Annotated in this window: 42 protein-coding genes and 2 tRNA genes (1 of these 44 running past the window's edge); 19 read left to right on the top strand and 25 right to left on the bottom strand. The window is 72.8% G+C overall.

Annotation, left to right across the window (positions count from 1 at the left end; all coding sequences use genetic code 11):
- The 7 genes from mrdA to QK440_RS21325 form a co-directional block, all read right to left on the bottom strand.
- A protein-coding gene (gene mrdA / locus QK440_RS21355; protein ID WP_282794766.1) for a penicillin-binding protein 2 crosses the window boundary here: on the bottom strand, nucleotides 1-1,997 show its 5' portion. 253 nt of this gene lie to the left of the window's left edge; the window shows 1,997 of its 2,250 coding nt (coding positions 1-1,997); the start codon lies at nucleotides 1,995-1,997; its stop codon lies beyond the left edge, outside the window.
- A 43-nt stretch (nucleotides 1,998-2,040) separates the two neighbouring features.
- Nucleotides 2,041-2,715, bottom strand: coding sequence for a rod shape-determining protein MreD (mreD, locus tag QK440_RS21350; protein ID WP_282794765.1), 675 nt, complete (start codon nucleotides 2,713-2,715; stop codon nucleotides 2,041-2,043).
- A 13-nt stretch (nucleotides 2,716-2,728) separates the two neighbouring features.
- Complete coding sequence (gene mreC / locus QK440_RS21345) at nucleotides 2,729-3,688, bottom strand: rod shape-determining protein MreC (RefSeq protein ID WP_282794764.1); 960 nt, start codon at nucleotides 3,686-3,688, stop codon at nucleotides 2,729-2,731.
- 514 nt (nucleotides 3,689-4,202) lie between these two features.
- Nucleotides 4,203-5,222, bottom strand: coding sequence for a rod shape-determining protein (locus QK440_RS21340; RefSeq protein WP_030362602.1), 1,020 nt, complete (start codon nucleotides 5,220-5,222; stop codon nucleotides 4,203-4,205).
- Nucleotides 5,223-5,574: 352 nt separating this feature from the next.
- Nucleotides 5,575-5,988, bottom strand: a complete 414-nt coding sequence (ndk, locus tag QK440_RS21335; RefSeq protein WP_282794763.1) for a nucleoside-diphosphate kinase — start codon at nucleotides 5,986-5,988, stop codon at nucleotides 5,575-5,577.
- A gap of 311 nt (nucleotides 5,989-6,299) precedes the next feature.
- On the bottom strand, nucleotides 6,300-6,647 hold the full coding sequence (locus QK440_RS21330; protein ID WP_282794762.1) for a DUF4233 domain-containing protein: 348 nt from the start codon (nucleotides 6,645-6,647) through the stop codon (nucleotides 6,300-6,302).
- 5 nt (nucleotides 6,648-6,652) lie between these two features.
- The gene (locus tag QK440_RS21325) at nucleotides 6,653-8,110 is read right to left on the bottom strand and encodes a folylpolyglutamate synthase/dihydrofolate synthase family protein (protein WP_282794773.1); all 1,458 of its coding nucleotides are present in this window, start codon (nucleotides 8,108-8,110) and stop codon (nucleotides 6,653-6,655) included.
- 298 nt (nucleotides 8,111-8,408) lie between these two features.
- Here QK440_RS21325 and QK440_RS21320 point away from each other — a divergent pair, with 298 nt between their 5' ends.
- The gene (locus QK440_RS21320; RefSeq protein ID WP_282794761.1) at nucleotides 8,409-9,416 is read left to right on the top strand and encodes a rod shape-determining protein; all 1,008 of its coding nucleotides are present in this window, start codon (nucleotides 8,409-8,411) and stop codon (nucleotides 9,414-9,416) included.
- Between the two features lie 575 nt (nucleotides 9,417-9,991).
- On the opposite strand, the gene QK440_RS21315 is transcribed toward QK440_RS21320, so the two are convergent.
- Complete coding sequence (locus QK440_RS21315) at nucleotides 9,992-11,242, bottom strand: histidine kinase (RefSeq protein ID WP_282794760.1); 1,251 nt, start codon at nucleotides 11,240-11,242, stop codon at nucleotides 9,992-9,994.
- Between the two features lie 870 nt (nucleotides 11,243-12,112).
- On the opposite strand from QK440_RS21315, the gene QK440_RS21310 reads away from it, so the two are divergent.
- The 5 genes from QK440_RS21310 (at nucleotide 12,113) to QK440_RS21290 (ending at nucleotide 17,612) form a co-directional block, all read left to right on the top strand.
- Nucleotides 12,113-12,733 (top strand): hypothetical protein, encoded by a 621-nt coding sequence (locus QK440_RS21310; protein WP_282794759.1) that lies wholly within the window; start codon nucleotides 12,113-12,115, stop codon nucleotides 12,731-12,733.
- Nucleotides 12,734-12,742: 9 nt separating this feature from the next.
- A complete protein-coding gene (locus QK440_RS21305; RefSeq protein WP_282794758.1) occupies nucleotides 12,743-13,957 on the top strand; it encodes a PAS domain-containing sensor histidine kinase in 1,215 nt (404 codons plus the stop codon).
- Nucleotides 13,954-14,631 carry a response regulator transcription factor gene (locus tag QK440_RS21300; protein ID WP_282794757.1) on the top strand — a complete coding sequence of 226 codons (678 nt, stop codon included), beginning with the start codon at nucleotides 13,954-13,956 and terminating at the stop codon, nucleotides 14,629-14,631. The genes QK440_RS21305 and QK440_RS21300 overlap by 4 nt, the downstream gene beginning before the upstream one ends.
- Before the next feature lie 421 nt (nucleotides 14,632-15,052).
- On the top strand, nucleotides 15,053-16,201 hold the full coding sequence (gene wecB / locus QK440_RS21295; RefSeq protein ID WP_282794756.1) for a UDP-N-acetylglucosamine 2-epimerase (non-hydrolyzing): 1,149 nt from the start codon (nucleotides 15,053-15,055) through the stop codon (nucleotides 16,199-16,201).
- Between the two features lie 58 nt (nucleotides 16,202-16,259).
- Nucleotides 16,260-17,612, top strand: coding sequence for a glycosyltransferase (locus QK440_RS21290; protein WP_282794755.1), 1,353 nt, complete (start codon nucleotides 16,260-16,262; stop codon nucleotides 17,610-17,612).
- Nucleotides 17,613-17,702: 90 nt separating this feature from the next.
- Here the strand turns inward: QK440_RS21290 and QK440_RS21285 are convergent, their stop codons facing one another.
- A complete protein-coding gene (locus tag QK440_RS21285) occupies nucleotides 17,703-20,327 on the bottom strand; it encodes a valine--tRNA ligase (protein ID WP_282794754.1) in 2,625 nt (874 codons plus the stop codon).
- 165 nt (nucleotides 20,328-20,492) lie between these two features.
- Between QK440_RS21285 and QK440_RS21280 the strand changes: the two genes are divergently transcribed.
- Nucleotides 20,493-21,446 (top strand): hypothetical protein, encoded by a 954-nt coding sequence (locus QK440_RS21280; protein ID WP_282794753.1) that lies wholly within the window; start codon nucleotides 20,493-20,495, stop codon nucleotides 21,444-21,446.
- A 53-nt stretch (nucleotides 21,447-21,499) separates the two neighbouring features.
- A complete protein-coding gene (locus tag QK440_RS21275) occupies nucleotides 21,500-22,495 on the top strand; it encodes a hypothetical protein (RefSeq protein ID WP_282794752.1) in 996 nt (331 codons plus the stop codon).
- 92 nt (nucleotides 22,496-22,587) lie between these two features.
- Here QK440_RS21275 and clpX read toward each other — a convergent pair whose 3' ends face one another.
- The 5 genes from clpX to QK440_RS21250 form a co-directional block, all read right to left on the bottom strand.
- Nucleotides 22,588-23,874: an ATP-dependent Clp protease ATP-binding subunit ClpX gene (gene clpX / locus QK440_RS21270; protein ID WP_282794751.1), complete on the bottom strand. Its 1,287-nt coding sequence runs from the start codon at nucleotides 23,872-23,874 to the stop codon at nucleotides 22,588-22,590.
- 250 nt (nucleotides 23,875-24,124) lie between these two features.
- Entirely contained in the window at nucleotides 24,125-24,796 is a 672-nt protein-coding gene (locus QK440_RS21265; RefSeq protein WP_282794750.1) for an ATP-dependent Clp protease proteolytic subunit, read from the bottom strand.
- Nucleotides 24,797-24,905: 109 nt separating this feature from the next.
- Entirely contained in the window at nucleotides 24,906-25,511 is a 606-nt protein-coding gene (locus QK440_RS21260) for an ATP-dependent Clp protease proteolytic subunit (RefSeq protein ID WP_190138233.1), read from the bottom strand.
- 349 nt (nucleotides 25,512-25,860) lie between these two features.
- Nucleotides 25,861-27,273 carry a trigger factor gene (tig, locus tag QK440_RS21255; RefSeq protein WP_282794749.1) on the bottom strand — a complete coding sequence of 471 codons (1,413 nt, stop codon included), beginning with the start codon at nucleotides 27,271-27,273 and terminating at the stop codon, nucleotides 25,861-25,863.
- Nucleotides 27,274-27,458: 185 nt separating this feature from the next.
- A tRNA-Pro gene (locus tag QK440_RS21250) sits at nucleotides 27,459-27,535 on the bottom strand.
- A gap of 149 nt (nucleotides 27,536-27,684) precedes the next feature.
- Here QK440_RS21250 and QK440_RS21245 point away from each other — a divergent pair.
- Nucleotides 27,685-27,755: transfer RNA gene (locus QK440_RS21245), tRNA-Gly, on the top strand.
- Between the two features lie 80 nt (nucleotides 27,756-27,835).
- Here the strand turns inward: QK440_RS21245 and QK440_RS21240 are convergent.
- A complete protein-coding gene (locus QK440_RS21240; RefSeq protein ID WP_282794748.1) occupies nucleotides 27,836-29,953 on the bottom strand; it encodes a serine/threonine-protein kinase in 2,118 nt (705 codons plus the stop codon).
- Nucleotides 29,954-30,021: 68 nt separating this feature from the next.
- Nucleotides 30,022-30,216 carry a hypothetical protein gene (locus tag QK440_RS21235; protein ID WP_190139341.1) on the bottom strand — a complete coding sequence of 65 codons (195 nt, stop codon included), beginning with the start codon at nucleotides 30,214-30,216 and terminating at the stop codon, nucleotides 30,022-30,024.
- A 732-nt stretch (nucleotides 30,217-30,948) separates the two neighbouring features.
- Here QK440_RS21235 and QK440_RS21230 point away from each other — a divergent pair.
- Nucleotides 30,949-32,181, top strand: a complete 1,233-nt coding sequence (locus tag QK440_RS21230) for an acyltransferase family protein (RefSeq protein WP_282794747.1) — start codon at nucleotides 30,949-30,951, stop codon at nucleotides 32,179-32,181.
- Nucleotides 32,182-32,282: 101 nt separating this feature from the next.
- Here the strand turns inward: QK440_RS21230 and QK440_RS21225 are convergent, their stop codons facing one another.
- The 3 genes from QK440_RS21225 to QK440_RS21215 form a co-directional block, all read right to left on the bottom strand.
- Complete coding sequence (locus QK440_RS21225) at nucleotides 32,283-34,739, bottom strand: ABC transporter permease (RefSeq protein ID WP_282794746.1); 2,457 nt, start codon at nucleotides 34,737-34,739, stop codon at nucleotides 32,283-32,285.
- Nucleotides 34,736-35,560: an ABC transporter ATP-binding protein gene (locus QK440_RS21220; RefSeq protein ID WP_282794745.1), complete on the bottom strand. Its 825-nt coding sequence runs from the start codon at nucleotides 35,558-35,560 to the stop codon at nucleotides 34,736-34,738. Before QK440_RS21220 ends, QK440_RS21225 begins: the two co-directional genes overlap by 4 nt.
- 1,212 nt (nucleotides 35,561-36,772) lie before the next feature.
- Nucleotides 36,773-37,957 (bottom strand): PP2C family protein-serine/threonine phosphatase, encoded by a 1,185-nt coding sequence (locus QK440_RS21215; protein WP_282794744.1) that lies wholly within the window; start codon nucleotides 37,955-37,957, stop codon nucleotides 36,773-36,775.
- A gap of 164 nt (nucleotides 37,958-38,121) precedes the next feature.
- On the opposite strand from QK440_RS21215, the gene QK440_RS21210 reads away from it, so the two are divergent.
- Nucleotides 38,122-39,360: a GNAT family N-acetyltransferase gene (locus QK440_RS21210; protein ID WP_282794743.1), complete on the top strand. Its 1,239-nt coding sequence runs from the start codon at nucleotides 38,122-38,124 to the stop codon at nucleotides 39,358-39,360.
- Nucleotides 39,361-39,489: 129 nt separating this feature from the next.
- On the opposite strand, the gene QK440_RS21205 is transcribed toward QK440_RS21210, so the two are convergent.
- On the bottom strand, nucleotides 39,490-40,326 hold the full coding sequence (locus QK440_RS21205) for a DNA-formamidopyrimidine glycosylase family protein (RefSeq protein ID WP_282794742.1): 837 nt from the start codon (nucleotides 40,324-40,326) through the stop codon (nucleotides 39,490-39,492).
- A 220-nt stretch (nucleotides 40,327-40,546) separates the two neighbouring features.
- Nucleotides 40,547-41,032, bottom strand: a complete 486-nt coding sequence (locus QK440_RS21200; RefSeq protein ID WP_282794741.1) for a ribose-5-phosphate isomerase — start codon at nucleotides 41,030-41,032, stop codon at nucleotides 40,547-40,549.
- Between the two features lie 228 nt (nucleotides 41,033-41,260).
- Here QK440_RS21200 and QK440_RS21195 point away from each other — a divergent pair, with 228 nt between their 5' ends.
- Both QK440_RS21195 and QK440_RS21190 read left to right on the top strand, forming a co-directional pair.
- On the top strand, nucleotides 41,261-42,706 hold the full coding sequence (locus QK440_RS21195; protein WP_282794740.1) for an amino acid permease: 1,446 nt from the start codon (nucleotides 41,261-41,263) through the stop codon (nucleotides 42,704-42,706).
- 158 nt (nucleotides 42,707-42,864) lie between these two features.
- Complete coding sequence (locus QK440_RS21190; protein ID WP_282794739.1) at nucleotides 42,865-44,238, top strand: FAD-binding oxidoreductase; 1,374 nt, start codon at nucleotides 42,865-42,867, stop codon at nucleotides 44,236-44,238.
- 24 nt (nucleotides 44,239-44,262) lie between these two features.
- Here the strand turns inward: QK440_RS21190 and QK440_RS21185 are convergent, their stop codons facing one another.
- Nucleotides 44,263-44,853: a biotin transporter BioY gene (locus tag QK440_RS21185; protein WP_282794738.1), complete on the bottom strand. Its 591-nt coding sequence runs from the start codon at nucleotides 44,851-44,853 to the stop codon at nucleotides 44,263-44,265.
- A 424-nt stretch (nucleotides 44,854-45,277) separates the two neighbouring features.
- Here QK440_RS21185 and QK440_RS21180 point away from each other — a divergent pair, with 424 nt between their 5' ends.
- The 4 genes from QK440_RS21180 to QK440_RS21165 all read left to right on the top strand — a co-directional run bounded on the left by QK440_RS21180 (nucleotide 45,278) and on the right by QK440_RS21165 (nucleotide 49,592).
- Nucleotides 45,278-46,585: an amino acid permease gene (locus QK440_RS21180; protein ID WP_282794772.1), complete on the top strand. Its 1,308-nt coding sequence runs from the start codon at nucleotides 45,278-45,280 to the stop codon at nucleotides 46,583-46,585.
- A gap of 257 nt (nucleotides 46,586-46,842) precedes the next feature.
- Nucleotides 46,843-48,267, top strand: a complete 1,425-nt coding sequence (locus QK440_RS21175; protein WP_282794737.1) for an amino acid permease — start codon at nucleotides 46,843-46,845, stop codon at nucleotides 48,265-48,267.
- A gap of 316 nt (nucleotides 48,268-48,583) precedes the next feature.
- Complete coding sequence (locus tag QK440_RS21170) at nucleotides 48,584-49,234, top strand: superoxide dismutase (RefSeq protein WP_190139842.1); 651 nt, start codon at nucleotides 48,584-48,586, stop codon at nucleotides 49,232-49,234.
- Nucleotides 49,235-49,382: 148 nt separating this feature from the next.
- On the top strand, nucleotides 49,383-49,592 hold the full coding sequence (locus QK440_RS21165) for a hypothetical protein (RefSeq protein ID WP_282794736.1): 210 nt from the start codon (nucleotides 49,383-49,385) through the stop codon (nucleotides 49,590-49,592).
- A 46-nt stretch (nucleotides 49,593-49,638) separates the two neighbouring features.
- On the opposite strand, the gene QK440_RS21160 is transcribed toward QK440_RS21165, so the two are convergent.
- Nucleotides 49,639-50,322 carry a DsbA family protein gene (locus QK440_RS21160; RefSeq protein ID WP_282794735.1) on the bottom strand — a complete coding sequence of 228 codons (684 nt, stop codon included), beginning with the start codon at nucleotides 50,320-50,322 and terminating at the stop codon, nucleotides 49,639-49,641.
- Nucleotides 50,323-50,467: 145 nt separating this feature from the next.
- Between QK440_RS21160 and pepN the strand changes: the two genes are divergently transcribed.
- Together pepN and QK440_RS21150 are read left to right on the top strand one after the other, a co-directional pair.
- Nucleotides 50,468-53,065: an aminopeptidase N gene (pepN, locus tag QK440_RS21155; protein WP_282794734.1), complete on the top strand. Its 2,598-nt coding sequence runs from the start codon at nucleotides 50,468-50,470 to the stop codon at nucleotides 53,063-53,065.
- A 302-nt stretch (nucleotides 53,066-53,367) separates the two neighbouring features.
- The gene (locus tag QK440_RS21150; RefSeq protein ID WP_282794733.1) at nucleotides 53,368-54,462 is read left to right on the top strand and encodes a hypothetical protein; all 1,095 of its coding nucleotides are present in this window, start codon (nucleotides 53,368-53,370) and stop codon (nucleotides 54,460-54,462) included.
- Nucleotides 54,463-54,608: 146 nt separating this feature from the next.
- Here QK440_RS21150 and QK440_RS21145 read toward each other — a convergent pair whose 3' ends face one another.
- The gene (locus QK440_RS21145; protein WP_282794732.1) at nucleotides 54,609-55,868 is read right to left on the bottom strand and encodes a serine hydrolase domain-containing protein; all 1,260 of its coding nucleotides are present in this window, start codon (nucleotides 55,866-55,868) and stop codon (nucleotides 54,609-54,611) included.
- Between the two features lie 215 nt (nucleotides 55,869-56,083).
- Nucleotides 56,084-57,671: TIGR03767 family metallophosphoesterase (locus QK440_RS21140; RefSeq protein WP_282794731.1), on the bottom strand; the 1,588-nt coding region annotated here is incomplete at its 5' end.

Genomic DNA, 57,671 nt, shown 5'->3' with positions numbered 1-57,671 from the left:
TCGTCGTCCAGGCCGTACATGGCGTTGTAGATCTGGCGCACGGCGGGCCCGGAGGCGCCGGAGCCCGTACCGCCCTGGGAGATCGTCATCACGATCGAGTAGTCCTTGGTGTACGTCGCGAACCACGACGTCGTCTGCTTGCCGTAGACCTCGGCGGTGCCGGTCTTGGCGTGCATCGGGATCTTGTCCTGCGGCCAGCCGCCGAACCGCCAGGCGGCGGTGCCCTTGGTGGCGACGTCGGCCAGGGCACCGTCTATGTCCTTGCGCAGCGCCGCGTCCATGGGCAGCCTGCCGTGCGCCCTGGGCTTGATCTCCTCGATCCGCTTGCCGTCGGGGCTGATGATCGCCTTGCCGACGGTGGGGTTGTAGAGGGTGCCGCCGTTGGCGATGGCGGAGTAGATCGTGGCCATCTGTATCGGCGTGACGAGGGTGTCGCCCTGTCCGATGGAGTAGTTGACGGAGTCACCGGCGCGCATCTTCATGCCTTCGAGGCAGTTCTCGTACGCGATGCGCTCGGCGTAGTCGCCGCCCTTCTTGCCCTGCTTGCACCAGGCGTCCTTGTTGGCCTTCCAGTAGTCCTTCTTCCACTGGCGGTCGGGGACGCGGCCGGTGACCTCGTTGGGCAGGTCGATGCCGGTCTCCTTGCCGAGGCCGAACTGGTGGGCGGTGCGGTAGAACCAGTCCTTGGGGTCCTTCTTGGGCTTGTTGCCGCCGTCCTTGCGCCACTCGTCGTGCGAGAGCTTGTAGTAGACGGTGTCGCAGGAGACCTCCAGGGCCTGGCCGAGGGTGATGTTGCCGTGGCCCTGGGACTCGAAGTTCTTGAAGACCTGGCCGCCGATCGAGTACGAGCTGGGGCAGGGGTAGCTGCCGTGGAACTCGTAGCCCGCGTTGACCGCGGCCGTGGTCGGGATGACCTTGAAGATGGAGCCGGGGGCGGCCTGGCCCTGGATGGCGCGGTTCAGCAGCGGGTAGTTGGACTTCTTGCCGGTGAGCTTGGCGTAGTCCTTGCCGGAGATGCCGCCGACCCAGGCGTTCGGGTCGTACGTCGGGTTGGAGGCCATGGCGATGACGCGGCCGGTCTTGTTCTCCATGACGACGACGGCGCCCGCGTCGGCCTTGTAGTTCTCCCCGGTGTTCCTGTCGAACTCCTGGCGCGCCTTCTTCATCGCGTCGTTCAGCCAGTACTCGGCCGCGGCCTGGACGCGGGCGTCGATGCTGGTGACGACGTTCGAGCCGGGCTCGGCCTTGTCCGACTTGGCCTTGCCCATGACGCGGCCGAGGTTGTCGACCTCGTAGCGGGTGACGCCGGCCTTGCCGCGGAGCTGCTTGTCGTACGTGCGCTCCAGGCCGGAGCGGCCGACCTGGTCGGAGCGGAGGAACGGCGAGTCGGTGTCCTTGGCCTTCTCGATCTCCTCGTCGGTGACGGGCGAGAGGTAGCCGAGGACCTGCGCGGTGTTGGCCTTGCCGGGCGCGGCGTAGCGGCGGACGGCGGTGGGCTCGGCGGTGATGCCGGGGAAGTCCTCGGAGCGCTCGCGGATCTGGAGGGCCTGCTTGGGCGTGGCCTCGTCGGTGATCGGGATGGGCTGGTACGGGGAGCCGTTCCAGCAGGGCTGGGGGGTCTTGGAGTCGCAGAGGCGGACCTTGTCGGCGACGTCCTTGACGCTCATGCCGAGGACGCCGGCGAGCTTGGCGAGGACCGCCTTGCCGTCGTCCTTCATCTTCATCAGCTCGGTGCGCGAGGCGGAGACCACGAGGCGGGTCTGGTTGTCGGCGAGGGGGACGCCGCGGGCGTCGAGGATCTCGCCGCGCACGGCGGGCTGGACGACCTGCTGGACGTGGTTGCCGGAGGCCTCTTCGGCGTACTCGGCGCCGTTGCGGACCTGGAGGTACCAGAGGCGGCCGCCGAGGGTGAGGAGCAGCGAGACGACGAGGATCTGGATGACGACGAGGCGGATCTGCACGCGCGGCGTGCGGCCCGTCTCCGGAATGTTGGTCACTGCTTCGCTCCTCCCCTGGTGACGTGCGTCGACTGCGGTGCGCTCACAGTCGCTTGACCCCCTTGATGCGTCCGGCGCGGGCCGCGCGGGCCTTGACCGCCTTCATCCGCAGCCCGCTGCCGCGCTGGCCGCCGATGCGCAGGCCGGTGCCGGAGGCCAGGAAGCCGTTGGAGACGTCGGCGGCCTTGGTGTTGGCGGGGCTCTCGCCGAGCGGGTCGTTCTCGGCGCGGCGGGCGATCGTGATGATCAGCGGGATGGTGAACGGCGCCAGCAGCAGGTCGTACAGCGCGGCCGTGAAGAGCAGCCCGCCCAGGCCCACGTGCCGGGCCGCGCCGTCGCCGACGAGGGCGCCCACGCCCGCGTACAGCAGCGTGGAGCCGATGGCGGCGCCGACCACGACGACGAGCGGGCCGCTGGCGGAGCGGAGGCGGCCGGTCTCGGGCTTGGCGAGGCCCGCGAGGTAGCCGATGACGCACAGCACGAGGGCGTAGCGCCCGGCGGCGTGGTCGGCGGGCGGCGCCAGGTCGGTGAGCAGGCCCGCGCCGAAGCCGATCAGGGCGCCGCCCACGTGGCCGTAGACGAGGGCGAGGCCGAGCACGGTGAGCAGCACCAGGTCGGGGACGGCGCCCGGCAGCTGGAGCCGCGCCAGGACGCTGACCTGGACGACGAGGGCGACCACGACCAGGGCGCTGGAGAGCAGGATCCGGTTGAAGCGCATGGTGTCAGTGCTCCTACTGCTCGTTCTGCTCGGTGCCGTCGGCTCCGTCGGCCGGGGCCTGTCCGGAGGGCGTGGCGGTGACCGTCACGGTCGGGGCGGGCTTGGGCTTCTTGGGCTCGGGCGGCAGGACGGTGTCGCGCGGGTCCTTGCGGGGGGCCTCCACGACGACGCCGACGACGTCGAGCCGGGTGAATCCCGCGTACGGCCGGACGTACACGTTGCGGGTCAGGTCGCCGCGGGAGGGGTCGATGCGGACGACCTCGCCGACCGGGACACCCGGCACGAACGGCCTGTCGGCCTGCGAGCCGAAGGTCACCAGCCGGTCGCCCTTCTTGACCTTGGCCTTGCCGTTGAGCATCTGGACGCGCAGCGGGCGGTCGCCCTGGCCGGAGGCGAAGCCGAGCTCGTCGGTCTTCTCCATACGGGTGCCGACGGTGAAGTCGGGGTCGTTGGCGAGCAGCACGGTCGCGGTGGACGGGCCGACGGTGGTGACGCGGCCGACCAGGCCGTCGCCGTTGAGGACCGTCATGTCGCGCCTGATGCCGTCGTTGGCCCCGGCGTCGATGGTGACGGTCCAGGAGAAGCCCTGGGCGGCTCCTATGCCGATGACCTCGGCGCCCTTGATGCCGTACTGGCCGGCGCCCGCCTTCTTCAGCAGGGCGTCGAGCTGCTTGACCCGGCTGCGGTTGCGGTCGTCGCTGCCGAGCTTGGCCTTCAGCGCGGCGTTCTCCCGTTCGAGCTGCGCGATGCGGTCGTGGCGGTCGCCGGAGTCGCGGACCGCGCCGATGGCGTTGCCGATCGGGTCCACGGCACCGGCCATGCCGTCCTCGACCGGGCCGAAGACCGTGGCGGCGGCCCGTCGGGCACCGTCGACCGGTGAGTCCTCACCGCCGCGGATGTCCACCGTGATCAGTGCGAACGCGATGGCGATCAGCAGCACCAGGAGCAGCCGGCTCTCTCGTGTGTCCCTCACGTGCGGCGGCCGTGCCTTCCTCAAGTCGGAATCTACGGAAATCTACTGAGCGGAAATCTATGAAACCGCGCGCGGGCGAGAGCGCGCGGAATTGTCGGGGTCTCGACGTTTCTCGGTGTTGCGCGGGGTGGTGCGAGTCGTGCGGTGTTTCGGGGGTTCTCGGTGGTGCGGGGCTTCCGGTAGTGCCGGGGTTTCCAGTGGTGCGGGCGTTTCCGGTGGTGGTTCGGTGTGGATATCAGTGAGTGGTGGTGCGGGGTGTGTATCAGTGAAGCGGTGTTTCTCGGTGCTGCGAGTGTTCCGGGTGGTGCGGGTGTTCCGGGTGGTGCGCGGTGTTCGGGGTGGTGCGGGGTGTTCCGGGTGGTGCGGGGGGTCACCGGGGTCGCCCGGGCGGCGCGTCGGGTACGGCGTACGCGGCGCGGGGTGCGGGCGGCGGTTCCGGTGGATGGTGTCTCTATATCAACGATCCGCCGTACGAGGCGGCAGGCACTCGTACGGCGGATCCTTTCACGTCAGGTCATCTGCGCGGCTGGGCGTCCAGCACCTGCTGGAGCGCCTCGAACTCCTCGACGCACTTGCCCGAGCCGAGCGCCACGCTGTCCAGCGGGTCCTCGGCGATGTGGATCGGCATGCCGGTCTCGCGGCGCAGCCGCTCGTCCAGGCCGCGCAGGAGCGCGCCGCCGCCGGTCAGGACGATGCCGCGGTCCATGACGTCGCCGGAGAGCTCCGGCGGGCACTTGTCGAGCGTGGTCTTGACCGCGTCGACGATGGCGTTGACCGGCTCCTCGATGGCCTTGCGGACCTCGGCCGCGGAGATGACCACGGTCTTGGGCAGGCCGGAGACCAGGTCCCGGCCGCGGATCTCGGTGTGCTCGTCGGCGTCCATGTCGTACGCGGAGCCGATGGTGATCTTGATCTGCTCCGCCGTGCGCTCACCGAGGAGGAGGGAGTACTCCTTCTTGATGTGCTGGATGATCGCGTTGTCCAGCTCGTCGCCCGCGACGCGGATGGACTGTGCCGTGACGATTCCGCCGAGGGAGATGACGGCGACCTCGGTGGTGCCGCCGCCGATGTCCACCACCATGTTGCCCGTGGCCTCGTGGACGGGCAGGCCGGAGCCGATGGCCGCGGCCATGGGCTCCTCGATGATGTGCACCTGGCGGGCACCGGCCTGCGAGGAGGCCTCGATGACGGCGCGGCGCTCGACCCCGGTGATACCGGAGGGCACACAGACGACGACACGCGGGCGGGCCAGGTACCGACGCTTGTGGATCTTCAGGATGAAGTAGCGGAGCATCCGCTCGGTGATCTCGAAGTCGGCGATGACGCCGTCCTTCAGCGGGCGCACCGCGACGATGTTGCCCGGCGTGCGCCCGATCATCTTCTTCGCTTCGGCCCCGACCGCGAGGATGCCGCCGGTGTTGGTGTTGATCGCGACGACGGACGGCTCGTTGAGTACGATCCCCCGACCCCTGACGTACACCAGCGTGTTGGCGGTCCCGAGGTCGACAGCCATGTCACGGCCGATGAACGACATGTTGTTCCCCATGAGGATGCGTCTGGCCTTCCCTAGTGGAGCGTGTGATGGCTTGTTAGGTAGGCGAGGTGGGTGCTGTGTGGCGTGGAGGCTTCCATCGTAGTCTCGCCCGCACGCGCACGGCGCGAGGGTCTCCGCCATTGTCAGCAGATGATGGGCCGCCCCGCTCTTGGAGACGTGCCATCCGTGGCGGGGGTTCCCCCGAATGGGGCGCATATGACAAAAGGACGGCCGAATTCCTTCGGCCGTCCCTGGTCAGCGGGGAGGTCGCCGGCGCCCTTTCCCGACGCGTGCGGCTGACGGCGTGTCAGGCAGCGGGCGTCGGGGGGAACCGGCAGAACCGCGTCGGGGGTCAGGCGAGCCCCGGGAAGAAGATCTTCAGCTCGCGCGCGGCGGACTCCTCGGAGTCGGAGGCGTGCACGAGGTTCTCGCGGACGACGGTGCCGAAGTCGCCGCGGATGGAACCGGGGGCGGCGGCGATCGGGTCGGTCGGACCGGCGAGCTGCCGCATGCCCTCGATCACGCGCTCGCCCTCGACGACGAGGGCGACGACGGGCCCGGAGGACATGAACGCCACCAGCGGCTCGTAGAAGGGCTTGCCCTTGTGCTCGCCGTAGTGCGACTCCAGCGTCTCCTGGTCCAGGCTGCGCAGCTCGAGCGCGGTGATGGTCCAGCCCGCCTTGCGCTCGATACGGCCGATGACCTCGCCGATCAGACCACGGCGGACCGTGTCGGGCTTGAGAAGGACGAGCGTGCGCTGGCTCATGGTGTGCGGCTCCAAGCGGTGTCTTCGCGATCACATGGGATGGGTCCGCACGATACCGGGACCACTACGCAGGGTGGCCATCGGGTAAGACCCTGGAGCCGACGCTGCCCGGCGGCCCGGCGTCCCGTCGACGGGAGCCGCGAGCGGCTTCCGGCCCGTCCGGCGCGGCACGACGAGCGCGCAGCGCGCGGCACACCCGACGACCGGGACACGTGCAGGCCTACCGCCGGTGGAGACGAGCGGATTCCAGCCCGTCCGGCGCTTGAGGACGAGCGCGCAGCGCGGCAACGGGCACCGGGCCCGGGGGCGGCTCAGCCCTCGGAGGCCTCCGCCTGCGCGGCGAAGCGCGCCTTCGCCTCGTCGACCTTCCGCCCGAAGTGCACCGACGCCCACCACAGGGCGGCGAACATCGCGCCCATGAGGAACATCATCGGCACCACGAACCCGCTCGCGATCAGCGCGATCTGCAGGGCCCAGCCGAGCTGGACGCCGCCGGGCCGGGTGACCATGCCGCACAGCAGGAGGGACAGCGCCATGGCGACGCCGCACACCGTCCAGACGGTGCCCACCTCCAGGTCCGGGTCCTTCATGGCGACCAGACCGGCGAAGCCGATGACGAGGAACTCGCCGATCAGGGTGGACGAGCAGAGCGTACGCACAGCGGTCAGCCCTTCCCCAGGAGCAGTCGGGCCTCGCCGACGGTGATGACGGAGCCGGTGACCAGGACGCCGCCGCCCGCGAACTCGCCCTCCTCCTCCGCGAGGGTGATCGCGGCCTCCAGGGCGTCGTCCATGCGCGGCTCGACCTGGACGCGGTCGTCGCCGAAGACCTCGACGGCGATGGCCGCGAGCTCGTCCGCGCCGAGCGCCCGGTCGCTGGAGTTCTGCGTGACGACGACCTCGGCGAGGATCGGCTCGAAGGCCTCCAGCATCCCGCGCGCGTTCTTGCCGTCGCTCACGCCGAGCACGCCGATCAGCCGGCTGAAGTCGAAGACCTCGCTGATCGCGGCGGCGGCGACGCGGGCCCCCGCGGGGTTGTGCGCGGCGTCGAGGACGACCGTCGGCGAGCGGCGTACGACCTCCAGGCGGCCCGGCGAGGAGACCGTGGCGAAGGCCTTGCGGACGGTCTCGATGTCCAGCGGCTCCGTGTGCTGCGCGCCGACGCCGAAGAACGCCTCGACGGCGGCGAGCGCCACCGCCGCGTTGTGCGCCTGGTGCTCGCCGTGCAGCGGCAGGAACACCTCCTCGTACTCCCCGCCGAGCCCGCGCAGCGTCAGCAGCTGGCCGCCGACGGCGACCTGGCGGCCCACGACGCCGAACTCAAGGCCCTCGCGGGCGACGGTGGCGTCGACGTCGACGGCCTTCTTCAGGAGCACCTGCGCGGCCTCGACCGGCTGCTGGGACAGGATGACCGTCGCGTCCGGCTTGATGACACCGGACTTCTCGGTGGCGATCTCCGCGTGCGTGGTGCCGAGCCGGTCGGTGTGGTCCAGGTCGATGGGGGTGACGACGGAGACCGTGCCGTCGATGACGTTCGTGGCGTCCCAGGTGCCGCCCATGCCGACCTCGACGACGGCGACGTCGACCGGGGCGTCCGCGAAGGTCGCGTACGCCATGCCGGTGAGCACCTCGAAGAAGGAGAGCCGGTGCTCCTCCTTGGCGTCGATCAGCTCCACGTACGGCTTGATCTCCTGGTACACCTCCACGAAGCGCTCGGCGGCGATCGGGGCGCCGTCCAGGCTGATGCGCTCGGTGATCGACTGCACGTGCGGGGACGTGTACCGCCCGGTGCGCAGCTCGAAGGCGCCGAGGAGGGCCTCGACCATGCGGGCCGTGGACGTCTTGCCGTTGGTGCCCGTGATGTGGATCGACGGGTACGCGTGCTGCGGGTCGCCCAGGACGTCCATCAGCGCGGCGATGCGGCTCAGGGTCGGGTCGAGCCTGGTCTCGGGCCAGCGGGCCATGAGCTCCGCCTCGGCCTCGCGCAGCGCCCGGTCCACCTCCGGGTCGGCGGGGCGGGCCGGTACGTCGGCCTGCGGCGGGCCCGCCTGGGTGCGCAGGGTACGGCTGCCCGCCTCGATCACGGCGAGGTCCGGGTCGCGGTCGGTCTCGGCCGCGACGATTTCGTCGAACTCGTCGGGCCGGACGGAGGAGTCGGCCGCGCCGCTCTCGTCGTCGTGCGGGTTGTCGTTCGGAGGGAGGTGGCTCACGTACGCCAGTCTACGGAGGCGGGTTCCGGCGTGGGCGCCCGAGGGGTGGGGCCGTATAGGGGGCTTCGCCCCTTTCCCCCTTCGTCTGGCACTTCGCGCCTCGTCCCCAGGCGCCGGACGGGCCGTTTCCCGCCCTTCGGGACTTTGTACCTGTCCGTTTCAGGACCTTGGTCCCTCCGTCGTCCGGGCGGGACCGGCAAACTTGGCGATCATGGACATAGGGATCGACCTCGGTACCGCCAACACGCTTCTGTACGTCCGCGGTCAGGGCATTGTGCTCAACGAACCGTCCGTGGTCGCCGTCAAGGAGGGCGCCCGCGGTGCGCTCGCCGTCGGCACGGAGGCCAAGGAGACCATCGGCCGCACCCCCGGCTCCATCACCGCGATCCGCCCCCTCAAGGACGGGGTGATCAGCGACTACGAGGCGGCCGAGGAGATGATCCGGCACTTCGTGCGCAAGGCCGTGCCGGGCCGCCGGCCGCGTATCCGCATGGTGGTGTGCGTGCCCAGCGGGGTCACGCCCGTCGAGCGGCGCGCCATCGTGCACGCCTCGCAGCGGGCCGGGGCGCGGGTCGTGCACCTCGTGGAGGAGCCGATGGCCGCGGCGATCGGCGCGGGGCTGCCCGTCGCCGAGCCGCGGGGCTCCATGGTCGTCGACATCGGCGGCGGCACCACGGAGGTCGCCGTGATCTCCCTCGGCGGCATCGTCACGGCCCAGTCCCTGCGGGTGGGCGGCGACCGGCTCGACACCGCGATCACCGACTACGTCCGCAAGGAGCACGCCCTCCTCATCGGCGAGCGCACCGCCGAGGACGTCAAGGTCGCCATCGGCTCGGCGTGGCCGGTGCCCGGTGAGGACGCCTTCGAGGCGCGCACGTTCGCGGTGCGGGGCCGGGAGAAGGTGCGCGGCCTGCCCAAGACGGTGGAGCTCACCGTGCGGGAGGTGCGGGCCGCGCTCGACGAGCCCGTCGAGGCCGTCATCGCCGCGGTGCGGGCCACGCTGGAGGAGTGCCCGCCCGAGCTGTCCGGGGACGTCATGGAGCACGGCATCGTGCTCACCGGGGGCGGGGCGCTGCTGCCCGGCCTCGACCTGCGGCTGGCGTCCGCGACGGGGATCCCCGTCTTCGTGGCCGAGGATCCGCTGGACAGTGTGGCGCTGGGGTGCGGGAAGTGTGTGGAGGACTTCGAGGGGTTGGAGCGGGTGATGTCCGCGGCGTAGCCCTCGGGCCGGGCGGGGGAGCGGGGCCTTGCCCCGGGCCTCGGTTTCTTGGGCGGGGGCGGTTCGGGGGCCTGGGGGGGTGCGGCCCCCTTGCCCTGTGGCTGCTTGGCTCCGCACAAGCCTCTCCCACCCACCCACCCGTGCGGCCCCGCCGACCAGGCCGCGGCCATGGCCACCCTCCCCGGGCCCTCCGAAGCCTTTCGCCGGGCGCCCTCCGGGCCTTCCCACCCACCCGCCCGTGCGGCCCCGGCGACCAGGCGACGACCACGCCCACCTTTCCCCGGGCCCCCGAAGCCCTCCACCCAGCGCCCTCCGGGCTTTCCCACCCACCCGCCCGTGCGGCCCCGGCGACCAGGCCGCGCTCGTGCCCCCCCCGCCCCGAGCCTCCGTAGCCTTTCGCCGAACGTCCTCGGCCTCCCCACCAGCCCGACCGTGCGGCCCAGCCGACCACGTCGCGGTCGTGCCCACCGTCCTCAAGCTCGCCAAAGCCCTCCGCTGAACGCCCCGGCCTCCCTCCACCGGCCGTCCCGCGGCCCCGGCGACCAGGTCGCCCCCCCCGACCCGGCCCCCGTGTCTCAGGGCTGCTCGGCCGCCGGCAGGTCGGCTGTTACCTCGTAGTGGCCTGCTCGCGGGCCGGCGGAGAACGTGCCGCCGAGTGTCCACACCCGCTCCCCCATCCCCGCGGTGCCGGTCCCCGCGGACACGGGTGGCGGGGTGGCTGCGGGGTGGTCGGCGGTCTCCCCGGTGGCGGCGGGCCGTCGCTCCCCCACTGTGCCACCGGGCCGCTGCTCCTCCGGGTCTCCCGGCGTCCCGGCGGGCAGCGCGTTGCGGACGCTCACCCGGAGGCGGCCCTCGCGGACCGTCACCCGTACCTCCACCACCGCCCCGGGCGCGTGCTTCGCCGCGTTCGTGAGGCACTCCTGGACCACCCGGTGCACCGCCGCCTGCCGCAGTGGCGAGAGCCGGTACGCGGCGGCGTCGACGGCGAGGTCGACCGGGCTGCCCGCGCGGCGGCTGCTCTCGGCCAGGTCGGGGAGGGCCTCCAGGCCGGGGGTGGGGCGGCCCGCCACGTCGCGCTGGATGATGATCTCGTTCAGCAGCCGGTGCGCGGAGCGCGCCGTCTCCGACAGCTCCTCGAAACCCTCCTCGTGCGGGCTGCCCGCCGCGCGCCGCGCCAGCACCTGCGAGCGGACACTGAGCAGCGTCAGCTCGCGGCCGACGAAGTCGTGCACGTCGCGCGCGATGCGGTCCCGCTCCCGCTGCACCGCGTGCAGCGTCTCCGTCTCGGCCCGCTGGGCCTGGAGCGCCCGGACGAGGTCCTGCCGGTTGGCGGCCACGCCCACCCCCGCCGCGAGCGCCCCGATCGGCACGACCAGGCTGAGGAACTCGGCGAGCGTGTCCCCCCTGTGCACCGGCCAGCCCGGCAGGTTGAACATCACGTACGCGAAGGAGATGTAGCCGATCACGCCTGTCGCGGCGGCGACCCGGCCCCGGTAGCGCGCCAGCGAGTACAGGGCGAACTGCGCCAGCGTCAGCTCGTGCAGCCACCCGAGCAGCATCAGTGCGACCAGGTACGGCACCCAGGGCACGAGCCGCCGGAGCAGCAGTGTCGCCGCGCCCGCCGTGAGGACCAGCGCGGCCGTGACCCCGCTCAGCGAGTTGTCGGCGGCGGCCAGGCCCGGCACGTCCAGGGCCATCAGCGCGAGGCAGGCCAGGGCGGTGAGGACGTCCAGGGCGCGGGGTTCGCGCGTGCAACGCCGAGCGAGGCGGCGGCCCGCGGCCACCGCCTGGCTGAGCGCCGTGACAGCGGCGGGCCGGTCGTACATAACCCCTCCATCATCACCGGGATCGCGCACCGGCCGCACCAGCGTTGCGGCCCGTGCGGTCGTGGCCGTCGTCACGGCCGCACCGGCCGTGACGAGGCCACGACCTCGACGCCCACCCGCGTAGCCCGGACACCCGCCCGCGTAAGCCCCCGGGCACCCGCCCGCGTGAGCCGGACACCCACCTGCGTGAGCCCCGACGCCCGCCCGCGTGAGCCGGACATCCGCCCCCGGGGCCGGGACGAGACCGCGGACGGCCGCGTCATGGCCCGGCGCCCGCGCAAGCACACGCGCCGCCGCACAAGCGCCCCCCTCCGATCCCGGAGACCGCCCCGCTGCGCCTCCCACCCGGCCGGGGCGAACGCCTCCACCGACCTCGTACGGAGCGCCTCCACAGCCTCGACGCCCGCCCGCACAAGCCCCCAGGGCGAGACCTGGACGACGACGCCACACCCCCCGCGCCCACGCCCCGCCGCCACAGGGCCCCTCGTCCGACCCGGCCTGGGGGGAGCACCCCGCCCCTCCGCACCACCGCCCTTGGCGCCCCATCCCGCCCGCACAGGCCCCCGAGGCGGAACCCGGACGACCGCGTTACAGCCCCGGCGCCCAGGCACGCGCACACGCACCACCGCACGACCCCCCTCGCCCGGTCCGGGGGAACACCCCACCCCCCGGGGAACACCCCGCCCCAGCCGAACACCCCACCCCCCGGGGAACACCCCGCCCCAGCCGAACACCCCCGCCCACCTCGTACACCAGCACGGGCGCGCCCCCGCCCCCCACGCTCCCGCTCCGCCCCCTCCCGTACGACAACAGGTGTACTCACCGGCGCGGCTGCCCCGCGTTCGGGCGAGCCGGCGTTCCAATCGGACCATGTGGTATGCCCAAGATCCGGGTCGTCGGACCCGTCAGTTCCTCGGGGACGCGGCCGCCCTGGCGTGGACCGCGCTGTGGACCGTCGCCGCCGTCGTCGGCTACCGGCTGGCCGTGCTGCTCAGCCGGCCCGGTCCCGACACGGGCGTCGCCTCCTCTCGGTCTCCCGCCGCCCGGCTGCCCGTCGTGGGGGACGACGTCGGGGCCGCGCTGCGTTCGGTGGTCGGCTTCGTCGACGCCATCGACCCGGTGACGCTGCGCGCCACGTTCGCCGTGGCCGCCGCCGTCCTGTTCCTGCTGCCCATCGTGCCCGTCCTGGCCGCCTGGCTGCCGCGCCGGCTGCGCTGGGTGCGCCAGGCGGCCGCCGCCAGCGAGCTCGCGGGGTCCGCCAACGGGCGCGAGCTGCTCGCCCTGCGCGCCCTGCTGCGCCCCCTCGACGAGGTGGCCGCGACCGCCGCCGCCCTGCCGGACGCCACCCCCGGCAGCCTCGCCGAGGGCTGGCGCAACGCCGACCCGCGCACGCTCGACGCCCTCGCCGACGCCGAACTGGAGCGGCTCGGCCTGGACCCCGCGCCCGGCGCGGAACCGCTCGGGCCGCTCGTCACCGAGTTCGCCGGCTGAGCCCGCCGCGTGGCAACCGAGCCGCCGAGCCTGCACGCCCCCTGCTGCGAGGCCGTCCTGCGCGCCGTGCCGCTGGGCGCGCTGCTCGTCGGGGACGACGGGCGGATCGTCGCGGCCAACCCGCAGTTCGTGGAGGTGTTCGGGCTGCGCGGCGTGGACACCTCGACGGGCGCGGACGCCGAGGCCGTCGCCGACGCCGTGGCCCGGCTGCTGCCGGACGGCCTGCCGTCGGTCCGGGGGGCGCGCAGCGAGTTCGTCCGCAGGGCCGAGATCCGGCTGCGCGACGGCCGGACGCTGCGCCGCAGCCGGCAGCCCATCGACGCGGACGGGCGGCGCCTCGGCGTCCTGTGGCTCGTCGAGGACGTCACCGAGCAGCGCCGGTACGAGGCCGAGCTGCACCGGCACATCGACCGGCTCGGGGAACTGGCCCGGGAGCGGGCCGAGTTCGCCGCCCGCACCTCGCACGAGCTGCGCACCCCGCTGGCCACCGTGCTCACCTTCTGCGAACTGCTCGCCGACCCCGCGCTCGGCGCCCTGGGCGAACCGCGCGGCGAGTACCTCGAGACCGTCCGGCGCGCGGCGACCCGGATGCGGGACATGGCCGACGGGCTCCTGCACCGGTACACGCAGGCCGCCGGCGGCGCCCCGCCCTCCTTCGCGCCGCTCGACCCGGTCCTCCTGCTGGCCCGCCTGGTGCACGACGTCACGCCGTGGGCCACCCGCGACGGCGTCTTCGTCACCCTCGACGTGCCCGGCGGCGAGCGGCCGCCGCTGCTCGCCGACGCCGACGCGCTGGAGCGGGCGCTGACCGCGCTGCTCGACAACGCGGTGAAGTTCACCCCCGCGGGCGGCACCGTCGCCGTCACCGCCCGGCCGTGCCCGCGCCCCGGTGACGGCGAGGCGCGGCCGCCCGCGCCGCCCGGCTGGCTGATCGCCGTCACCGACAGCGGCATCGGCATCCCGAAGGAGTTCCAGGACGAGGTCTTCACCGAGTTCGTCCGCGCGCCGAACGCCCGCCGCGGCCCCTACCCCGGCACCGGCCTCGGCCTGAGCGTCGTCCGTGACGCCGTACGGCTGCACTCCGGCACGGTCGCCGTCCACGGCGACGAGGGGCACGGGACCGGCGTCGAGGTGTGGCTGCCGCTGGGCGGGCCGCCCGGGGCCGGGCGCGGCGGGTCGCCCGGGGCCGGGCGCGGCGGGCCGTCCGGGGCCGGGCCGGCGTGACCCGGCTGCTGCTCGTCGAGGACGACCCCGACCTCGGGCTCGCGCTGCGGGTCCTGTTCACCCGCGCCGGGTACGAGGTGGTCACCGCCGCCGACGGGCAGGCCGCGCTCAAGCTGCTCTTCGCCCGGCGGCCCGCCCTCATGGTCCTCGACCTGGTGCTGCCCGGCCTGGACGGCTGGGAGGTCCTCGACCGCACCCGCGACCTGACCGACCTGCCCGTCCTCATCCTCTCCGGCCGCACCAGCCCCGCCGAACGCGTCCGCGGGCTGCGCTCGGGCGCCGACGACTACCTGTGCAAGCCCTTCGACCACCTGGAGCTCCTCGCCCGCGTCGAGGCGCTGCTGCGGCGCTCCACCCCGGAGCAGTGGCGCGGCGACTACGTCGAGGCCGGGCTGCGGCTCGTGCCCGAGCGGCGGTCGGCCGTCTGGCAGGGCCACGAGACGCGGCTCAGCGCGATCGAGTACCGGCTCCTGGAGGTGCTCGTCCGCAACCGGGGGCGGGTCGTCACCACCGAGCAGCTCCTCGACCTCGTCTGGGACGAGCCCGCGGGGGCGGGGCGGGAGCGGGTGAAGTTCGCTGTGCTGCGGCTGCGGCGGAAGCTGGCCGTGGGCCAGGGCGGTGATCCCCTGGAGTCGGTGCGGGGGCTCGGGTACCGCTACCGCGGCGAGGCCTGAGGCCGCCGGGCCCTGCCGGGGGCTCCCCATGCCCGCCCCTTTCCCGAAACCAAGGGGCTCCGCCCCCTGGGCCCCCGCATCGCGCTGGCGCGCTCGTCCTCAAACGCCGGACGGGCTGAAATTTTCCGCGTCTCGCCGTCGTCAGGGAATCAGCCCGTCCGGCGTTTGAGGACGAGGCCGAAGGCCGATCGAGCGGGGTCCAGGGGCGGCAGCCCCTGGTTACGGGAAGGGGCGGGCATGGGGAGCCCCCGGCAGGGACCAAAGTCCCGTCGGGCCAGGTCGTACGGGCCAGGGCCTAGGCCCTGAACAGCCGCGGCGGCGGGCGCCGCAACCGAGGCGCAACCGAAGGCGAGCCACCCCCGCAACCCAGGCCCCGCACGCTCCTGTGTACCGCCAGCCCCACCCCCTGCCAGGAGCCCCGTTGCACGCCCCCCTCCCGCCCCGCTCCGTCGCGATCGTCATCGGCACCCGCCCCGAGCTGGTGAAGGTCGCCCACCTGGTCCGCATCCTCGGCCCCGCCGCGCACCTGGTGCACACCGGCCAGCACTACGACGCCGCGCTCTTCGGCCGGTTCCTCACCGAGCTGGGCCTGCCCGAGCCGACCCTGCTGGACGGGGTCGGCGGCAAGCCCCGCGCCGTGCAGGTCTCCGCCGCGCTGGCCCAGCTCGACGCCCTGTTCGCCGAGCGGCCGCCGCTGGCCGTGGTGGTGCAGGGCGACACGAACGCCGCCCTGGCGGGGGCACTCGCCGCGAACGCCCGCTCGATCCCGCTCGTCCACGTCGAGGCCGGGCTGCGCAGCCACGACCGGGCCATGCCCGAGGAGCACAACCGGATCGTCATCGACCAGCTCGCCGACGTGCTGTGCGCGGCCACCGCCGACAACCGCGACCTGCTGCGCGCCGAAGCCGTCCCCGCCGGGCGGATCACCGTCACCGGCAACACCGTCGTCGAGGCCGTCCACGAGCACCTGCCCGCGGCCGCCGAGCGGGCCGCGCTGCTCGCCGCGTACGGCGTCACCGCCGACCGCTACGTCCTCGCGACCGCGCACCGGCCCGAGAACACCGACGACCCCGCCGCGCTCGCCGCCATCCTGCGCGAGCTCGCCTCCCTCGCGGCCGAGCTGCCGGTCCTGTTCACCGTGCACCCGCGCACCCGCGCCCGGATCGAGGCGGCCGGGCTCACGCACCTGCTCGCCCCGCTCACCGAGCTCGCGCCGCTCGGCTACGGCGAGTTCCTGGCCCTCGCCCGGCACGCGGCCGTCATCGTCTCCGACTCCGGCGGCGTCCAGGAGGAGACCACCGTCCTCGGCCGGCCCCTCGTCGTCGTCCGCCGGTCCACGGAGCGGCCCGAGGCCATGGCCGCCGGGTTCGCCGAGCTGGTCACCCCGGGGCGGGAGATCGGCCGGGCCGTGCGGCGCCGGCTCGCGGCGGGCCCGGCCGGGCTCCGGCGCCTCGCCGAGCAGCCGTCCCCGTTCGGCGACGGGCTCGCCTCGCAGCGCATCGCCGTCCTCCTCGCGGCGGTGGCCGCGGGCCGCGCCGGCCACGAACCGGACCTCAACCTCGCGGCGTAACCCCGCCCTCCCCCACCGCCCGGCCCTCCGCCGCGAGACCCGCACAAGGACCGCCCCCATGCTCACCCCGTACGCCTTCCTCTACGCCCTCCCCTTCTTCCTCCTCGCCTGCTTCCTGCTGTACTGGGCCGGCGCCCGCCACGCCTACACGCGCCGCCCGGAGGCCGCCCCGGCCGATCCCACCGCGTTCACCTGGCACTTCTTCGTACCGTGCCGCGACGAGGAGACCGTCATCGGTACGACGGTCGCCCAGTTGCGGGCCGACTTCCCCGCCGGGCACGTGTGGGTCGTCGACGACGACAGCGACGACGCGACGGCCGCCGTCGTCACCGCGCTCGCCGCGGACGACCCGCACGTGCACCTGGTGTCGCGGCGCCGTCCCGACGCCCGCGTCGGCAAGGGCGCGGCGCTCAACTCCGCGTACGCCGCCCTGAACGCGTTCCTGCCCGAGGACACCGACCGGGACCGGGCCGTCGTGTGCGTCGTGGACGCCGACGGGCGGCTCGCGCCGGACGCCCTCGCCCGGGTCAGCGGTCCCGCCGGGTTCGGCGACCCCGACGTGGGCGGCGTACAGGTGAGCGTACGGATGCGGAACGTCGACGAGGAGCGGCCGCCGCTGCCCGAGCGCGGGCGCCTCGCCAACGCCGCGGCCCGGCTGCTCGTGCGCATGCAGGACATGGAGTTCGCGGTGTCCAACGCGGGCATGCAGCTCCTGCGCGGCCGCACCGGCTCGGTGGGCCTGGGCGGCAACGGCCAGTTCACGCGGCTCACCGCGCTCGACCACATCGCGGCCGCCGAGCGCCGGCCCTGGCAGCGCGACGCGCTCCTGGAGGACTACGAGCTGGGCCTGCACATGATCCTCGGCGGCTACCGGATCGCGCACATCGCCGACACGTACGTCTCGCAGGAGGGCCTGCCGCGGCTGCGCCGCTTCCTCACCCAGCGCACCCGCTGGGCCCAGGGCAACCTCCAGTGCGTGCGGTACGCGCCGCGCATCGTCGCCTCCCGGCACTACTCGGGCCGCGGCGTCCTGGAGACCCTGTACACGTTCATGCAACCCCTCGCGCACGTCGCGACGCTGGTGCTGAGCGTGCTGCTGCTGGGCGCGGTCGTGCTCGGCGGCTCGATGCGCGACGCGTTCCTCGGCGCGTGGCCGCTGATCCTCGCCCTGTGCGCGCTGTCGGTCCTGCCGTTCGTGGCCTGGGGCCCGCTCTACCGCCGCGACGTCGCGCCCGGCCGCTCCCGGCTCACCGGGCTGCTGTGGGGGCTCGCGCTGTGGCTGTACGCGTACCACGTGTTCGTCGTGTCGGCGCGCGGCTTCCTGCGGCTGCTGCGCGGCCGCAACGGCTGGGCGAAGACGCGGCGCAACGCGGAGGCGGTGGGGACGGGGCCGGTCGCCACGGAGGCCTGACCGGCCGGGAAGTACGCGCGGGGGTACGACGAAGGCGCCCGGAACTGCGTGGAGTTCCGGGCGCCTTCGCGTGCCTGCGGACGGACCGCCCTACGCCGCCGGGAGGTTGTCGAGCTGCGCCTGGAGGCGGGCGATGTCCTCGTCGGCCTTGGCGAGGCGGCCGCGGATCTTGTCGACCACGTGGTCCGGAGCCTTGGCGAGGAACGCCTCGTTGCCGAGCTTGGCCGTGGCCTGGCTCTTCTCCTTCTCCGCGGCGGCCAGGTCCTTGGCCAGCCGCTTGCGCTCCGCCGCCACGTCGATCGTGCCCGACAGGTCGAGCGCGACCGTGGCGCCCGCGACCGGCAGCGTCGCCGTGGCCGCGAAGGCCTCGCCCTCCGGCTGCAGGCGTAGGAGCTGGCGGACGGCGGCCTCGTGCGGGGCGAACGGCGTGCCGTCCAGGGTGAGGCGGGCCGGGACCTTCTGGCCGGGCTGGAGGCCCTGGTCGGCGCGGAACCGGCGGACCTCGGTGACCAGGTCCTGGACGGAGGCGATCTCCTGCTCGGCGCCCGCGTCCCGGAAGCCGGAATCGGCCGGCCAGTCGGCGATCACGACGGACTCGCCGCCGGTCAGCGTGGTCCACAGGGTCTCCGTGACGAACGGCACGACCGGGTGGAGGAGGCGCAGCGTGACGTCGAGGACCTCGCCGAGGACGCGCTTGCTGACCTCGGCGGCCGGGCCACCCGCCAGGAACGTGGTCTTGGACAGCTCCACGTACCAGTCGAAGACCTCGTCCCAGGCGAAGTGGAACAGCGCGTCGGAGAGCTTCGCGAACTGGAAGTCCTCGTAGTACGCGTCGACTTCGGCGACCACGGTGTTCAGGCGGGAGAGGATCCAGCGGTCGGTCGCCGACATGGCGGCGGCGTCCGGCAGCGGGCCCTCGACCGTGGCGCCGTTCATCAGCGCGAAGCGGGTGGCGTTCCAGATCTTGTTGGCGAAGTTCCGCGAGCCCTGGACCCAGTCCTCGCCGATCGGCACGTCGACGCCGGGGTTGGCGCCGCGCGCGAGCGTGAAGCGCAGGGCGTCGGAGCCGTACTTGTCCATCCAGTCCAGCGGGTTGACCGCGTTGCCGAAGGACTTCGACATCTTCTTGCCGAACTGGTCGCGGACCATGCCGTGCAGGGCGATGGTGTGGAACGGCGGGGTGCCGTCCATCGCGTACAGGCCGAACATCATCATCCGGGCGACCCAGAAGAAGAGGATGTCGTAGCCGGTGACCAGGACGGAGTTCGGGTAGAACTTCGCGAGGCTCTCGGTCCGCTCGGGCCAGCCGAGCGTGGAGAACGGCCACAGGCCGGAGGAGAACCAGGTGTCGAGGACGTCGGTGTCCTGCGTCCAGCCCTCGCCCGTGGGCGGCTCCTCGTCGGGGCCGACGCAGACGACCTCGCCGTTCGGGCCGTACCAGACCGGGATGCGGTGGCCCCACCAGAGCTGGCGCGAGATGCACCAGTCGTGGAGGTTGTCGACCCAGTCGAAGTAGCGCTTCTCCATCTCCTGCGGGTGGATCTTCACGCGGCCGTCGCGGACCGCGTCACCGGCGGCCTTGGCGAGCGGGCCGACCTTGACCCACCACTGCATGGACAGGCGCGGCTCGATGGTGGTCTTGCAGCGCGAGCAGTGGCCGACGGAGTGCGTGTACGGGCGCTTCTCGGCGACGACACGGCCGTCGGCGCGCAGCGCGGCGACGATGGCCGAGCGGGCCTCCAGGCGGTCCAGGCCCTGGAAGGGGCCGGGCACCGTGATGACCGCGTGCTCGTCCATGACCGCGATGTTCGGCAGGTCGTGGCGCTGGCCGATCTCGAAGTCGTTGGGGTCGTGCGCCGGGGTCACCTTCACGGCGCCGGTGCCGAACTCGGGGTCGACGTGGGCGTCGGCGACGACCGGGATGGAGCGGTCGGTGAGCGGCAGCCTGATGAGCTTGCCGACGAGGTGCCGGTAGCGCTCGTCCTCGGGGTGCACGGCCACGGCGGTGTCGCCGAGCATGGTCTCGGCGCGGGTGGTGGCGACGACGAGGGTCTCGTCACCCTCGCCGTACTTGATCGACACCAGCTCGCCGTCGTCGTCCTGGTACTCCACCTCGATGTCCGAGATGGCGGTGAGGCAGCGGGGGCACCAGTTGATGATGCGCTCGGCGCGGTAGATCAGCTCGTCGTCGTAGAGCTTCTTGAAGATGGTCTGGACGGCCTGGGAGAGGCCCTCGTCCATGGTGAAGCGCTCGCGGGACCAGGCCACGCCGTCGCCGAGGCGGCGCATCTGGCCGGAGATCTGCCCGCCGGACTCGCCCTTCCACTGCCACACGCGCTCGACGAAGGCCTCGCGACCGAGGTCGTGGCGGGACTTGCCCTCCTTGGCCAGCTCGCGCTCGACGACGTTCTGCGTGGCGATGCCCGCGTGGTCCATGCCGGGCTGCCACAGGGTCTCGTAGCCCTGCATGCGCTTGCGGCGGGTGAGGGCGTCGATGAGCGTGTGCTCGAAGGCGTGGCCCAGGTGCAGGCTGCCGGTGACGTTCGGCGGCGGGATGACGACGGTGAAGGGCTCCTTGTCGCTCTTCGCGTCCGCGTCGAAGTAACCCCGCTCCACCCAGCGCTCGTACAGCGGCCCCTCTACCTCGGCCGGCGCGTACTGCGTCGGGAGTTCGGGGGTGGTCGCTGGGGGCTGCTGCTGAGTGTTCTCGGTCACGGGCCCAGTTTAGGGGTGTCACAGAGTGGTCCCGAAACCGGAATCTTGAGTAACGGTTGCCTCCCCGGGGCCCACGGCGCTCCCGGCGTCGGTCAGGATGTCGGGAACACCTAAACGTGCGGGAGAACGTAGGCGCGCACACGCGTTCGAGGGGGAGCTTCAGTCATGAGCCACAACCAGCCGGGCCCGTACGGCCAGCAGCCCGACCCGTACGGCGGCGGGCAGCCGCAGCAGCCGGGCCCCTACGGCCAGCCGCCCCAGCAGCCCCCGTACGGCCAGCCCGCGCAACCCCCGTACGGCCAGCCGCCGCAGGCCCCGCCTCCCGGCTACGGCTACCCCCAGCAGCCCCCGCAGGGCGTCCCGCCGCAGCAGCCGCCGTACGGCCAGCCGCAGGCGCCGTACGGCCAGCAGGCCCCCTACGGGCAGGTTCCGCCGCCCCCGCCGCCGAGCGGAGGCGGCGGCAAGAGGACCGGCCTGGTGATCGGCGCCGTGGTGGCCGTGGCCGCGGTCGGCGCGGGCGCGTTCTTCCTGTTCGGCGGCGACGACGGCGGCTCCGGCTCGGTCACGGACGACGGCCCGCACAAGCTGGTGTCCCCGGAGTCGGTCGGCGAGTACCGCAAGAACGACTCGTCCTCCTCCGGCGGCGGACCGCTGGGCGACGCCGACAAGGAGGACGCGGCCGCGATCGGGATCAAGAACGCCGAGCAGGAGAAGGCGGAGTACAAGACCGGCACCGGGCCCGCGGTGAAGGGCCTGAGCGTCGTCGGCATGTGGGGCGAGATCAGCGACCCGGAGAAGACCGTCGACAAGGCGTTCGACAAGATGCACGAGGAGACGCGGAAGGACGGCGGCGACGAAGAGGCCACCTGGCAGGGCAGCCCCGAGTCGGTGTCCCCCAGCGGCCTCGACAACGCGCTGATGAAGTGCCAGAGCGTCAAGATCTCCGAGGACGGCAAGAGCCTGGAGATCCCGGTCTGCGCCTGGGCCGACCACAGCACCTTCGGCATGGCGACCGCCGCGGACGCCGCCGCGTTCATCTCCGGCGGCAAGGGCAAGTCCGCGGACGAGGTCGCGGAGCTCGCGGCCGAGTACCGCGATGCGGCCCGTGTGAAGAAGTGACGCGCGTGACGCGTACGAGCAAGCAGTAGCAGTAACGGAGGGAACCCCCACTCATGAGCTACAACCAGCCGGGCCCGTACGGCGGCCAGCAGCCGCAGCAGCCCGGCCCGTACGGCGGCGGCCAGCCCGGCCCCTACGGCCAGCAGCCCCCACAGCAGCCCGGCTACGGCTACCCCCAGCAGGCCCCGCAGCAGCCGGGCTACGGCTACCCGCAGCAGCCCCCGCAGGGCGTCCCGCCGCAGCAGCCGCCCTACGGCCAGCCGGGGGCCCCGTACGGCCAGCCGCAGCCGCCGTACGGCCAGCAGGCCCCCTACGGGCAGGTCCCGCCCCCGCCGAGCGGAGGCGGCGGGGGCAAGAAGACGGGCGCGATCATCGGCGCGGTGGCCGTGGTCGCCGCGATCGGCGTCGGCGCGTACTTCGTCCTCGGCGGCAGCGACGGAGGCGGCTCCGGCACGGTCAAGGACGACGGCCCGCACAAGCTGACGACGCCGGAAACCGTCCTCGACGGCGCGTACAAGCTGAAGCCCAACAGCGCCAAGAACGACAACATGTCTCCTGACAAGGCCAAGGAGGCCGAGGAGCACGGCGTCAAGAATGCCAAGAACGTCGAGGCCCAGTACGAGTCCGGCAGCGACGACAACCCGCTGGGGCAGAAGCTCTTCCAGTTCAACGGCCTCTACGGCGAGATCGAGGACCCGGAGGCGGTCGTCGACAAGATGTTCGGCTCGGTCGAGGAGAAGGCCGCGAAGGACAACGGGAGCGCCAAGGTCACTCTGGTCGGCAGCCCCAAGACGTTCAAGCCGTCCGGGCTCGACGGCGCCCTGATGAAGTGCCAGGAGATGAAGTACAGCTTCGGCGGCGCGGCGACGACCGGCGCCAAGGTCCCCAAGGAAATGTCGATGGCGACCTGCATCTGGGGCGACAAGAGCACCATCGGCGTCGGCATCACGGCGGACATGGCCAACGTCATGGGCGGCAAGTCCGCCGACCTCGAAGAGGGCGCGGAGAAGACGGCCAAGTTCCGCAAGGAGGTCCGCGTCAAGATCTGACCCCCCAGGGGTCGGTCACCGCGGCACCGACGAGGGCGCCGGGCGAGTCGTCTCGCCCGGCGCCCTCGGCCGTTCAGGTACCGCCGCGTGGTCTACGCGGACTTCTGCTCCCCGGCGCCCGGCCCGCGCACCTCGCGGGGCACCAGTGTCGGGTTCACGTTCGAGTGGACGACGTCCGCCGTGATGACGACGCGGGCCACGTCCTTGCGGGACGGCACCTCGTACATCACCGACTGGAGGACCTCCTCCATGATGGCGCGCAGGCCGCGCGCGCCGGTCTGGCGCAGGATGGCCTGGTCCGCGATGGCCTCCAGGGCGCCGCGCTCGAAGTCCAGCTCCACACCGTCGAGTTCGAACAGGCGCTGGTACTGCTTCACCAGGGCGTTGCGCGGCTCGACGAGGATCTGGAGCAGCGCCTCGCGGTCGAGGTTGTGGACCGAGGTGATGACGGGCAGGCGGCCGATGAACTCCGGGATCATCCCGAACTTCACCAGGTCCTCCGGCATGATGTCCTCGAACTGGTCCTTCTCCTCCAGCTCCCGCTTGGAGCGGATCGTGGCGCCGAAGCCGATGCCCTTGGCGCCCGCCCGGGCCTCGATGATCTTCTCCAGGCCGGCGAAGGCGCCGCCCACGATGAACAGGACGTTCGTCGTGTCGATCTGGATGAACTCCTGGTGCGGGTGCTTGCGGCCGCCCTGCGGCGGGACCGAGGCCGTGGTGCCCTCCAGGATCTTCAGCAGGGCCTGCTGGACGCCCTCGCCCGACACGTCGCGCGTGATCGACGGGTTCTCGCTCTTCCGGGCGACCTTGTCGATCTCGTCGATGTAGATGATGCCCGTCTCGGCCTTCTTGACGTCGTAGTCGGCGGCCTGGATGAGCTTGAGGAGGATGTTCTCCACGTCCTCGCCGACATAGCCCGCCTCCGTGAGGGCCGTCGCGTCCGCGATGGCGAAGGGGACGTTCAGCATGCGGGCGAGCGTCTGGGCGAGCAGCGTCTTGCCGGAGCCGGTGGGGCCGAGCAGCAGGATGTTGGACTTCGCCAGCTCGATGGCGTCCTCACGGGCTCCCGCGCCGCCGTTCTCCCCGGCCTGGACGCGCTTGTAGTGGTTGTAGACGGCGACGGAGAGGGCCTTCTTGGCGGGCTCCTGGCCGACTACGTACCCCTCGAGGAACTCGTAGATCTCGCGGGGCTTGGGTAGTTCCTCCCAGCGGACCTCGCTCGTCTCGGCGAGCTCCTCCTCGATGATCTCGTTACAGAGATCGATGCACTCATCGCAGATGTACACGCCGGGGCCTGCGATGAGCTTCTTGACCTGCTTCTGGCTCTTGCCACAGAACGAGCACTTGAGCAGATCGCCGCCGTCACCGATGCGTGCCACGGTGTGCTTCCCCTTCGCCTGGGAGACGCCGATGGTCCAGCGGCTCCTGGTGCCTTGTATCCGACGGTACCTTGCCTGGCCCCCCGTTCGGGCCCCCCTTGGCGCGGTTCGCTGTGACGCGGAACGACGAACGAACGACGAACGAGCTACGAAGAACCACGAAACGGCGCAGATCGCCACGGACCGGAGCGGGCCGCGCGGACCGTGCCAAGGGGCGGGCAGATGGTGCTGCGGTGTGACCGGACGAGTATCAGGCGACCGCGGAGTTGTTCATCTTGCGGGTGGAGATGATCTGGTCCACCAGACCGTACGCCAGCGCGTCCTCGGCGGTGAGGATCTTGTCGCGCTCGATGTCCTCGCGGATCTTCTCGATCGGCGTGGTGGAGTGCTTGGCCAGCATCTCCTCCAGCTGGGAGCGCATGCGCAGGATCTCGTTGGCCGCGATCTCCAGGTCGGAGAGCTGCTCGCGGCCGGTGCCGCCGGACGGCTGGTGGATCAGCACGCGGGCGTTGGGCAGGGCCATGCGCTTGCCGGGGGTGCCCGCGGCGAGCAGCACGGCGGCCGCGGAGGACGCCTGGCCCATGCAGACCGTCTGGATGTCGGGCTTCACGAACTGCATCGTGTCGTAGATGGCCGTGAGGGCCGTGAACGAGCCGCCCGGGCTGTTGATGTAGACCGAGATGTCGCGGTCGGGGTCCATCGACTCCAGGCACAGGAGCTGCGCCATGACGTCGTTGGCGGAGGCGTCGTCGATCTGGACGCCGAGGAAGATCACGCGCTCCTCGAAGAGCTTCGCGTACGGGTCGTACTCGCGCACGCCCTGCGAGGTGCGCTCGACGAAGCGCGGGATCACGTAACGGTTGTCCACCTGGGGGCCGGTGTGCAGGCCCGCGGCCTGGCCGCTGGCGGGGAAGCTGTTCATCTGAGGTGTTCCGTCCTGGTGATGAGCGTGGGCTTGATCGGCTGGGGCGGTCCCTGGTGGCGGGCGCGGCCCCGGTCGAGGGCCTCCACGGGCCCTCTGGGACGCCTTCTCAGGCCCCCGTGCCGCCGCCGCCCGGAACACCGGAAGCGGCGCTGATGATCTCGTCGATGAGGCCGTACTCCTTGGCCTCCTCGGTGGTGAACCAGCGGTCGCGGTCGCCGTCGCGGATGATCGTCTCGACCGTCTGGCCGGAGTGGCGGGCGGTGATCTCGGCCATGCGCCGCTTGGTCCGCAGCAGGTACTCGGCCTGGATCTTGACGTCCGAGGCCGTACCGCCGATACCGGCGGAGCCCTGGTGCATCAGGATGTCCGTGTGCGGCAGGGCGAAGCGCTTGCCGGCGGTGCCGCCGGTCAGCAGGAACTGGCCCATGGAGGCGGCCATGCCCATGCCGATGGTGACCACGTCGTTCGGGATGTACTGCATGGTGTCGTAGATCGCCATGCCGGCGGTCACCGAGCCGCCGGGGCTGTTGATGTAGAGGTAGATGTCCTTCGTCGGGTCGGCCGCGAGGAGGAGCATCTGCGCCGTGATCTTGTTCGCGATGTCGTCGTCGACCTGCTGGCCGAGGAAGACGATGCGCTCGCCGAGCAGCCGGTTGTACACATGGTCGCCGAGGCCACCACCGATGGACGGCTCACCGGCTGCTTTGGGCATCAGATTCGTCACGTATCCACCTGCTCGTCTCTGACGGCACCGGCCGTCTCAGCATCTTCGTTCTGAGGGCAACGACTCCACTGCCCCCGTACTCATGGACCCTAACGCGCGGCCCCCGCCGGGGAATCCCGCAAGGCCAACTGTTCGCTGTGAGCGCAGGTAGCGCCCCCGACGGGGGCGCGGGGCCCGGCAGACGCGTCTGCCCGATGCCGCGCCGTGGGCGGCCGCGGAGACGCCGTGGCTAGTCGCGCAGTTCCCCGCGCCCCTGACGGGGCTCAGGACGCCGGAACAGAGCGCTGGGCCCCCGGGACGTGTGTCCCGGGGGCCCAGCGCTTACAGCAGTGGAGGATCAGGCGTCCGACTTGCCCTCGTCCGCCTTGTCGGCGGCCTCGGCGGAGGCGGCCTCGCCCTGCTCACCCTCGGCGGAGTCGGCGGCCTCGGCGGCCTCGTCCTCGTCGTCGAGGTCGATGACCTCGCCGTTGGTGTCCTTGACCGTGGCGGCCTCGACGACCACCGCGAGCGCCTTGCCGCGGGCGACCTCGCCGACGAGCATCGGCACCTGGCCGCCCTCGACGACGGCCTGGGCGAACTGGTCGGGGCTCATGCCGGAGGACTGCGCGCGCCGCATGAGGTGCTCGGTGAGCTCCTCCTGGTTGACGTTCAGCTTCTCCTTGTTGACCAGCTCGTCGAGGACGAACTGGGTCTTGATGCCCTTGACCGCCTGCTCGCGGGTCTCGGCGTCGAACTCCTCCTCGGTCTTGCCCTGGATCTCCAGGTACTTCGCGAGGTCGAGGCCCATCTGGCCGAGCTGGTGGTGCTCCAGGTTGTGCTTGCGGGTGCGGATCTCGTCCTCGAGCAGCTTCTCGGGGACCGGCACCTCGACGAGCTCCAGGAGCTTCTCCAGGACGCGCTCCTGGGCCTGGGTGGCCTGGTCGAACTGGCGGGCCGACTCCAGGCGCTTGCGGCTGTCGGCCTTCAGCTCGTCCAGGGTGTCGAACTCGGAGGCGAGCTGCGCGAAGTCGTCGTCCAGCTCCGGCAGTTCACGCTTGGCGACCTGGGTGACCTTGACGGTGACCTCGGCCTCCTTGCCCGCGGCGGAGCCGCCCTTGAGCTCGGAGGTGAAGGTGGCCTCGCCACCGGCCTCCAGGCCCTTCACGGCGTCGTCGATGCCGTCGAGCAGCTCGCCGGAGCCGATGGTGTACGAGACGCCGCTGGCGACGCCGTCGGCGAGGACCTCGCCGTCGACCTTGGCCTCCAGGTCGACGGTCACGACGTCGCCGTCCTCGGCGGCGCGCTCGACCGGCGAGGTGGACGCGAAGCGGTTGCGCAGGTCCTCCACGGCCTTGTCGACGTCCTCGTCGGACACCTCGACGGCGTCGACCTCGACCTCGATGCCGGAGTAGTCCGGGATCTCGATGGCCGGGCGGACGTCGACCTCGGCGGTGAAGTTGAGGGTCTCGTTGTCCTTGAGCTCGGTGATGTCGACCTCGGGCTGGCCGAGGACGTTCAGCTCGGCCTCGTTGACCGCCTCCGTGTAGAACTTCGGAAGGGCGTCGTTGACGGCCTCCTCCAGCACGGCGCCGCGGCCGAACCGCTGGTCGATGACGCGCGCCGGCACCTTGCCCTTGCGGAAGCCCTTCACCGTGACCTGCTGGTTGATCTTCTTGTACGCCGCGTCGAGGCTGTCCTTGAGCTCCTCGAAGGGCACCTCGACAGTGAGCCGAACCCGAGTCGGGTTCAGGGTCTCCACGGCGCTCTTCACGGTTCGGTCTCCTTGGTGGGCTGACTGCTTGGATTCTGCCCGGTCGAGAGACACACGGGCACACAGCTTGCATAGTAACGGCACGCGGGAGCCGAGCCACAATGCGATCTTCGAAGACGGACCGCGGGGCGTGCGAGAGGGGTTCCCCGGCCGGGGAACCGGCCGCCGGACCGGAGAGATCCCGCTGGTCGGGGTGGCGGGATTTGAACCCACGGCCTTCCGCTCCCAAAGCGGACGCGCTACCAAGCTGCGCCACACCCCGTCGGTGCGAGACGTAGGGTACATGCCCGCAGGGCGCCCGGCCCCCGCATTAACGGGGCGGGCGGAGGGGGTGTGCGGGCGGGCGCGCGGACCCGCTACGATGCTTGCCGTGCCGCGCACGCTGACCTGCGGGTCGCCGCGTGAGCCGCTGCGGGCGTAGCTCAATGGTAGAGCCCTAGTCTTCCAAACTAGCTACGCGGGTTCGATTCCCGTCGCCCGCTCCGTGGCCTCCGGCCCGGTACGTGGAGCCCGTCTCCGCGTACCGGGCCGGAGGCTTTTCCGCGTCCCGGTACCGACCGGCTCACGGGTGGCGTACGTCGACGCTGTAGACCGCGCGGACGCCGTACGGGACGTAGAGGGCGTCGCCCGCGAGCGTCAGCGCGGCGCCGGTCTCGGAGGCGACCGAGGGCGTCTCGCCGTAGCTGTCGGGGGCGGCGCGGGTCCAGTCCACCGCGCCCGTGCCGCGGTCCAGGGCGGCGAGCCGGCCGCTCGGGGAGGCGACGTAGACGTGGGACGCGGAGGCGAGCGGCGGGCCCGGGGACTCCACGGTGGAGTTCACGTCCCAGGTCAGGCGGCCGGTGCGGGGGTCGACGGCACGGACGACGCCGTTGGTGTGGGTGAAGTAGAGGGTGCCCCGGCTGAGCGTGACCCTCGCCTCGCTCCGCTGCGGGTGTTCGAAGGGGACGGCCCGCGCGCGGCGGGTGACCGGGTCGAGGGCGACGATCCGGTGGTGGGACTGTTCCTCCCGGGTGGTGTCGGCGAACAGCAGGTGTCCGCCGCTGACGCCCAGGAGGTCCGGTCCCGCCCGCAGGGTCGCCGTCCAGCCCGGCCGGCCGGAGGTCAGGTCGAGGCGGCTGACGCGGACGCGCCCGTCTCCGGCCGGACAGATCACGTACCCCTGTCCGGCGGCGGCGCGGACCCGGCAGTCCGCGACGGGGAACCGGTGCCGCCAGCGGGCGTCGCCGTCGGCCGCGCCCAGCAGCGCGTACGCGTCGCCGTCGGCGCCGACGGCGGCGAGGACACCGGCGGACGTCAGGACGGCGCCGCCGCTCTCCGCGTCGGGGGACGGGGCGGACGCGTGCTCGCCGCGCTGGGCGGGGACGGCCCACAGCGCGCGGCCGGTGCGGGCGTCCAGGGCCTCGATCGCGTAGTTCTCGATCCGGGTGTCGCCCCGCTCGGTCTGGTCGTTGCGGTAGACGAAGGCGCGGCCGCCGGACACCCCGATGACGTGTCCCTCCACGTTGCCCCAGTCGTCGGCCGCGGTGAGGTCCTCGTCCACCGGCCTGCTCCACCGGAACGCGCCCGTGGCCAGCGAGAACCGCGCGGCCTTGACGTCGTCGCCCGCGCAGAGGAGGCCGCCCGCGGCGACGGCGCAGCGGGTGAACAGGCCGCCGGCCTCGCCCCTGTCGTCCATGTCCCTGGACTGCCAGGCCCGCCATCCCGCGGGCAGGTCGCCGGGCGGGGAGCCGTCGGACGCGGGCAGGGGGGCGAGCACCGCCGCCGCGGCGAGGACCACCGCGGCGGCCGTCCCGGCGAGCGCGAAGCGCCGGCGGCGCGGCCGGGCGGCGGGCGGGGGCCCGGCGTCGGCGGGCCGGGCGGGGGGCGGCAGGGGCTCGCCGCGCAGCAGCGCCAGGAGGGCGTCAGGGGTGGGGCGGTCCTCGGGGCGCTTGGCGAGGCACCGGGCGACGAAGGGGCGCAGCGCGTCCGGCACGCCGGTGAGGTCGGGGTCCTCCTTCACGACGCGCGTGGCCGTCTCGTACGGGGAGGCGTCGTCGAAGGGGCCGCGGCCGGTGGCCGCGTGGACCAGGACCGAGCCGAGGGAGAAGACGTCGGAGGCGGGGCCCACGTCGCGCGGGGCGGTGAGCTGCTCGGGCGACATGTAGGGCGGGGTGCCCATGACGCGGCCGGTCTGGGTGAGGGGGTCGCCGACCGGGGTTTCGGCGGCGCGGGACACGCCGAAGTCGATGACGCGGGGGCCGTCCTCGGCCAGCATCACGTTGGCCGGTTTCAGGTCGCGGTGGACCACGCCGGCGCGGTGGATGTCGCGCAGGGCCTCGGCGAGGCCCGCGGCGAGTTCCGGGAGCCGGTCCGCGGGCAGCGGGCCGTGGCGGCGTACGTACGCGCCCAGGTCCTCGCCCGGGATGTACAGCGTGGCCATCCACGGGCTCGGGGCGTCGGCGTCGGCGTCCACGACGGGGGCCGTGAACGCGCCGCTCACCTGCCGGGCGGCCGCCACCTCGCGGCGGAATCGGGTGCGGAATTCCGGGTCGTCGGCATACTGCGGGTGCACGACCTTGACCGCGAGGCGCCGCCCGGACGGGGAGCGCGCGAGATACACGACACCCATCCCTCCCGAACCGAGGCGGTCCTCGACGGGATAGCCGCCCACCACCTCCGGATCGGTTTCCCGCAACGGCACCGCGCCCCCGCCTCCCACCGCTGCCGTGACGGGCGGCCGGACGCCCGATCACCGCTGGTACGTCCGGATCAGAACTGTATGTCGCCGATGGTCTCCGCCAAGGAGTTGAGGAGCTCCTGGATGTCGTCGGCCATTCCCGTCGAAGCGAGGGTGAAGCCGAATGTCGCGGCGACGATGGCGGGCCAGACCTTGATGTTCCCCTGACGCACCATCATGACAAGGACGATCGCCAACAGCAGTACCACTGACAGCGAAATGGCCACACTGATCACACCCTAGGTCGGTCGCTCTCCCGCCCGGGGGGTACGGCCCCGCACTCCCCCGCCAGGAACCATCGTGCCACCAACAGGGCCGCGCTATGCGGCCGGTGACACATCGTCGGCCATGGCTTGACCAGTGACGCACCCGTCCCGGACGCGCCGGGAGGCGTCCGGCGCGGGCGCCGCGGGACCGCCGCGGACATCCGCACGACAATTCGACGGTTCCCCTCGCGGGCGAATTCGACGTGATCGTTTCCATGGCCAGACATCGTTCCCTCACCTTTGCATCGCGTTATCCGCACAAGCGGTTCACAGGAATTCGCGGGGACGCGGAGAACACATCGGCCGGAAGGTTCATAACCACCAGGCACCGATCAAGCGGACATTTCACCGGAGTCGCCCCCGGGCGTTATGCACGATTTAAGCGGTACGAGCTATGACGTTTCGGACAGTTATCCGGCCGGTCGACGGGGTAGACGCGGCGCGAATACGGGAATCCGGCGCACCGACAGGCCGGTGGCACGCGAGAAACAGCCGTACTCACCGGATGCGTTGCCGGGACCCGCCCCGACGTAATGTCGTGCCGCGCCGCGCTATTGAGAGGACGAATGAGACCAGCGTTTTACGGGAAGACCGGCCCGACGCTAGGGTGCCCCAGATGTCCCACGCTGCCATGACCCCCGCAGGCGCCGTGCGGTCCCGGACCGTCTCACCGAGTTCAGGGTGGGAGGGCCTGTGACGCACTCCGTGCAACCGCACGGCCGGCACCGGGCGCCACTGCCCCCCGGCCAGGAAGCACCCGCCACGCCACCCGGCCCGCGCCTGCCCCACTCCCCCCGACACGCGGTACCCCCGCCCGCCCCCCACGCCCCGCACCCGGTCGCTCCCGCCGGACGCCCCAACTCCGGCCCCGCGAGCCGCCCCGGCAACCAGCGCGACGCGTTCTTCGACAACGCCAAGTACCTGGCGATCGTGCTCGTCGCCCTGGGGCACGCCTGGGAGCCGCTGACCGATCACAGCCGCACCGCCGAAGCGCTGTACATGACCGTGTACACGTTCCACATGCCGGCCTTCATCCTCATCTCCGGCTATTTCTCCCGCAGTTTCGACATGCGGCCCGACCGGCTCAAGCGCCTGGTGACCGGCGTCGCCGTGCCGTACATCGTCTTCGAGGTCGCCTACACCTTCTTCAAGCGCTGGGCGGACGACGACCCGTCGCACCCGATCAGCCTGCTCGACCCCTGGTACCTGACCTGGTTCCTGATCGCCCTGTTCGTGTGGCGGGTGACGGTGCCGCTGTGGAAGACCGTCCGCCGGCCCGTGCCGCTCGCGCTGTGCGTGGCCGTGCTGGCCGTCACCTCCCCCGACATCGGTGACGACCTGGACCTCCAACGGGTCCTGCAGTTCCTGCCGTTCTTCGTCCTCGGCCTGTTCCTCAAGCCCGAGCACTTCCAGCTCGTACGGCGGCGCGAGGTGCGCCTCCTCGCGGTGCCGGTGTTCGCCTGCGCGGTCGCGCTCGCGTACTGGGCGGCGCCGCGGATGACGTCCGTCTGGTTCTACCGGCGCGAGAGCGCCCAGGAGCTGGGTGTGCCCTGGTGGATCGGCGTCGTGATGACGCTGGCGCTCTTCGGCTGCTCGGTGCTGCTCACCGCGTGCTTCTTCGCGTGGGTGCCGCGGCGCACGACGTGGTTCACCGTCCTTGGCGCGGGGACCCTGTACGGGTACCTGCTGCACGGGTTCCTCGCGAAGGGGTCCCGGTTCTGGGGCTGGTTCGACGACTACGCGTGGCTGCACCGGCCCGTGGGCGAGGTGTTCGTGTCCCTGGTGGCGGCGGTGGTGGTCACGGTGCTGTGTACGCCGCCGGTGCGGCGGGTGTTCCGGTTCGCCATGGAGCCTCGGATGGAGTGGGCTTTCCGGCGAGACGCGGCGGAGCTCGCCCGCGAGCGGGCGGGTGCGCCCGGGCGGTAGGGCCGCCCTGGGGCCAGGCCCCCTTCCGGACAGCCCCAGGCGCACACCTCGGCACCTGGGGCTGTGTCCACCCCTGCCGTTTCGCCCTGCCGTTCCCGCCCCTACGAAGCCGGTGCCTTCAGGGCCGCCCGGGCCGGGAGGGTGGTGGAGAGGAGGCCCAGGAGGAGGGCTGTGCCTGCGAAAGCCGCGTAGAGGTGGGGCGGGATGTACGGGGACTCGCCGGTGAGGCCCCGCATCATGGGGACGAGGGTGGCCAGGGCGATGGCCGTGCCGATGACGACGCCCGCGCCGGTGACGAGGAGGGCCTCCCAGCGGATCATGCGCATCACCTGGCGGCGGGTGGAGCCGATCAGGCGCAGGGTGCCCAGCTCCCGGCGCCGGTCGAGGACCGTCATCACCAGGGTGTTGGCGGCGGCGACGGCCGCGAAGCTCCCGAGAACGGCCGCCATGACGCCGTTGGCCCAGGCGTTGACCTTCCGGTCGAGGGACTGGGCGGTGGTGTAGCCGTCCCGGTCGTGGACCGTGCCGAGGGGCGCGAGCGCGGCGGCCGTGCCGCCCTTGGTCCAGATCTCCGTGTCGAGCGCGGCCGAGACGTGCTGCCGTACGGCGGACGCGGGCAGCGTGATCTGGGACAGGCCGAGGCCGCGCTCGTACGTCGCCACGACCGTCGGCCGTGTCCTCGTACCGTCGGGCAGGCGCATCTCGACGCGGTCGCCGGTCTTCAGGTGCGCGGAGGCGGCGAGGGTGGCGTCGACGGCGATCTGCCCCTCACCGAGGGCCAGTTCGCCGGTCTTCACCTTGAGGTCCTGCACCCGGGCGAGGTCCGAGGCCGTGCCGGTGACGCCCTGTGCGGTCGCGGACTGGAGCCAGCGGTCGCCGCCGGAGCCCATGGGCAGGAGCACGGACGTCTTCAGCAGGCCGACGGCCGCCGTGACGTCGGGCGTCCGGGCCGCCTCGCGGACGGCGGACGGGCCGAAACCGGCCGGGGACGACACGATGTGGTCGGCCGTGATGCCGTCGCGCTGCTGGTCCGCCGCCACCTTCTCCTCGCTGGTGTGCATGAAGACGAGCGTGGAGGCGAAGGCCATGGCCAGGACGATCGGGGTGATCGCGGAGGCCAGCCTGCGGGCGTTCGTACGGGAGTTGGCCGCCGCGAGGGAGGCGGAGGCGCCGGCTCCGCGCAGTGGCAGGCCGAAGAGGGCCGCGCAGCCACGGGCCACCAGCGGGCCGAGCAGGGCCACCGCCAGCATGAACAGCATGACCACGCCGAGCGCCGCGTTGGCCGCGTCCTCCCCGGTCGTGGTGGCGGCGACCCGGGACAGGACGATGCCGCCGACGACCGCGCCGACCCCGAGCGGGGTACGGATCCAGCCCACGGGCAGCCGTTCCACGGAGGCCTCGCTGAGGGCCTGGCCGGGCTTGATGCGGGAGGGGCGGCGGGCGGCCAGGTACCCGGCGGCCAGCGCGGTGACGACGGCGGTGGCGGCCGCGACCAGGAGCGGCAGCCAGGAGACGACCAGGTCGACGGCTTCCGGTACGGCGCCCCGGTCCTTGAGCTGACCGAACCACCAGCTCGCCAGGGCGATGCCCGGCAGGCAGCCGACGACGCCCGCGAGCGGGGCGACGAGCAGGGTCTCGGTGGCGATGGTGCGGCGCACCTGGCGCGGCGTCGTACCGATGGCGCGCAGCAGCGCGAACTCGCGGGCGCGCTGGCCGACGGAGAGCGCGACGGTGCCGGCCGCGGTGAACACGGCGACCATGGCGGCGATGCCGCCGAAGGAGCCGCCGAGGCCGGTGAGGAGTTCCTCGGCCTCGGTGAGCGAGGGGTCCTCGGCGCCGCCGCGGTCGTCGCCCGTGTGCACCTCGGCCTTGTCGCCGAGCGCGTCGGCGACCCGCGAGGCGAGCACGCCGTCCCTCACGCCGTCCGCGGGCAGGACCGCGATCGCGTCGACCCGGCCCGGGTGCCCGGAGGCGCGGACCGCCTCGGCGTCGGTGAACCAGACGGTGGGCCCGCCCGTCCCGCCGACGGTGCCGGAGACGCGGACGTGCTTCGGCCCGGCGGCGGTGGTGAGCGTGAGGCGGTCGCCGACGCGGGCGTCCGTGCCGCCCAGGACAACCTCGTCGGCGGCGGGCGCGCGGCCCGCCGTGAGCTTCTCGCCGGTGAAGGCGGTGGAGCCCCAGCCGTGCGCGGTCAGCGCCTCGGGGCCGCCCTCGGCCGGGCGCGTGACGGGGAAGGTGACGTCCGCGACGGCCTCGCGGGCGCCGGGCACCGCGCCCGCCTTCGCGACCAGGGAGGCGTCGAGGCGGGCCCGGTCCGGGACCGGCGCGGTGGACGCGCTGTCGCCGCTGCCGTAGTGGATGCGCTGGTCGGCGGCGGCCACGACGGGGGCGCCCGCGTAGCGCTCGGGCGGCACGGAGGCGCGCAGGCCCGTCTCCAGGAGGATGCCGCACGCGGACACGATCAGCGACGCCATCATCAGCGCCACGAACGTGCCCACGAACGCGGCGGGCTTGAAGCGGACGGCCGCGCGGGCGAGGCCGTTGGGTACGTAGCTCATGCCGCGGCCGCTTCCGTGTACGCGGGTGCGGGCGCGGGTGCGGTGAGCGCCGTCAGCCGCTCCGCGATGTGCGCGGCCGGGGCGCGCTCCAGCCGGTCGACGATCGCGCCGTCGGCGAGGAACAGGGTGCGGTCCGCGTAGGCGGCGGCGCCCGGGTCGTGGGTGACCATCACCACGGTGGCGCCCATGGTGTCCACGGCCCCGCGCAGCAGGCCGAGGACCTCCGCGGCCGTGGTGGTGTCCAGGGCCCCCGTCGGCTCGTCGGCGAACACCACGTCCGGGTCCGTGACCAGGGCGCGGGCGATGGCGACGCGCTGCTGCTGGCCGCCGGAGAGCTGACCGGGGCGGCGCCTGCCCTTGTCGCCGAGGCCCACGCGGGCCAGCACGTCGGCGGCCTTGCGGCGGTCGGGCCGGTGGCCCGCGAGCCGCATCGGGAGCAGCACGTTCTGCTCGACGGTGAGCGAGGGCAGCAGGTTGAAGGCCTGGAAGACGAAGCCGAGGCGGGTGCGGCGCAGGGCGGTGAGCTTGTTCTCGCTCATGCCGGTGATGTCGGTGCCGCCGAGGTGGACCGTGCCCTCCGTGGGCCGGTCCAGGCCGGCCGCGCACTGCAGGAACGTGGACTTGCCGGAGCCGGAGGGGCCCATCACGGCGGTGAAGCTGCCGCGGGGCAGGGCGAGGTCGATGCCGCGCAGGGCGTGCACCGCGCGGGCGCCCCGGCCGTACTGCCGACGGACGCCGCGCAGCTCCACCGCCCAGGCGGAGGCCGCCCCACCGGGCCCGGGTGCCTGCTCGCCCCGGTGCTTCTTCCTGCGCAGCCCCATGGCCTGCTGTCCTTCCGTCGTCCTGTGCGTGCTCGATGCATCGAACGTACGGATCCGGCCCTGCCGCGAGCCATGAGGCGACCCGGCGGATCGGAGGTGGGGTTTCCCCCACCCGCCCCACACGGCCCCCCGCCCGCACCTGGTCCTCAACGCCGGAGGGGCTGACCTCTCCCCCGCCCACCCGCCCCTGAGGCAGGGACCCGCGACGGAGACGAAGCACCACGAAGCGGTGCGCAGCAGAAGCGAGCCCCAGCAGCACGAGCCGCCAGGTGCCGGGGGTGGGCCGGGGGGTGTGGTGCTGCGGGGGGGGCTGATGGCTCGGGGGTGGCTGCCGGGACGGGTTGCCGGGGTTGTGCGGGTGGGTGGGTGAGTTGCGGGCGGCCAACCGTGGCGAGGGGAAGCCGCCAGGTCGGAGCCCGACCAGGCAGCCGGGGCTGTGCGGGTGGGCGGGTGAGTTGCGAGCGGCCGACGACGGCGAAGCCGCTAGGCCGGGGCCCTGCTGGTGAGTGTGGCGTCATGGGAGGACGGACGACCGACGACAGGGATGCAAGCGGCCAGGCCGGGGCTGGGACAAGCCGCCAGGGCCGTATGGGCAGGCGCGTAGCAGAGAGCCGACAACGCCAGAGCGAGCCAGCAGGTCGGGGTCGGGGCCGTGCGGGTGGGCAGCAGACAGCCGACAACGGCGAGGCAAGCCGCCAGGCCGGGGCCGGGGCAGGGCACCAAGACCGTACGGGTGGGCGGGTGGGCAGCGAACAACCAACGATGGCGGTACAGCCGCCAGACCGGGCAGGGGCAGGGCACCGGAGCTGTGCGGGTGGGGGGCGAGTACCGGGCGGACAACGACGCCGGAGGAAGCCGCCAAGCCGCGGCCGGAGCGGGACGCCGGGGCCGTACGGGCGGGCGGGCAGCCGGCAGCGGGCAGCGGGCAGCGGGCAGCGGGCAGCCAACAACGGCGGTGCAAGCCGCCAGGTCGGGGCCGGGCGGGGTGCCGGGGCCGTGCGGGTGGGCGGGTGGGTAGGGCGGCAGCCGACGGCGGTGGGGGAAGCCGCCAGGTCGGGGCCGGGCGGGGTGCCGGGGCTGTACGGGCGGGCGGGTGGGTAGGGGGCAGCCGACGGCGGTGGGGGAAGCCGCCAGGTCGGGGCCGGGCGGGGTGCCGGGGTTGAGCGGGTGGGGGGGTGGGAGGGAGTGACCGGTCAGGGCCCAGGGGCCAGGTCAGGCCTCGCGGCAGATCAACAACAACGCCCTGTCATCGTTCACGTCCTTCGCCACCGCCTCGATGAGGTGCCACGCGGCCCCGTGGAAGCCCCCGGCCACGTACCGGTCGGCCTCACCGGTGAGGCGGTCGATGCCCTCGGCGATGTCGCGGTCGGCGGCCTCGACGATGCCGTCGGTGAAGAGCATGAGGACGTCGCCGGGGCGCAACGAGCCCTTGACGGGGTCGAACTGGGCGCCGTCGAAGACGCCCAGGAGGGGCCCGTCGGCGGACTTCTCCTCCCAGCGGCCGGTGCCCGCGCTCAGCTGGAGCGCGGGCAGGTGGCCCGCGGAGAGGAGTTCGTAGTCGCCGGTCTCCAGGTCGAGGACGAGGTGGATGGAGGTGGCGAAGCCCTCGTCCCAGTCCTGGCGCAGGAGGTAGCCGTTGGCCGCGGGCAGGAAGGCGTGCGGCGGCAGCGAGCCGAGCAGGCCGCCGAAGGCGCCGGACAGGAGCAGGGCCCGCGACCCGGCGTCCATGCCCTTGCCGGAGACGTCCGTCAGGACGACCTCCAGCGTGCGGCCCCCGTTGGTGCGGGCGGCGACCACGAAGTCGCCGGAGAAGGACTGGCCCCCGGCCGGCCGCAGGGCCATCTCGCGGTGCCAGCCGCGCGGCAGCTTCGGCAGCTTGCTCTGTACGCGGATGCGTTCGCGCAGGTCGAAGAGCATGGTGCCGCCGCCGCGCCAGGGCACGCCGACCCGGCTGCGGAACTGGGCGATGAGCAGGCCGAAGAAGCCGCAGGCGGCGACGGTCAGGACGGTGCCGGGGGTGACCCGGGCCGGGCCCTGGGTGTACGGGCCGAGCCGGGCGGACTCCACGATGAGGGCGGCCGCCGAGGCGGCGTACAGGCCGAGCAGGCTGGAGGGTCTCAGCAGCAGCCCGCCCGCGACGATCGGCAGGACGAGCGCGGCCGGGGCGAACCACACCGGGTTGACGATCGTGCACACGGTGATGACCGGGACGGTCAACAGCAGCGCGGCGAGCGCCACCCAGTCGGAGCCGTCGCCGCGGAAGTAGTCGACCCCGGATTTGCGCAGCCCTATACGGGCCCGGTGCAGCCGCTTCTTCATCCGGGCCGGGAACGTCTCGGCTGCGGCGCGCCGCTCACGCGGGGACCGCCGCTCACGCCTGTCTCGTCGTACCGCCATTGCTCGTGGACCCTATCCACCGGGCCAGGCGCTTCGCACGGGAGGTACCTCTTGTCCCCCTTCAGGGGCACCTCGCCCGTATCACCGCACCCAGCGTCCCCACGCGCGTTCCGGTCCGCGGAAAACGGTTCGCCGCGCCCATGGAGCCCTGGTAGGCATGGCATATGACAGCAGAATTACGGGAGTTGGGCCAGAGCGACTGGGACCGGTGGTTCGGAACGCTGGAGCGGGCCTTCGGCGGTCTGGCGGAGTCCCCCGAGGAGCGCGCGCTGTGGAACGACCTCACCGAGTTCGAACGCTCGCTGGGCGTCTGGGAGGGGGACGCCTGCGTGGGCACGGCGGGCGCGTTCAGCTTCCGGGTGTCCGTGCCGGGCGGCGCGCTGGTGGACGCGGCGGGCGTGACGATGGTCAGCGTGGCGGCCACGCACCGGCGCCGCGGCCTGCTCACGGCGATGATGCGGCGGCAGCTGGACGACGTGCGGGCGCGCGGCGAGTCGCTGGCCGTCCTGACGGCGTCCGAGCCGGTGATCTACGGCAGGTTCGGGTACGGCACGGCGTCCTGGTCGCTCACCGCGTCGGTCGACACGACGCGGGTGCGGCTCACGGTGCCGGACGGCACGGACGAGGTGCGGCTGCGGTACGCGGACCCCGCCGAGGCCGCGACGGCCTGCGAGGCGGTGTACGCGCGCGTGGTGCCGACCCGTCCGGGGATGCTCGCGCGCCGGCCCGGCTGGGAGCGGCTCCCGCTCCTCGACCCGGAGCAGGACCGGAACGGCGCCTCGCCGTTGCAGTGCGTGCTCGCGGAGCGCTCCGGCGAGGTGGTCGGGTACGCGCACTTCGCAGTCAAGCCCGAGTGGCACGCGCGGGGGCCCGAGGGCACGGTCCTCGTACGGGCCGTGGAGGCGCTGGAGCCGAGCGCGTACGCCGCGCTGTGGCGCTTCCTCTTCGACGTCGACCTCACCTCGCGGATCGAGACGCTGAACCGCCCGGTCGACGACCCGCTGCTGCACCTCGCCTCGGACGTGCGCCGCTGCGGGCTCGTGGTGCGGGACTCGCTGCACGTCCGCCTGGTGGACGTCGGCCAGGCCCTGGAGGCCCGTACGTACCAGGCGCCGGTGGACCTGGTCCTGGACGTCGAGGACGGCTTCTGCCCCTGGAACGAGGGGCGGTGGCGGCTGACGGGCGACTCCAAGGGCGCGTCCTGCAAGCGCGCGGACGACACGTCGGCCCCCGCCGACCTCGCCCTGTCCGTACGGGACCTGGGCGCGGCCTACCTCGGCGGCGTCCGCCTCGCGGAGCTGGCCCGCGCGGGCCGCGTCCGCGAACTGCGGCCCGGCGCGCTGGCCGAGGCGAGCCTGGCCTTCGGGTCGGCGGTGGCGCCCTGGCTGCCGCACGGTTTCTAGCCGGGGGCTCTGTGCGGGGCTCTGGCTGGGCGGGGCTTCGGCCGGGGGTGTCGCGCTGCGCGCTCGTCCTCAAACGCCGGACGGGCTGTACGGCTCCGCCGGAGGGGGTGAACGGCCCGCCGGACGGGGTTACCCGTCGTTCGCCGCCGCGCCCTGCTGGCACCCAGGGCACCAGAACAAGTTGCGGGCGGCCAGGTCGGCGGTGGCGATCTCTGTGCCGCAGACGTGGCAGGCCATCCGGGCCCTGCGGTACACGTACACCTCGCCGCCGTGGTCGTCCACGCGCGGCGGGCGGCCCATCGCCTCGGGGGTGTGCTCGGGCCGCACGGTGTCGATGCGGTTGTTGCGCACGCCCTCGCGCATGAGGTCCACCAGGTCGGCCCAGATCGCGTTCCACTGGCGGTGCGTGAGGTCCTTGCCGGGCGTGTACGGGTCGATGCCGTGGCGGAACAGGACCTCGGCGCGGTAGACGTTGCCGACGCCCGCGACGACCTTCTGGTCCATGAGCAGGGCCGCGATCGTGGTGCGGCTGCGGGAGACGCGGCGCCAGGCCTTGTCCGGGTCGTTCTCGCCGCCCGGCGGGCGCAGCGGGTCCGGGCCGAGGCGGGCGTGTATGTCCCGCTTCTCGCCGTCGGTGATCAGGGCGCAGGTGGTGGGGCCGCGGAGGTCGCTGTAGTGGGTGTCGTTCGCCAGGCGCAGGCGGACGGTGTCCGTGGGCGGCGGGGCGGGGGTGTCGCCGAGGGTGTACTTGCCGAAGAGGCCCAGGTGGATGTGGATCCACCCGGTTTCGGCGAAGCCGAGGAAGAGGTGCTTGCCGTGGGCCTCCGCGGTGGTGAGGGGGTGGCCGTCCACCAGGGCCGCGCTGTCGGAGAACTTGCCCTGCGGGCTCGTGGCCCGCACCCTCCGCCCCTCGAACCGCTCGCGGTGGTCGGCCGCGAGGCGGTGAATGGTGTGCCCTTCCGGCACGGTGTTCCTCCTGTCGGTGCCCTCGCGGGTGCGCCCCGGTCCCGCCCCTTTCCCGAAACCAGGGGCTGCCGCCCCTGGCACCCCGCTTGATCGGCCTTCGGCCTCGTCCTCAAACGCCGGACGGGCTGAAACTCTCCGGCTCGGCGAAGATCCAGCCCGTCCGGCGTTTGAGGACGAGGCGCGCAGCGCCAATGAGGGGGAAAGGGGCGCCCCGCGTGGGTCAGGCCTGCGGGTGGTGCGGGGGGATGGGGGGCAGCTCCCCCGAGGTCTCGTAGCGCGCCAGCATCTTGATGCGGCGGGTGTGCCGCTCCTCACCGGAGTACGGCGTCGCCAGGAAGATCTCGACGAACTTCGTGGCCTCGTCCACGGTGTGCATCCGCCCGCCGATGGAGAGCACGTTCGCGTCGTTGTGCTCGCGCCCGAGCGCCGCCGTCTGCTCGCTCCAGGCGAGCGCCGCACGCACGCCCTTCACCTTGTTCGCGGCGATCTGCTCCCCGTTGCCGGAGCCGCCGATGACGATGCCGAGGGAGTCGGGGTCCGCGGCCGTGCGCTCCGCGGCGCGGAGGCAGAACGGCGGGTAGTCGTCCTGGGCGTCGTAGATGTGGGGCCCGCAGTCGACGGGCTCGTGGCCGTGGGCCGTGAGCCACTCGACGAGGTGGTTCTTGAGTTCGTAACCGGCATGATCGGAGCCGAGGTACACGCGCATGGGTCCGAGTGTGGCATGTGCGGTGACGGGTGGCCGCCGTGGGGCCGGGGGCCCCGCACCGATTGGTTCAGGCCAATCCCGGCCGAGGGACGGAAACCAGTCATCCTCAGTAATCGGACGTTCACCCGGCATTCTCCGGAATACAACGATCCGGAGACGGGTCTTTCGCCCTGTACGCCCCTGAGCTTGAATGCGACAGCTCATGCCCGTGAACCAAAGGATCTGCGTATGACCTCGCAACCGTCCCTTGCGAAGGAAGACAGCACCCCCGACGGGCCCGTGAAATCCCAGCCGGGGAGCGGGAACGGCGGCGGTGACGGTCTCCAGGCCGGTCTCAAGAACCGCCATCTGTCCATGATCGCCATCGGTGGCGTGATCGGTGCGGGTCTGTTCGTCGGCTCCTCGTCCGGAATCAAGGCCGCGGGCCCGGCGATCCTCGTGTCGTACGCCCTCGTCGGCACCATGGTCGTGCTCGTGATGCGGATGCTCGGCGAGATGGCCGCGGCCCGCCCGACCTCGGGCTCCTTCTCCGCCTACGCCGACCAGGCGCTCGGCCGCTGGGCCGGCTTCACCATCGGCTGGCTGTACTGGTTCTTCTGGGTCGTGGTGCTCGCGGTGGAGGCCACCGCCGGCGCCGTGATCCTGGAGGGCTGGATACCGGCGATCCCGCAGTGGGGCTGGGCCCTCATCGTGATGGTGGTGCTCACCGCGACGAACCTCGTCTCGGTCGGCTCGTACGGCGAGTTCGAGTTCTGGTTCGCCGGGATCAAGGTCCTGGCGATCGGCGCGTTCGTCGTGATCGGCATGCTCGCGGTGTTCGGCCTGCTGCCGGGCTCCGACAACCCCGGCAAGGGCTTCGCGCACCTCACGGACGCGGGCGGCTTCATGCCGGAGGGCGCGGGCGCCATCCTCACCGGCGTCCTGATGGTGGTCTTCTCCTTCATGGGCTCGGAGATCGTCACGCTCGCCGCCGGTGAGTCGGAGGACCCGCAGCGCGCCGTCACCAAGGCCACCAACAGCGTCATCTGGCGCATCGGCGTCTTCTACCTCGGCTCGATCTTCGTGGTCGTGACGCTGCTGCCCTGGAACGACCCGTCCATCGCCAAGGACGGCTCGTACGTCGCCGCGCTGAACTCGATCGGCATTCCGCACGCCGGTCAGGTGATGAACGTGATCGTGCTCACCGCGGTGCTCTCCTGCCTCAACTCCGGCCTCTACACGGCCTCCCGCATGGCCTTCTCGCTCGGCCGGCGCGGGGACGCGCCGAAGGCCTTCGCGCGCACCGACTCCAACGGCGTGCCGCGCACGGCGATCCTCGGCTCGGTCGTCTTCGGCTTCGCCGCCGTGTGGTTCAACTACCAGTGGCCGGACACCGTCTTCGACTTCCTGCTCAACTCGTCCGGCGCGGTCGCGCTGTTCGTGTGGCTCGTCATCTGCTTCACGCAGTTGAGGATGCGCGGGATCATCCTGCGCGAGGAGCCGGAGAAGCTCGTCGTGAAGATGTGGCTCTTCCCGTACCTGACCTGGGTCACCATCGGGATGATCTCGTTCGTGATCGTCTACATGCTGTACGACGACGCCGGGCGCAAGCAGATGCTGCTCTCGCTCCTCGTCGGCGCGCTGGTGCTCGGCTTCTCCCTGGTCCGCGAGAAGGTGCGGCCCCGGAAGGCGTGAGCCCCGCCCGGGCCCCGGCCCGGGCACGCGCCCTCCAGGGCGCCCCACAGGCGCCGTCGGCGTTTCGCGCACCCCGCGAAAAGCTGACGGCGCCTGTCAGGTTTTCCCGGCAGAGTGCCTCCCGTCAGCAAGATCGGCACGCACGACGGAGGCACCCCGTGAACACCACCGACCGCACCGACCTCACCGACCTCACCAAGCAGCGACGCACCTTCCGGCCCGGCGAGGACGGCTACGACGACGAGATCGCCGGATTCCAGACCGGTTTCGCCCAGCGGCCGCAGATCGTGTTCGCGGCGGCGGACACCGACGACGTCGTGGCCGCCGTGCGGTACGCGGCCGGGGCCGGTCTGCCCGTCGGCGTCCAGGCCACCGGGCACGGGCTGCCGGACGCCTCCCAGGGCGGCGTCCTGATCACCACGCGCCGGATGGACTCCGTACGGATCGACGCCGCGGCCCGGACCGCGCGGATCGGCGCGGGCACCCGCTGGGGACAGGTCGTCACGGCCGCCGCCGAGCACGGCCTGGCCCCGCTCAACGGCTCGGCGCCGGGCGTCGGCGCGGTGTCGTACACGCTGGGCGGCGGTCTCGGCATCCTGGCCCGGGAGTTCGGCTACACGGCCGACCACGTGCGGTCGCTCGACGTGGTCACCGCCGACGGGCAGGCACGGCACGTGACGGCGGCGAGCGACCCGGAGCTGTTCTGGGGCCTGCTCGGCGGCGGCGCCAACCTCGGCGTGGTGACCGCGCTGGAGGTCGGCCTCGTACCGGTGACGCGGCTGTACGGCGGAGCGCTCACCTTCGACGGCCGCGCGGTCGACCCGGCGGCGGTCCTGCGCGCCTACACCGCCTGGACCGCGACCGTGCCCGACGAGGTGACCTCCTCCGTGGCGGCCCTCGTCTACCCGGACCTGCCGCAGCTCCCGCCGCACCTGCGGGGCCGGTACCTGGTGACCGTACGCGTCGCCTTCACGGGCCCGGCCGAGGAGGGGGAGCGGCTGGTGGCGCCGCTGCGCGCGATCGGGCCCGCCGTCTCGGACGACCTGCGGGAGCTGCCGTACACCGAGAGCCACACCATCCACAGCGACCCGGACTTCCCGCACGCCTACTACGGCGACAACCGGATGCTCGCGGAGCTGGACCTGCCCGGTTTCGAGCGGCTGCTCGCGCTCACCGGGCCCGGCGCCGGGCACATGCACGTCGTCCAGCTCAACCACCTGGGCGGCGCGCTCGCCCGCCCCGCAGGTGGCGTCGGCCGCACCGCCAACGCCGTGCCGCACCGGGACGCCGCCTGGCTGGTGCGGCTCCTGTCCCCCCTGGAGGGCACGGACCGCACGGCCCTGCGGGAGTTCTACGCCCGGGTGCTGGAGCCGCTGGAGCCGGCCGCCCTCGGCCGGGCGCTGAACTTCACCTTCGCCGGCGGGGACCGCCCCGAGGGGCTGTACGACGAGGAGACGCGGAAGAGGCTCGCCGGACTGAAGGCCACGTACGACCCGGCGAACCTCTTCAGGCGGAACCACCACGTCGGCTGAGCCGCCCCGCGGCGGCCGTGCCGGTCAGCCCTTGTCGCTGTCGCCGAGCAGCTTCCACGACAGCGGCAGCGCGCCCATCGCCAGCGCGGCCTTGAGGGCGTCGCCGATCAGGAACGGGGTCAGGCCCGCCGCGACCGCCTCGGTCAGAGACATGCCGGTGGACGCGGCCAGGTACGGCACGCCGACCGCGTAGATGACCGCGGAGCCGAGGACCATCGTCCCGGCCGTGCGCAGCGCGTTCCGGTCGGCGCCGCGCCGGGCCAGGGAGCCCACCACAGCGGCGGCGAGCATCATGCCGAAGACGTAGCCGAGGGACGGCATCCCGAAGCCGGACTCGGCCTCGGCGAACCACGGCATGCCCGCCATGCCCACCAGGGCGTACAGCGCGAGCGACAGGAAGCCGCGGCGCGCGCCCAGCGCCGTGCCGACCAGGAGCGCCGCGAAGGTCTGCCCCGTCACCGGCACCGGGGAGCCGGGCACGGGCACGGCGATCTGCGCGGCGAGCCCGGTGAGCGCGGCGCCGCCGAGCACGAGGGTGGCGTCCTTCAGACGGGAGGCGGGCAGCAGGTCGGCGAGGACCTGCCCGGAACGGGTGGGGACGACAGCGGTGCTCATGGGGACTCCGCGAGGTGAGGCGGGTGGCTGATGGGACACGGTGACGCTATCCCAGGGGCGGCCCCCGGATCAGCGGGGTGCGGCCACAAAGGGCGCGCGCCGGGGTTGGTGGGCTCCGCACAAAGCCCGGCCCCTACACGTCGTTCCGCGTGATGCTCGTCACGGAGGTCAGCGGCGGCCCGGCCCCAGGTTGCCTCGGGGGTGACCGCCGGTGAGACTGTGGATTCCCACCAAACCCGACCGGGGGCCGTCGTCCCCGGCGACCCACGAGAGCACCAGAGAGCAAGGGACCGTGACGCACGACTCGTCGCCACCGCGCACCGCGGTGCCCGCAGCCGGGGGGCGTGCCGTCGGCGGCGGGCCCGAGCCCTTGGCCGGGGCGCCCGAACCCCTCGGCGGCGGGCTCAAGCAGCGCCATCTGACCATGCTGGGGCTCGGCGGCGTGATCGGGGCCGGGCTGTTCGTCGGCTCGGGCGCCGGGATCGCGGTCGCCGGGCCCGGCATCGTCCTGTCGTACCTGATCGCGGGCGCCCTCGCGATGTGCGTGATGCGGATGCTGGGCGAGATGTCGGCGGCCATGCCGGCGTCGGGGTCGTTCTCCGTGCACGCCGAGCGGGCGCTCGGCCGGTGGGCCGGGTTCTCCGTGGGCTGGCTGTACTGGTTCCTGCTGGTCGTCGTGCTCGCCGTGGAGGCGACCGGCGCGGCGGCGATCGCGCACGCGTGGGCGCCCGGGGTGCCGCAGTGGTGCTGGGTGCTCGTCTTCATGCTCTTCTTCACCGGCGCCAACCTGGTGGCGGTGAAGAACTTCGGCGAGTTCGAGTTCTGGTTCGCGGCCCTGAAGGTCTGCGCCATCGTCGCGTTCCTCGTCCTCGGCCTGCTGGCGATCTTCGGGGTCCTGCCGGACACCGACCCGGTCGGCTTCACCCACCTCACCGGCGCGGGCGGCTTCCTGCCGCTCGGCTGGGACGGCGTCGTCTCCGGCGTCGTGGTGGTCCTGTTCGCCTTCGGCGGCCTGGAGATCGTCACGATCGCCGCCGCCGAGTCCGACGACCCGGTGCGATCGGTGGCCCGCGCGGTGCGCAGCGCCGTGTACCGCATCCTCTTCTTCTACGTGGGCTCGATGCTGGTCATCGTGACCGTGCTGCCGTGGACCGCGCAGCAGGCGGGGTTCAGTCCGTATGTGAAGGTGCTGGACTCGATCGGCGTCCCGTCGGCCGGGACGCTCATGAACATCGTGGTGTTCGTGGCGCTCCTGTCGTCCCTGAACGCCAATCTGTACGGGGCCTCGCGCATGGTCTTCTCGCTCGCCGAGCGCGGCGAGGCGCCCAAGGGCCTGCTGACGGTGTCCGGGGGCGGGGTGCCGCGCCGCGCGGTGCTCGCCTCCGTCGTCTTCGGCTTCGTCTCGGTGCTGCTCAACCTGAAGTGGCCCGAGTCGGTGTTCCTCTACATGCTCAACTCGGTCGGTGCGTCGCTCCTCTTCGTCTGGGCGCTGATCGCCGTCTCGCAGTTGCGGCTGCGCCGCCGCATCGAGCGCGAGGCGCCGGAGCGGCTCACCCTGCGCATGTGGTTCTTCCCCTGGCTGACCTGGGCGGCGCTGGCCGCGATGGGCGTGGTGTTCGCGCTGATGCTCCGGGACGACGGGGCGCGCCCGCAGCTCCTGTGGTCGGCGGGGGCCACGGCGACGGTGATCGCGGTGGCGCTGCTGCGGGAGTGGCGGACACGGCGGGCGTAGCGCCCCGTCCCGGCACGGCCCGCCCGTCCCGAGGGCGGCACGACGACGGCACGACGGTCCTCGCCCCGCGAGCAAATGTGACCGCGATGTGAAGACGTCTTCACCTTGTGTGAGCGTCGTGTCCGTATACCGGTCACCTGTTCCCTGTGAGCGGTGCCAGTGCTCAGACTGTGGGCCCACTTCCCCCCTGCGGTTCCCGCGCGGTTCCACCTCCCCCCACCGCCCCCGCCGTATCCCGCTACCGAACAGGGACGCCCATGTCTCAGACGTCCGTGAAAGACGCCCCACCCGAGTCCGGAGTGCTGCTCGGGCACGGCCTGAAGCAGCGGCATCTGTCGATGATCGCCCTCGGCGGCGTGATCGGCGCCGGGCTCTTCGTGGGCTCCGGGAAGGCCATCGCCGCGGCGGGCCCCTCGATCATCCTCGCCTACACCCTGTCCGGTGCCCTGGTCATGCTCGTCATGCGCATGCTGGGCGAGATGGCCGCGGCCTACCCCTCCTCCGGCTCCTTCTCCGTGCACGCCGACCGGGCCCTCGGCTCGTGGGCCGGGTTCACGGCGGGCTGGTCCTTCTGGTTCCTGCTCTGCGTGGCCGTCGGCCTGGAGGGCATCGGCGCCGCGCAGATCGTGCACGGCTGGGTGCCGGGCGTGCCCGAGTGGGCCTGGGTCGCCCTGTTCATGCTGGTGTTCTGCGGCACGAACCTCGCCGCGGTGAAGAACTTCGGCGAGTTCGAGTTCTGGTTCGCCGCCCTGAAGATCACCGCGATCGTGCTCTTCCTCGGCATCTCCGTCCTCGCCATCCTGGGGCTGCTGCCGGACGCCGACGCGCCGGGCATGTCCAACCTCACCGGGCACGGCGGGTTCATGCCCAACGGCGTGGACGGCCTCATCGTCGGCCTGCTCGCCTCCGTCTTCGCGTACGGCGGCCTGGAGACGGTCACCATCGCGGCGGCCGAGTCCGAGCACCCCGTCCAGGGCGTGGCCAAGGCCGTGCGCACCGCGATGTGGCGGATCGCCGTCTTCTACATCGGCTCCATGGCCGTCGTGGTGACGCTGCTGCCCTGGACCGCCGCGGAGGTCGCCGCCAAGGGCCCGTACGTCGCCACGCTCGACCACATCGGCATCGACGGCGCCGGCCAGATCATGAACGTCGTCATCCTCATCGCCCTGCTCTCCGCGATGAACGCCAACATCTACGGCGCGTCGCGCATGGCCAACTCCCTGGTCCAGCGCGGCCAGGGCCCCAAGGCGCTCGGCCGGATGTACCACGGCGTGCCGCGCGTCGCGGTCCTGACCTCCTCGGCCTTCGGGTTCGTGTGCGTGCTGCTCAGCTACTGGCGCCCCGACGACATCTTCCAGTGGCTGCTCAACACGATCGGCGCGATCATCCTCGTCGTCTGGTTCTTCATCGCCGCCGCCCAGTTGCGGCTGCGCACCAAGCTGGAGCGCGAGGCACCGGAGAAGCTGGTGGTGAAGATGTGGCTCTTCCCCTGGCTGACGTACGTGGCGCTGGCCGGGATGGCCGCGGTCTTCGTCCTGATGCTGCGCGAGGACGAGACCCGTACGCAGCTCGCCTACACCGGCGCCCTGACGCTCGTCCTCATGGTGGTGGGCTTCGTCCGGCAGAGGACGGGGGCGGGCGGCGGGACCGCCGCCGACGGGGAGACGACGCCGCGCGTCTGATCCGCGTACGTACGTCCGTCCGTCCGTACGGTTCGAGGAACCGGCCACCCGGCACCGAGCACTGAGCCCTTGAGGCCCGGTCCGCGCCCACCGCGCGGACCGGGCCTTCGTCGTGCCGCCCGCCGGTCCGCGGACGGCCCGGTGGTCCTCTCGGGGTGCTCCCGGTGGTTCTCCCGCCCTAGGACGAAGGGCTGATCAACTTCTCGGGTCTGCTGCTGCTAGCCTGCACTTGCACATAGGTCGCAATAAGAGGTGTGCCGCGGCACCGGGCGATACGGCACGGCTTCCCGCGGGGCACGGTCGGAGGGTTTCACTGATGGCCATTTACACGCTCCCTGAGCTTCCGTACGACTACGCGGCGCTGGAGCCGGTGATCAACCCGCAGATCATCGAGCTGCACCACGACAAGCACCACGCCGCGTACGTGAAGGGCGCGAACGACACCCTGGAGCAGCTGGAGGAGGCGCGCGACAAGGAGTCGTGGGGCGCCATCAACGGCCTGGAGAAGAACCTGGCCTTCCACCTGTCCGGGCACATCCTGCACAGCATCTACTGGCACAACATGAACAGCCCGAAGGACGGTGGCGGCGGCGAGCCGACGCACGCCGACGGCGTGGGCGAGCTCGCGGACGCCATCACCGAGTCCTTCGGCTCGTTCGCCAAGTTCAAGGCCCAGCTCACCAAGGCCTCCGCGACCACGCAGGGCTCCGGCTGGGGCGTGCTCGCCTACGAGCCGCTCAGCGGCCGCCTCATCGTCGAGCAGGTCTACGACCACCAGGGCAACGTCGGCCAGGGCTCCACGCCGATCCTGGTCTTCGACGCCTGGGAGCACGCCTTCTACCTGCAGTACAAGAACCAGAAGGTGGACTTCATCGAGGCCATGTGGCAGGTCGTCAACTGGCAGGACGTGGCCAAGCGCTACGAGGCCGCCAAGCAGCGCGTGAACAGCCTGCTGCTCGCCCCGTGACACCTGGGCGCCGCCCCTGAGGAACGTCCTGCCTCGTGATCGTCTTCTCACCCTTCACGCGGGCAGGCGGATGAAGGAAAGGCCCCTCGCGAGGACGTGACTCGCGAGGGGCCTTTCGGTATGCGCCGTTCCGGCCGAAAGTACCTGCATGACGAAGGACGAGTACTGCTGGACGTGCGACGCCGACGAACCCCACCGGAAGCTGGAGGGCTCCGAGCGGAGCTGGCTCAAGAACCGCCTGGGCCGCGCGGCGGTGAACGAGTTCCTGGTGTGCCTCGCCCCCGGGTGCCGCAACCTGCGCACCGGCTCCAACAAGCGGCCCTTCCCGGAGCCCATCCGGCTGCCGGCCCTCGACTAGGGGCCACCGGCCTTGGGTCCTCGGCCGCGGCCCGCCGGCCGACAGGTCAGTCGAAGATCGGCCCCTGGGTGCGCGTGCGCTTGATCTCGTAGAAGCCCGGCGTCGACGCCACGAGCAGCGTGCCGTCCCACAGGCGGGCCGCGGCCTCGCCCTTGGGGGCAGGGGTGACCACCGGGCCGAAGAAGGCGATCTGCTCGCCGTCGGCGCCCGGCACGGCGATGACGGGCGTGCCGACGTCCTGGCCCACCTTGTCGATGCCCTCCTGGTGCGAGGCGCGCAGCTCGGCCTCGTACGGCGTGGAGTCCCAGTGGTCCAGGAGGGTCTCGGGCAGGCCGACCTCCTTCAGCGCGCCGGCGACGGCCTCCTTGGTGGGGCCCTCGCCCTGGTTGTGGAAGCGGGTGCCGAGCGCGGTGTAGAGGCGGCCGAGCACCTCGGCGCCGTGCTCCTGCTGCGCGGCGATGACCACGCGCACCGGGCCCCAGGCCGAGGTGCGGAGCATCTCGCGGTACTCCTCGGGCAGCTCGTCGAGCTTGTTCTCGTTGAGGACGGCGAGGCTCATCAGGTGCCAGCGGACCTCGATGTCGCGGACCTTCTCCACCTCGAGGACCCAGCGGGAGGTCATCCAGGCCCAGGGGCACAGCGGGTCGAACCAGAAGTCGACGGGGGTCTTGCCGTCCGCGGTCGTCGCGGAGGCCGCGGCGGAGGCAGGGGTCGCAGGGGTCTCGGACATGTCTCTCCCTAGGGAATGTGTTCGGAGCCTGGCCAGGGCAACGTCGGGGACGCGGCAGGGCATTCCCTGATGTCCGCCGACCGGGGCACATGCGAGGATCAGAGGCATTCCGACGAGTCATGCGAGCCACAAGGGAGTGCCGCCCGTGCCCGGTGAGAATCTGACCCGCGACGAGGCCCAGGAGCGAGCCGCGCTGTTGTCCGTCGACGGGTACGAGGTCTTCCTCGACCTGCGCTCGGCGATCGGCGACGGCGACGCGAGCCAGGAAGGCGACGCCGGGCCGCGCACGTTCCGCTCGGTGACCACGATCCGCTTCCGCTGCGCCGAGCCGGGCGCGGCGAGCTTCGCGGACCTGGTCGCGCCGAGCGTCACGGCCGTGTCGCTGAACGGCAAGGACCTCGACCCGTCCGAGGTGTTCGACGGCACCCGCATCGCGCTGGAGGACCTGCGCGAGGAGAACGAGCTGGTGGTGGACGCCCAGTGCGCCTACAGCCGCACGGGCGAGGGCATGCACCGCTTCGTCGACCCGGAGGACGGCGAGGTCTACCTGTACACGCAGTACGAGCCCGCGGACTCGCGCCGCGTCTTCGCGAACTTCGAGCAGCCCGACCTGAAGGCCCCCTTCCGCTTCTCCGCCCGGGCCCCCGAGGGGTGGACGGTGTGGAGCAACGGGGTGGGGGAAGAGGTCGACGGCGTCTGGCAGTTCGCGGAGACCAAGCCGATCTCGACGTACATCACCGCGGTCGTCGCGGGCCCGTACCACTACGTGACCGACTCCTACGAGCGCGTCCTCCAGGACGGCACCCGCCTGGAGATCCCCCTCGGCGCGATGTGCCGCAAGGGCCTCGCCAAGCACTTCGACGCGGACGACATCTTCCTGGTCACCAAGCAGGGCCTGGACTTCTTCCACGACCACTTCGACTACCCGTACCCCTTCGGGAAGTACGACCAGGCCTTCGTGCCGGAGTACAACCTGGGCGCGATGGAGAACCCGGGCTGCGTGACCTTCCGCGAGGAGTTCATCTTCCGCGGCAAGGTGACCCAGGCGTCGTACGAGCGCCGGGCGAACGTCATCCTGCACGAGATGGCGCACATGTGGTTCGGCGACCTGGTCACCATGCGCTGGTGGGACGACCTGTGGCTCAAGGAGTCCTTCGCCGACTTCATGGGCTCCTTCTCGATGGTCGAGGCCACGCGGTTCACCAACGGCTGGATCACCTTCGCCAACAACCGCAAGGCGTGGGCCTACCGCGCCGACCAGCTGCCCTCCACGCACCCGGTCACGGCCGACATCCGCGACCTGGAGGACGCCAAGCTCAACTTCGACGGGATCACGTACGCCAAGGGCGCCTCGGTGCTCAAGCAGCTCGTGGCGTACGCGGGCCGGGACGCGTTCCTGGAGGGCGCCCGGCGCTACTTCAAGCGGCACGCCTACGGCAACACCCGCCTCGGCGACCTGCTCTCCGTCCTGGAGGAGACCAGCGGGCGCGACATGGCGGCCTGGTCGCGGGCCTGGCTGGAGACGGCGGGCGTCAACTCCCTGACGCCGCAGGTCCTGCTCAGCGCGGAGGGCCGCGTCACCGAGCTGGCCATCCTCCAGGAGGCGCCGGAGAGCCACCCGACGCTGCGCCCGCACCGGGTGGCGGTGGGGCTGTACCGCCGCTCGGACGCGGGCGACCTCGTGCGCTACGCCCGCGCCGAGGTGGACGTCGACGGGCCCCGAACCGTCGTCACCGAGCTGGTCGGCGCCGAGGCGCCCGAGCTGGTCCTCGTCAACGACGACGACCTGACGTACTGCAAGATCCGCTTCGACGAGACCTCCCTGGCCACGCTGCGCGGGCACCTCGGCGACCTCACCGACCCGCTCGCCCGGGCCCTGTGCTGGTCGGCGCTGTGGAACCTCACGCGGGACGGGCTCATGCCCGCGCGGGACTTCATCGACCTCGTGCTGCGGTTCGCCGGGCGCGAGACCGACATCGGCGTGCTCCAGATGCTGCACGCCTGGGCCGGCAGCGCCCGGACGCACTACGCCGCGCCCGCCTGGCGCGCGAAGGGCGGGCGGCTGCTCGCCGACGAGGCGCTGCGGGAGCTGCGCATCGCCGCGCCGGGCAGCCAGCACCAGCTCACGTGGGCGCGCTTCTTCGCCTCCGTCGCCTCCTCGGAGGCCGATCTCCAGTTGCTCCAGGGCCTCCTGGAGGGCACCGCGAGGATCGACGGCCTGGAGGTGGACCAGGAGCTGCGCTGGGCGTTCCTGCTGCCGCTCGCAGTGCACGGCGCGGCGGACGAGCAGGTCCTCGCGGCCGAGCTGGCCCGGGACGACACGGCCTCCGGCAAGCGCCACCAGGTCCGCTGCCTGGCCGCGCGCCCCTCGGCGGCGGTCAAGGCGCAGGCCTGGGCGTCCGTGGTGGAGTCGGACGCGCTGTCCAACGCCCTGGTGGAGGCGACCATCGCGGGGTTCGCGCAGCCCTCGCAGCGGGAGCTGACCGCCGCGTACGCCCCGAAGTACTTCGAGGCCATCGAGCGGGTCTGGGCGGAGCGGTCCATCCAGATCGGCATGGACGTGGTGCGGGGGCTGTTCCCGCACCTCCAGGACAGTCCGGAGACGCTGGCCGCCGCCGACGCGTGGCTCGCCGCCCACGAGTCGGCTCCGCCGGCGCTGCGCCGCCTCGTCCTGGAGGCCCGTGACGACCTGGCCCGGGCACTCCGGGCCCAGGCCTGCGACGCGGGCTCGCCCCAGGTCTGACCGGGTACGGGGCCCGGGCCGGGACCGGGGCCGAGGCCGGGACTGAGGCCGGGCCGGGACCGGGGCCGGGGCCCGGGCCGGGGCCGGGGCCGGATGACACGGTGGCTCGGCGCCGCAGGCGGTGCCGGGCCGGGGCGCCCCCGGGCCGGAGGCGGGAGGAGCCCTCGGCCCCGGGGGGCTTCTCCGCGAACCGGGCTTTTTCGGAGTTCGAACTCCCGTACTTTAGGACGGGGTTGTCCGGTTTTGTCGACGAGCCTGTAACAACGGTTAGGGGCCGGACCGGCGGCGGGAATGGCCCCGGCATGAACCACAACACCCCGCTCTCCCCCCGCCCGTTGCGCCACCTCGCCGACGTCCAGCGGCGCGTCATGAGCGCGGCCCAGCTCCGCGCGCACGGGGTCGGCGCCGCCGACGTCACCGCGCGCTGCCGCGCCGGCGGCCCCTGGCAGCAGTTCCTGCCCGGTGTCTATCTGCTGCACCCGGGGCCGCCCACCAGCGAGGAGCGGCTGCACGGCGTGCTGCTCTACGCCGGGCGGCCCGCGGCCAAGGAGACCCGGTCCATCCCGGCGCAGCCCCGGCCGGGTGAGGCGCACACCGTCCCCGCCGCGTACGCGGACGCGATGATCACCGGACTGGCGGCGCTGGCCCTGCACCGCTTCTCCGCCGTGCCGCCGCTGCCCTCCCTGGACCGCGTCGACGTCCTGGTGCCGCGCACCCGGCGGCTGCGCTCCACCGGCTGTGTCCGGCTCGTGCGCGCGGCCGCGCTGCCCGCCCCGGAGCAGGTCGCGGGGGTGCCGGTGGCGCCGGTGCCGCGCGCGCTCGCCGACGCGGTGGCGCAGCTCACCGACGCGGGCGCGGTGCGGCGGCTGCTCACCGAGGCGGTGCGCGACGGCCACTGCGAACCGGCCCCGCTGGTCGCGGAGCTGACCCGGGCCCGGCTCCTCGGCCGGCCGCACGTGGTGGGCGCCGTGGACTCGCTGCTCGCCGAGGGGCGCGCGATCGCCGAGGACCGGCTGCACGCGCTGGTGCGCGACCACGGGCTCCCGGACCCGCTGTGGAACGTCGAGCTGCGCCTGCCGGGCGGGCCGCCCCTGGGCGGTGTCGACGCGTACTGGCCCGAGCAGGCGGTGGCGGTGGAGCTGGACACGCGGGCGCCGCGGCACGGTTCCCGGCCCGGCGCGCGGCACGGCGCCCCGCAGGCGGCGGAGGACGACGAGCAGTGGTCCGCGTACGCCCGCAAGCGTGAGCACCTGGAGCAGCTCGGCATCACCGTCGTGCACATCACCCCGAGGAAGCTGCGCGACGCGGCGTACCAGCAGGCGGCGGTGGTGCGGACGGCGCTGATGGCGGCGACCGACCGGGATCCCGCGGCGTACGTGGTCGTGCTGCCGAGGTGACCGCAGCGCCCCCGGGAGCGGGGGCCGCGGGCGCGGTGGCGCCGGGCGGGCCGGGACCCGTCCGGCGCCCGGCCGTCCGCGGTCAGGCGGTCAGGCGGTCAGGCGGTCAGGCGGTCAGGCGGTCAGGCGGTCAGGCGGTCAGGCGGTCAGGCGGTGGGGCAGAACTCGGCTTCGAGGATGTCGTTCCGGCCGCGGATCCAGTCGCCGTTGACGTTGTACGTGAGCGCGTGGCCGCCGTCGGTCGTGGCCACGGCCAGGCTCAGGGAGCCGTGGATGCGGCCGGCGTGACCCCACAGGACCGTGCCGCAGGGCAGTTCGAGCCGCATCAGGCCGAGGCCGTAGCGGTCGCCCGCCGCTTCCCGGCCGGTGGCCGGGACCGTCCTCTTCATCGCGGCGAGCTGCTCGTCCGGCAGCAGGGCGCCGCGCAGCAGGGCCGTGTAGAAGCGGTTCAGGTCCGCCGCGCTGGAGATCATCTCGCCCGACGCCCCCGCCAGGGACGGGTTCAGCTCGGTGACGTCGTAGACGGGGCCCGCGGAGCCGCCGGAGCTGCCGGAGCCGTCGGAGTTGCCGGACAGCTTGGAGTACGCCCGTGAGCTGGGGTGGGGCAGCGTGGGGTCGGTGCCCGGGACCGAGGTGGCGTGCAGGTGCAGGGGGTCGATGACGCGGCGGCGGATCTCCTCGCCGTAGGGGCGTCCGGTGACCTTCTCGATGATCATTCCGGCGACGACGTAGTTGGTGTTGGAGTAGCTCCAGCCCGTGCCGGGGGCGAAGTCCGGCTCGTGGCGCATCGCGATCGCGACCAGGGAGCGCGGTGTCCAGGTCCGGTGGCGGTGCGCGAAGAACTCCGGGGTGGCGACCCGCCGTACGAAGTGCGGGTCCTCGCTGAAGTCGTGGATGCCGCTGGTGTGGTTGAGGAGCCGGCGGACGCTGATCCGGTCGCCGTCGTGGCCGCTGCCCTCGACCACGCCGGGCAGCAAGGCCCCGACCTTGTCGTCCAGGTCGAGCCGGCCCTCCGCCTCCAGCTGGAGCAGCACGGTCGCCACGAACGTCTTGGTGACGCTGCCCGCGCGGAAGCGGTCGTGCTCGCCGCGCGGGGCCCGCCGGAGGAGGTCGCCGACGCCCGCGGCGCCGCCCCAGGGGCCGTGGCCGTCCCGCGCGTGGGCCGTCACACCGGGGACACCGGCGCGCACGGCCGCCTCCAGGGCGGCCTGTGTCCGGTGGTGGCCGTGGTCCGTGGCGGGCCGGTGCGCCCGGTCCGTGGCCGCGGTGACGGCCGGGACCGCCGGGGCAGCGGAGGCCGCCGGGGCAGCGGGGGCCGCGGTCAGGGTCCCCGCCGTCACCGCGGCCGCGAGGGCCGCTCCCACGAGCCCCGTACGCGCCGGTGTGAGTCGTCCGGGCAGTGGCATGGGTGGTGTCCCTTCCTCGGGTCGTCGTCACGGTGTCCGCGCGCGGCGCGCGGCGGGACTCCGTCTCCGTACGGCAGAACTCCGCCGCCGGCGCACGGTCACGGCCGGCACCCGGCCCGAGGGGGACGACTGGCACGGGTGAACGCGTCGGGTGCCGCGGGACCCGGCGTCGTTCACCTGGCCGAGGGTTTCGGGGACACCTCCCTTGACCCGTTTCAGCCCTTGCGGAGGACGAGTTCCGTGTTGCGGTCGCCCGGGGCGCCGCCGAGGGTGGACCTGGCGCCCGGGGCGTTGAAGGCCAGTTCGCGGTAGAGGGCGGCGAGACCGGTCTGGGACAGGTCGGTGTGATCGGTGCGGTGCGGAGCCGCGGACTCGATGAGCGTGGTGAACAGCGACAGCGTGCCGTCGTGGTTGTCGGTCAGCTCGATGACGCGCGCGAGCTGGGGGAAGTCCACGTGCGAGGCGGTGGACACCTCCCACAGGGTGCCGTGCGGGGTGATGGCGTTCTTGTGGCTGTGGCCGTTCACCCAGGCGAGCACGGAGCGGTGGCGGCGCAGCAGCGCCAGGACCTCGTCGCCGCCGTGCCGGGCCTCGTGCGGGTGGCGCGGGTCGGTGACCAGGTTGCGCATGCTGCGGCTGGTGTGGTGGCTGAAGACGATGACGTACGACGCGTCGCCGCTCTTCTCGACCTGGTCGAGGGTCCGTTCCAGCCAGCGCAGTTGGCCGGTGCCGAGGGAGCCCTCGTAGTGGCCGCCGGGGTCGGTGGTGTCCAGGCTGATGCCGAGGACGTCGTCGGAGATGCGGAAGGTGTAGTACTGCGTGCGCTCGGCCAGGTTCCGCCGGGTGTAGCCGTGGCCGACGGGGCCGGGGCCCTCGTGCGCGGGGTCGAGGTGGGCCCGGACGTACTCGGCGGGCGTGAAGGGGGCGCGGGCCTCGTCGGGGGTGACCGGCCGCATGCGGCGCGCCTCGGCCCGCAGGATCTCCTTGAAGTGGGCGCCCCTGGGGTCGCGGCCCTTCTTGACGGCCTTCCACAGGGCGGCGCCGCGGGCCGCGTCGAGGTCCATCAGCTTGCGCCCGCCGACGGCGAGTTCGGTGAAGTAGGAGTCGCCGGGGGCGTAGCAGCCGCCGGGCAGGGCGTCGTGGTTGCCGACGGTCGAGTACCAGGGCAGGTTCAGGCCGGGGCTGTTGACCTCGCGGATCGCGGCGTCCAGGAAGCCCGGCAGGTGCGGGAAGCCGTGCCCCTTGTCGGCGTCGCGCAGCGCGGCGTCGGGGTGCCAGTACAGCTTCAGGCCGCTGTTCTGCACGCCTTCGTAGTGGCGCGGGTCGCCGGAGTTGGGGGTGACGCGGCCGCCGCTCATCACGGTGAGGAACCAGTCGAGCTCGTTGCGGGAGTTGTTGTCCGTGTTGTCGCCCGTCGTCATCACGAAGTGCAGGGGCGCGCCGGTGGCGGGCGCGCCGCGCAGCGCGTTCACCCGCTCGACGAGCGCGACCGCGCCGGGCACGGACAGGGCCTCCTGCGGGCGCCAGGCGCTGGCCGTCTGGGCGCGCAGGTACTCGTACCGCAGCGGATGCTGGACGTCCACCAGGTGCAGGTCCGTGAACTGTACGAACGCGGCGAGCGCGGTGCGCCGCGCCTCCCGGCCCCGGTGCGCAGGGGCCAGTTCGGAGCGCACGACGCGGTCCCAGGCGGGGCCGTCGCCGAGGCGCCGGTAGCCGGAGGTGCCGCGGGGCGCGGCCACGGAGCCGAGGGTGGTGCCCGCGCGGTAGGGGGCGAGCGGGGCGGCGGGCGCGAGGCGCGACCGC

The organism is Streptomyces sp. CC224B (assembly GCF_030010595.1).
In the GTDB taxonomy this organism is placed as follows: Bacteria; Actinomycetota; Actinomycetes; order Streptomycetales; family Streptomycetaceae; genus Streptomyces; species Streptomyces longispororuber.
Note: the sequence above shows the minus strand (reverse complement) of the source record. Positions and strands in the feature narration are given on the sequence as shown.

Bases quoted from the DNA above. Each gene is read 5' to 3' on its own strand.
- mreD (WP_282794765.1), bottom strand. From the start codon at position 2,715: ATGCGCTTCAACCGGATCCTGCTCTCCAGCGCCCTGGTCGTGGTCGCC.
- QK440_RS21150 (WP_282794733.1), top strand. From the start codon at position 53,368: ATGAACCACAACACCCCGCTCTCCCCCCGCCCGTTGCGCCACCTCGCC.
- QK440_RS21260 (WP_190138233.1), bottom strand. From the start codon at position 25,511: ATGCCCAAAGCAGCCGGTGAGCCGTCCATCGGTGGTGGCCTCGGCGAC.
- QK440_RS21170 (WP_190139842.1), top strand. From the start codon at position 48,584: ATGGCCATTTACACGCTCCCTGAGCTTCCGTACGACTACGCGGCGCTG.
- QK440_RS21340 (WP_030362602.1), bottom strand. From the start codon at position 5,222: ATGTCGTTCATCGGCCGTGACATGGCTGTCGACCTCGGGACCGCCAAC.
- QK440_RS21195 (WP_282794740.1), top strand. From the start codon at position 41,261: ATGACCTCGCAACCGTCCCTTGCGAAGGAAGACAGCACCCCCGACGGG.
- QK440_RS21160 (WP_282794735.1), bottom strand. From the start codon at position 50,322: ATGTCCGAGACCCCTGCGACCCCTGCCTCCGCCGCGGCCTCCGCGACG.
- QK440_RS21180 (WP_282794772.1), top strand. From the start codon at position 45,278: ATGCTGGGGCTCGGCGGCGTGATCGGGGCCGGGCTGTTCGTCGGCTCG.
- QK440_RS21215 (WP_282794744.1), bottom strand. From the start codon at position 37,957: ATGGCGGTACGACGAGACAGGCGTGAGCGGCGGTCCCCGCGTGAGCGG.
- QK440_RS21275 (WP_282794752.1), top strand. From the start codon at position 21,500: ATGAGCTACAACCAGCCGGGCCCGTACGGCGGCCAGCAGCCGCAGCAG.
- QK440_RS21175 (WP_282794737.1), top strand. From the start codon at position 46,843: ATGTCTCAGACGTCCGTGAAAGACGCCCCACCCGAGTCCGGAGTGCTG.
- QK440_RS21290 (WP_282794755.1), top strand. From the start codon at position 16,260: ATGCTCACCCCGTACGCCTTCCTCTACGCCCTCCCCTTCTTCCTCCTC.
- QK440_RS21265 (WP_282794750.1), bottom strand. From the start codon at position 24,796: ATGAACAGCTTCCCCGCCAGCGGCCAGGCCGCGGGCCTGCACACCGGC.
- QK440_RS21185 (WP_282794738.1), bottom strand. From the start codon at position 44,853: ATGAGCACCGCTGTCGTCCCCACCCGTTCCGGGCAGGTCCTCGCCGAC.
- QK440_RS21315 (WP_282794760.1), bottom strand. From the start codon at position 11,242: ATGTACGACCGGCCCGCCGCTGTCACGGCGCTCAGCCAGGCGGTGGCC.
- QK440_RS21225 (WP_282794746.1), bottom strand. From the start codon at position 34,739: ATGAGCTACGTACCCAACGGCCTCGCCCGCGCGGCCGTCCGCTTCAAG.
- QK440_RS21310 (WP_282794759.1), top strand. From the start codon at position 12,113: ATGTGGTATGCCCAAGATCCGGGTCGTCGGACCCGTCAGTTCCTCGGG.
- QK440_RS21320 (WP_282794761.1), top strand. From the start codon at position 8,409: ATGGACATAGGGATCGACCTCGGTACCGCCAACACGCTTCTGTACGTC.
- QK440_RS21210 (WP_282794743.1), top strand. From the start codon at position 38,122: ATGACAGCAGAATTACGGGAGTTGGGCCAGAGCGACTGGGACCGGTGG.
- QK440_RS21280 (WP_282794753.1), top strand. From the start codon at position 20,493: ATGAGCCACAACCAGCCGGGCCCGTACGGCCAGCAGCCCGACCCGTAC.
- ndk (WP_282794763.1), bottom strand. From the start codon at position 5,988: ATGAGCCAGCGCACGCTCGTCCTTCTCAAGCCCGACACGGTCCGCCGT.
- QK440_RS21200 (WP_282794741.1), bottom strand. From the start codon at position 41,032: ATGCGCGTGTACCTCGGCTCCGATCATGCCGGTTACGAACTCAAGAAC.
- QK440_RS21220 (WP_282794745.1), bottom strand. From the start codon at position 35,560: ATGGGGCTGCGCAGGAAGAAGCACCGGGGCGAGCAGGCACCCGGGCCC.
- QK440_RS21165 (WP_282794736.1), top strand. From the start codon at position 49,383: ATGACGAAGGACGAGTACTGCTGGACGTGCGACGCCGACGAACCCCAC.
- QK440_RS21145 (WP_282794732.1), bottom strand. From the start codon at position 55,868: ATGCCACTGCCCGGACGACTCACACCGGCGCGTACGGGGCTCGTGGGA.